General features: G+C 44.0%; 48 protein-coding genes and 1 riboswitch (2 of these 49 cut by a window edge). Of the genes, 31 read left to right on the top strand and 17 right to left on the bottom strand.

What is annotated here, in order from left to right; translation table 11 throughout:
* The 8 genes from U2P91_RS10075 to U2P91_RS10040 form a co-directional block, all read left to right on the top strand.
* A protein-coding gene (locus tag U2P91_RS10075; protein WP_322519584.1) for an energy-coupling factor transporter ATPase crosses the window boundary here: on the top strand, window positions 1–335 show its 3' portion. The gene continues 520 nt to the left of window position 1, outside the view; only the last 335 of its 855 coding nucleotides appear in the window; its start codon lies beyond the left edge, outside the window; the stop codon is at window positions 333–335.
* A 4-nt stretch (window positions 336–339) separates the two neighbouring features.
* Window positions 340–1,161 (top strand): energy-coupling factor transporter transmembrane component T, encoded by an 822-nt coding sequence (locus tag U2P91_RS10070; protein ID WP_322519583.1) that lies wholly within the window; start codon window positions 340–342, stop codon window positions 1,159–1,161.
* Window positions 1,162–1,175: 14 nt separating this feature from the next.
* Window positions 1,176–1,910 (top strand): tRNA pseudouridine(38-40) synthase TruA, encoded by a 735-nt coding sequence (gene truA, locus U2P91_RS10065; RefSeq protein ID WP_322519582.1) that lies wholly within the window; start codon window positions 1,176–1,178, stop codon window positions 1,908–1,910.
* Between the two features lie 193 nt (window positions 1,911–2,103).
* Entirely contained in the window at window positions 2,104–2,541 is a 438-nt protein-coding gene (gene rplM, locus U2P91_RS10060; RefSeq protein ID WP_111887930.1) for a 50S ribosomal protein L13, read from the top strand.
* A 24-nt stretch (window positions 2,542–2,565) separates the two neighbouring features.
* Window positions 2,566–2,958 (top strand): 30S ribosomal protein S9, encoded by a 393-nt coding sequence (gene rpsI / locus U2P91_RS10055; RefSeq protein WP_111887929.1) that lies wholly within the window; start codon window positions 2,566–2,568, stop codon window positions 2,956–2,958.
* An 87-nt stretch (window positions 2,959–3,045) separates the two neighbouring features.
* On the top strand, window positions 3,046–4,860 hold the full coding sequence (typA, locus tag U2P91_RS10050; protein ID WP_111887928.1) for a translational GTPase TypA: 1,815 nt from the start codon (window positions 3,046–3,048) through the stop codon (window positions 4,858–4,860).
* Between the two features lie 201 nt (window positions 4,861–5,061).
* A complete protein-coding gene (locus U2P91_RS10045) occupies window positions 5,062–5,403 on the top strand; it encodes a hypothetical protein (protein ID WP_322519581.1) in 342 nt (113 codons plus the stop codon).
* A 137-nt stretch (window positions 5,404–5,540) separates the two neighbouring features.
* Window positions 5,541–6,746, top strand: a complete 1,206-nt coding sequence (locus U2P91_RS10040) for an AI-2E family transporter (RefSeq protein ID WP_111887926.1) — start codon at window positions 5,541–5,543, stop codon at window positions 6,744–6,746.
* 75 nt (window positions 6,747–6,821) lie between these two features.
* Here the strand turns inward: U2P91_RS10040 and U2P91_RS10035 are convergent, their stop codons facing one another.
* Together U2P91_RS10035 and U2P91_RS10030 are read right to left on the bottom strand one after the other, a co-directional pair.
* Window positions 6,822–7,664 carry an Mbeg1-like protein gene (locus U2P91_RS10035; RefSeq protein WP_322519580.1) on the bottom strand — a complete coding sequence of 281 codons (843 nt, stop codon included), beginning with the start codon at window positions 7,662–7,664 and terminating at the stop codon, window positions 6,822–6,824.
* Window positions 7,665–7,727: 63 nt separating this feature from the next.
* The gene (locus tag U2P91_RS10030; RefSeq protein WP_322519579.1) at window positions 7,728–8,567 is read right to left on the bottom strand and encodes a putative ABC transporter permease; all 840 of its coding nucleotides are present in this window, start codon (window positions 8,565–8,567) and stop codon (window positions 7,728–7,730) included.
* 205 nt (window positions 8,568–8,772) lie between these two features.
* On the opposite strand from U2P91_RS10030, the gene U2P91_RS10025 reads away from it, so the two are divergent.
* Both U2P91_RS10025 and U2P91_RS10020 read left to right on the top strand, forming a co-directional pair.
* Window positions 8,773–9,366: a secondary thiamine-phosphate synthase enzyme YjbQ gene (locus U2P91_RS10025; protein ID WP_322519578.1), complete on the top strand. Its 594-nt coding sequence runs from the start codon at window positions 8,773–8,775 to the stop codon at window positions 9,364–9,366.
* Between the two features lie 46 nt (window positions 9,367–9,412).
* Entirely contained in the window at window positions 9,413–11,833 is a 2,421-nt protein-coding gene (locus U2P91_RS10020; RefSeq protein WP_322519577.1) for an MrcB family domain-containing protein, read from the top strand.
* Between the two features lie 117 nt (window positions 11,834–11,950).
* Here the strand turns inward: U2P91_RS10020 and U2P91_RS10015 are convergent, their stop codons facing one another.
* Window positions 11,951–12,382, bottom strand: coding sequence for a CBS domain-containing protein (locus U2P91_RS10015; protein ID WP_322519576.1), 432 nt, complete (start codon window positions 12,380–12,382; stop codon window positions 11,951–11,953).
* Between the two features lie 195 nt (window positions 12,383–12,577).
* Between U2P91_RS10015 and cdaA the strand changes: the two genes are divergently transcribed.
* From cdaA to hydG, 8 genes are all read left to right on the top strand, one after another.
* Window positions 12,578–13,426: a diadenylate cyclase CdaA gene (gene cdaA / locus U2P91_RS10010; RefSeq protein ID WP_242988647.1), complete on the top strand. Its 849-nt coding sequence runs from the start codon at window positions 12,578–12,580 to the stop codon at window positions 13,424–13,426.
* Window positions 13,413–14,627: a YbbR-like domain-containing protein gene (locus U2P91_RS10005; protein ID WP_322519575.1), complete on the top strand. Its 1,215-nt coding sequence runs from the start codon at window positions 13,413–13,415 to the stop codon at window positions 14,625–14,627. The genes cdaA and U2P91_RS10005 overlap by 14 nt, the downstream gene beginning before the upstream one ends.
* Before the next feature lie 142 nt (window positions 14,628–14,769).
* Window positions 14,770–15,858, top strand: a complete 1,089-nt coding sequence (gene serC / locus U2P91_RS10000) for a 3-phosphoserine/phosphohydroxythreonine transaminase (protein ID WP_111887918.1) — start codon at window positions 14,770–14,772, stop codon at window positions 15,856–15,858.
* Between the two features lie 28 nt (window positions 15,859–15,886).
* Complete coding sequence (locus tag U2P91_RS09995; protein ID WP_111887917.1) at window positions 15,887–17,056, top strand: phosphoglycerate dehydrogenase; 1,170 nt, start codon at window positions 15,887–15,889, stop codon at window positions 17,054–17,056.
* A gap of 62 nt (window positions 17,057–17,118) precedes the next feature.
* Entirely contained in the window at window positions 17,119–18,360 is a 1,242-nt protein-coding gene (locus U2P91_RS09990; protein WP_322519574.1) for a DUF1015 domain-containing protein, read from the top strand.
* A 534-nt stretch (window positions 18,361–18,894) separates the two neighbouring features.
* The gene (locus U2P91_RS09985) at window positions 18,895–19,173 is read left to right on the top strand and encodes a TM1266 family iron-only hydrogenase system putative regulator (protein ID WP_322519573.1); all 279 of its coding nucleotides are present in this window, start codon (window positions 18,895–18,897) and stop codon (window positions 19,171–19,173) included.
* On the top strand, window positions 19,166–20,206 hold the full coding sequence (gene hydE / locus U2P91_RS09980; protein ID WP_322519586.1) for a [FeFe] hydrogenase H-cluster radical SAM maturase HydE: 1,041 nt from the start codon (window positions 19,166–19,168) through the stop codon (window positions 20,204–20,206). Before U2P91_RS09985 ends, hydE begins: the two co-directional genes overlap by 8 nt.
* A 50-nt stretch (window positions 20,207–20,256) precedes the next feature.
* Window positions 20,257–21,675, top strand: a complete 1,419-nt coding sequence (gene hydG, locus U2P91_RS09975; protein WP_322519572.1) for a [FeFe] hydrogenase H-cluster radical SAM maturase HydG — start codon at window positions 20,257–20,259, stop codon at window positions 21,673–21,675.
* Window positions 21,676–21,998: 323 nt separating this feature from the next.
* Here the strand turns inward: hydG and U2P91_RS09970 are convergent, their stop codons facing one another.
* The 4 genes from U2P91_RS09970 to cls all read right to left on the bottom strand — a co-directional run bounded on the left by U2P91_RS09970 (window position 21,999) and on the right by cls (window position 25,456).
* A complete protein-coding gene (locus tag U2P91_RS09970) occupies window positions 21,999–22,955 on the bottom strand; it encodes a DUF4097 family beta strand repeat-containing protein (protein ID WP_111887913.1) in 957 nt (318 codons plus the stop codon).
* Window positions 22,956–23,546, bottom strand: a complete 591-nt coding sequence (locus tag U2P91_RS09965) for a DUF1700 domain-containing protein (RefSeq protein ID WP_111887912.1) — start codon at window positions 23,544–23,546, stop codon at window positions 22,956–22,958.
* Window positions 23,533–23,865: a PadR family transcriptional regulator gene (locus tag U2P91_RS09960; RefSeq protein ID WP_111887911.1), complete on the bottom strand. Its 333-nt coding sequence runs from the start codon at window positions 23,863–23,865 to the stop codon at window positions 23,533–23,535. The genes U2P91_RS09965 and U2P91_RS09960 overlap by 14 nt, the downstream gene beginning before the upstream one ends.
* A gap of 127 nt (window positions 23,866–23,992) precedes the next feature.
* Window positions 23,993–25,456, bottom strand: a complete 1,464-nt coding sequence (gene cls / locus U2P91_RS09955) for a cardiolipin synthase (protein WP_322519571.1) — start codon at window positions 25,454–25,456, stop codon at window positions 23,993–23,995.
* 508 nt (window positions 25,457–25,964) lie between these two features.
* Here cls and hpf point away from each other — a divergent pair.
* The 9 genes from hpf (at window position 25,965) to U2P91_RS09910 (ending at window position 38,563) form a co-directional block, all read left to right on the top strand.
* On the top strand, window positions 25,965–26,498 hold the full coding sequence (hpf, locus tag U2P91_RS09950) for a ribosome hibernation-promoting factor, HPF/YfiA family (RefSeq protein WP_111887909.1): 534 nt from the start codon (window positions 25,965–25,967) through the stop codon (window positions 26,496–26,498).
* Between the two features lie 246 nt (window positions 26,499–26,744).
* Entirely contained in the window at window positions 26,745–28,442 is a 1,698-nt protein-coding gene (locus U2P91_RS09945; protein ID WP_322519570.1) for a DUF5317 domain-containing protein, read from the top strand.
* Window positions 28,443–28,584: 142 nt separating this feature from the next.
* Window positions 28,585–31,095 carry a preprotein translocase subunit SecA gene (secA, locus tag U2P91_RS09940; protein ID WP_322519569.1) on the top strand — a complete coding sequence of 837 codons (2,511 nt, stop codon included), beginning with the start codon at window positions 28,585–28,587 and terminating at the stop codon, window positions 31,093–31,095.
* 26 nt (window positions 31,096–31,121) lie between these two features.
* Window positions 31,122–32,214, top strand: a protein-coding gene (gene prfB / locus U2P91_RS09935; RefSeq protein WP_322519568.1) for a peptide chain release factor 2 whose coding sequence is annotated in 2 segments (ribosomal slippage) — window positions 31,122–31,196 and window positions 31,198–32,214 — 1,092 coding nt in all. Because the reading frame shifts where the segments join, the coding sequence is not laid out codon by codon here.
* A gap of 29 nt (window positions 32,215–32,243) precedes the next feature.
* Window positions 32,244–33,410 carry a homocysteine biosynthesis protein gene (locus tag U2P91_RS09930; RefSeq protein WP_111887905.1) on the top strand — a complete coding sequence of 389 codons (1,167 nt, stop codon included), beginning with the start codon at window positions 32,244–32,246 and terminating at the stop codon, window positions 33,408–33,410.
* On the top strand, window positions 33,407–33,811 hold the full coding sequence (locus U2P91_RS09925) for an NIL domain-containing protein (RefSeq protein ID WP_322519567.1): 405 nt from the start codon (window positions 33,407–33,409) through the stop codon (window positions 33,809–33,811). The genes U2P91_RS09930 and U2P91_RS09925 overlap by 4 nt, the downstream gene beginning before the upstream one ends.
* Window positions 33,766–34,542 carry a UPF0280 family protein gene (locus tag U2P91_RS09920; RefSeq protein WP_414151225.1) on the top strand — a complete coding sequence of 259 codons (777 nt, stop codon included), beginning with the start codon at window positions 33,766–33,768 and terminating at the stop codon, window positions 34,540–34,542. Before U2P91_RS09925 ends, U2P91_RS09920 begins: the two co-directional genes overlap by 46 nt.
* Window positions 34,543–34,604: 62 nt before the next feature.
* A riboswitch (SAM riboswitch) is annotated at window positions 34,605–34,701 on the top strand.
* Window positions 34,702–34,819: 118 nt separating this feature from the next.
* Window positions 34,820–37,186: a homocysteine S-methyltransferase family protein gene (locus tag U2P91_RS09915; RefSeq protein WP_322519565.1), complete on the top strand. Its 2,367-nt coding sequence runs from the start codon at window positions 34,820–34,822 to the stop codon at window positions 37,184–37,186.
* A gap of 150 nt (window positions 37,187–37,336) precedes the next feature.
* A complete protein-coding gene (locus U2P91_RS09910) occupies window positions 37,337–38,563 on the top strand; it encodes an ATP-binding protein (protein WP_322519564.1) in 1,227 nt (408 codons plus the stop codon).
* Window positions 38,564–38,630: 67 nt separating this feature from the next.
* On the opposite strand, the gene ade is transcribed toward U2P91_RS09910, so the two are convergent.
* Complete coding sequence (ade, locus tag U2P91_RS09905) at window positions 38,631–40,346, bottom strand: adenine deaminase (protein ID WP_322519563.1); 1,716 nt, start codon at window positions 40,344–40,346, stop codon at window positions 38,631–38,633.
* A 219-nt stretch (window positions 40,347–40,565) separates the two neighbouring features.
* On the opposite strand from ade, the gene U2P91_RS09900 reads away from it, so the two are divergent.
* Window positions 40,566–41,303, top strand: a complete 738-nt coding sequence (locus U2P91_RS09900) for a flavin reductase (protein ID WP_322519562.1) — start codon at window positions 40,566–40,568, stop codon at window positions 41,301–41,303.
* A 37-nt stretch (window positions 41,304–41,340) separates the two neighbouring features.
* On the opposite strand, the gene U2P91_RS09895 is transcribed toward U2P91_RS09900, so the two are convergent.
* The 9 genes from U2P91_RS09895 to U2P91_RS09855 form a co-directional block, all read right to left on the bottom strand.
* Window positions 41,341–43,998: an ABC transporter permease gene (locus U2P91_RS09895; protein WP_322519561.1), complete on the bottom strand. Its 2,658-nt coding sequence runs from the start codon at window positions 43,996–43,998 to the stop codon at window positions 41,341–41,343.
* Window positions 43,999–44,011: 13 nt separating this feature from the next.
* Window positions 44,012–44,677: an ABC transporter ATP-binding protein gene (locus tag U2P91_RS09890; RefSeq protein ID WP_111887898.1), complete on the bottom strand. Its 666-nt coding sequence runs from the start codon at window positions 44,675–44,677 to the stop codon at window positions 44,012–44,014.
* A gap of 114 nt (window positions 44,678–44,791) precedes the next feature.
* Window positions 44,792–45,709, bottom strand: a complete 918-nt coding sequence (locus U2P91_RS09885) for a HAMP domain-containing sensor histidine kinase (protein WP_322519560.1) — start codon at window positions 45,707–45,709, stop codon at window positions 44,792–44,794.
* Window positions 45,696–46,379 carry a response regulator transcription factor gene (locus U2P91_RS09880; RefSeq protein WP_322519559.1) on the bottom strand — a complete coding sequence of 228 codons (684 nt, stop codon included), beginning with the start codon at window positions 46,377–46,379 and terminating at the stop codon, window positions 45,696–45,698. Before U2P91_RS09880 ends, U2P91_RS09885 begins: the two co-directional genes overlap by 14 nt.
* A 203-nt stretch (window positions 46,380–46,582) precedes the next feature.
* Window positions 46,583–47,659 (bottom strand): DUF1611 domain-containing protein, encoded by a 1,077-nt coding sequence (locus tag U2P91_RS09875; RefSeq protein ID WP_322519558.1) that lies wholly within the window; start codon window positions 47,657–47,659, stop codon window positions 46,583–46,585.
* Between the two features lie 290 nt (window positions 47,660–47,949).
* Entirely contained in the window at window positions 47,950–49,401 is a 1,452-nt protein-coding gene (locus U2P91_RS09870) for a sigma-54 interaction domain-containing protein (protein WP_322519557.1), read from the bottom strand.
* Between the two features lie 129 nt (window positions 49,402–49,530).
* Complete coding sequence (locus U2P91_RS09865; RefSeq protein WP_322519556.1) at window positions 49,531–50,946, bottom strand: trimethylamine methyltransferase family protein; 1,416 nt, start codon at window positions 50,944–50,946, stop codon at window positions 49,531–49,533.
* Window positions 50,947–50,988: 42 nt separating this feature from the next.
* Window positions 50,989–52,419, bottom strand: coding sequence for a trimethylamine methyltransferase family protein (locus tag U2P91_RS09860; protein WP_204355494.1), 1,431 nt, complete (start codon window positions 52,417–52,419; stop codon window positions 50,989–50,991).
* 58 nt (window positions 52,420–52,477) lie between these two features.
* The gene (locus U2P91_RS09855) at window positions 52,478–53,257 is read right to left on the bottom strand and encodes an aspartate/glutamate racemase family protein (protein ID WP_322519555.1); all 780 of its coding nucleotides are present in this window, start codon (window positions 53,255–53,257) and stop codon (window positions 52,478–52,480) included.
* A 683-nt stretch (window positions 53,258–53,940) separates the two neighbouring features.
* On the opposite strand from U2P91_RS09855, the gene U2P91_RS09850 reads away from it, so the two are divergent.
* From U2P91_RS09850 to panB, 3 genes are all read left to right on the top strand, one after another.
* Entirely contained in the window at window positions 53,941–55,581 is a 1,641-nt protein-coding gene (locus tag U2P91_RS09850; protein WP_322519554.1) for a BCCT family transporter, read from the top strand.
* A gap of 82 nt (window positions 55,582–55,663) precedes the next feature.
* On the top strand, window positions 55,664–56,881 hold the full coding sequence (locus tag U2P91_RS09845) for an NAD/NADP octopine/nopaline dehydrogenase family protein (RefSeq protein WP_322519553.1): 1,218 nt from the start codon (window positions 55,664–55,666) through the stop codon (window positions 56,879–56,881).
* Between the two features lie 134 nt (window positions 56,882–57,015).
* Window positions 57,016–57,671, top strand: partial view of a 3-methyl-2-oxobutanoate hydroxymethyltransferase gene (gene panB, locus U2P91_RS09840; RefSeq protein ID WP_322519552.1) — the 5' portion only. 199 nt of this gene lie beyond the right edge of the window; only the first 656 of its 855 coding nucleotides appear in the window; the start codon lies at window positions 57,016–57,018; its stop codon lies beyond the right edge, outside the window.

Below are 57,671 nucleotides of genomic sequence, written 5' to 3'. Positions count from 1 at the left end.
CGGGCCTTGATCCCCGGGGCCGCGAAGAAATACTGGCGCAGATCAAATTATTGCATACTCAGAAGCAAATAACAGTTATTCTGGTGTCCCACAGTATGGAAGATATCGGAAAAATGGTCGATAAGATTCTCGTCATCAATGAAGGTGAAGTGGTCTTTTTCGATACGCCGAGTCACGTGTTTACACAAATCTCAACCTTGGAAAGCATTGGATTGGCGGTACCGGAGGTAACCTATCTGATGCGGCGGCTGAAAGAAAAGTATCCGGAAATCAGAGAAGACATCTTTACGGTGGAAGCTGCCAAAAAAGAAATTCTCAAAGTCATAAGAGGATAATTAAATGTTAAAAGATGTTACGATTGGTCAGTATTATCCGACCGGGTCAGTAATACACAAACTGGACCCGCGAACGAAGATACTGTTTACCACAGCTTTTGTTGTGATGTTGTTTTTTTTGAATAATCTATGGGGTTATCTCGTCACATTTTTGATCCTGACAACCATTACCCTGCTTTCTAAAATTCCGGTGGGGTACATTATTCGAGGGATTAAGGGTTTAGTGCTGATTATTATGCTCACAGTGGTATTAAACCTCTTTATGACGCCTGGAACACCAGTGGTTACGCTGGGATCGCTGACGGTGACCCTGGAAGGTTTGAAAGTGGCAACCTATATGGCACTGCGGCTGATCTTTCTGGTGATCGGTACCAGTATTATGACCTTAACCACCTCGCCGATTGATTTAACTGATGGAATGGAGTGGTGCATGCGTTTTATTCCGTTTGTCAGGCGATATGCCCATGAACTGGCAATGATGATGTCGATTGCGCTGCGCTTTATTCCGACCTTGATGGAAGAAACCGAGCGAATCATGAAGGCTCAAAAAGCCCGGGGGGCAAATTTTGAAACCGGCAGCATTATTTCCCGGGCTAAAAATCTGATCCCGATTTTGATTCCACTGTTTATTTCCGCTTTTCGCAGGGCTGACGAATTGGCCACCGCCATGGAAGCCCGCTGCTACCGAGGCGGTGAAAACCGAACCCGGATGAAACAATTAGCCTTTGAATTCCGGGATAGCGTCAGTTTGGCACTGATGGTTACAATGATTGTGGGTCTTTACCTGACTACCTTGATTCAAATTCCTCTTGTGTTCCCGGTTTAAGGGGCAAGAAGATAATGAGAAATATTCAGATTATTATTAGTTATCGGGGCACCAGTTATTGTGGGTGGCAGGTTCAGCCCAATGGTGTTACCATTCAAGAAGTCATCATCAGAGCCATCAAAGAACTGACCGGCGAAACTGTCAATCTGACCGGATCTGGCCGGACTGATGCGGGAGTGCATGCCTTGGGCCAGAGTGCTAATTTTTTTACCGCTTCGACCATCCCACCGGAGGTATGGTATCGGGCCCTGAACACCCGACTTCCAGTAGACATTCGGGTGATTCGTAGCCGGGAGTGCCCCCCGGACTTTCATAGCCGCTACAATACCATCGGTAAAAGTTATCTTTATAAAATTTTAGAAAGCCCGGTGGCCAGTCCTTTCTTGGCGGATTTGGCATTTCATATCACCCGAACGCTGGATTGGGGGGCCATGGAAGAAGCGGCCGCCGGTTTTTTAGGCGAGCATGACTTCAGTGCCTTTATGGCCAGTGGCAGCGCCATCAAAAGCACCGTTCGTACCATTACTGACATATCATTTATAAAGCGTGGCGAGTTATCGGAAATAACCTTTACTGGAAACGGATTTTTGTACAATATGGTAAGGATTATGATGGGCACCCTCTATGAAGTGGGTTATGGCCGCTTAAAACCACAGGATATCAAAGCGATCATCGCGGGTAAGGATCGCAATAAGGCTGGTGTGACAGCACCGGCTCATGGTCTTTACTTAAAGGAAGTTTATTATTAAATGATTATTAGGAATAAATACAAAACACATGCATAAATAACTTGACACACCCGGGAAGATGCTATAAAATTAACAATGGACGTTAATGTATCACTAGCCCCGATACGATAAAAAAACGATTTCTGATAACTCCCACTTATCAGAGAGCCAATAGATAAAAAAAAGAAATTATTAACTGAGGAGGACTTTTGAGATGAATGCGAATGCCACAAAAATGGCCAAATCTCATGAAATAGACCGTAAATGGTATGTGATTGATGCGGAAGGTAAGGTATTAGGACGACTGGCGACAGAAGTTGCAAATATTTTACGAGGAAAAAACAAACCTATCTTTTCACCCCATATGGATTGCGGAGATTTTGTTATTATCATTAATGCCGATAAGGTTGTGTTAACCGGAAACAAATTGGATCAGAAATTATACAAAACATATTCTGGATATTGCGGCGGGTTAAAAGAAATGACTTACCGAAAATTCTTAGCTGAAAAACCAGAACTTCTGGTTTTCAAAGCAGTAAAGGGTATGATCCCACATAACAAGTTAGGGGATAAAGTTGCGACTAAACTTAAAGTTTATGCTGGCACCGAACATCCACATGCTGCCCAACTGCCTGAAGTTTACGAATTTTAATGCTGAGAAGGAGGAAATAAGAGAATGGCTAAAGTACAATATTTAGGAACTGGAAGAAGAAAAACCTCGGTTGCCCGAGTTCGATTATTACCAGGGAGTGGAAAATTCACAATTAACGGACGTGATATTGATGAATTTTTCGGAATGGAAACCTTAAAGGTTATCGCAAGACAACCGTTAACATTAACGGACACGCTGGGCACCTTTGACGTGATTGTCAATGTCCATGGTGGTGGTTTCACCGGGCAAGCTGGAGCGATCCGACATGGGATTTCCCGTGCCCTGCTCGAGGCTGACATCAACTTAAGACCAGCACTCAAACGTGCCGGATACTTAACGCGAGATTCGCGAATGGTTGAAAGAAAAAAATACGGTCTCAAAAAAGCCCGTCGTGCACCGCAGTTTTCAAAACGTTAATATCAGACTTTTTACAAGGTCCTGCGACATTCAATGTTGCAGGACTTTTCAGTGTTACGCCATAATAGATTAAGAAAGCAGGAATTTATGAATAACAAACAACCCATTATTAACATTGCAGTCATCGCCCATGTCGATGCCGGAAAATCTACCCTGGTAGACGCCCTTTTAGGACAAAGCAATGTTTTTAGAGAGAATCAGGAGGTCGTGGACTGCGTAATGGACAGCAATGACCTTGAACGTGAACGCGGAATTACGATTTATTCAAAAAATTGTTCCATTATGTACAAGGACATTAAAATCAATATTGTCGATACCCCCGGCCATGCCGATTTTTCTTCAGAGGTTGAACGAATCTTAAGAACGGTTGACACGGTGGTGCTACTGGTTGACTCCAGTGAGGGACCGATGCCACAAACCCGTTTTGTCCTGAATAAGTCGCTTGAAAAAGGGCTAAACCCGATCCTTTTCATTAATAAAATTGATAAAAAAGATCAACGTGCTGAAGAAGTGGTTGATATGGTATTTGACTTATTTGTAGAACTCAAAGCCAATGACAAACAGTTGGATTTCCCGGTTCTTTACGGGATTGCCAAAGATGGCATTGCCATTCGTGATATGGATGATGAAGGGGTTAATCTGGCACCACTCTTTGAAACCATTGTCGAACATGTCGGTCTTCAGGATGATCTGAGCCTTGAACCATTGCAGATGCAGGTTTCCTCATTGGCTTATGACGATTACATTGGCCGTCTGGGGATTGGTAAGATCTATTCTGGAACCATTCACGCGGGCGAACAGATCGAAGTATGTAAAACCGACGGAAGCTTCAAAAAGGAAAAAATCAATCAGGTTTTTGTCTACCGTGGTTTAGCTCGAGTTGAAGTCAAAGAAGCCAAGGCCGGGGATATTGTTGTGATCTCAGGAATCCCGGAGATATCAATCGGGGAAACCATTGGTGAAATCAATCAGGTTCAACCAATGGAGCTGATTGAGATTGAACAGCCCACCTTGTCGATGAACTTTCTGGTTAACAAGTCTCCTTTTGCTGGAGACTCTGGAAAATTTGTGACCACCCGGCACATTCGGGCCCGGTTGGAAAAGGAACTGGAAGTTAATGTTGGGCTATTAGTGGAAGAACTCGAAGATACCACCGATGGCTTCAAGGTTTCCGGACGGGGTGAACTTCATTTATCAATTTTACTTGAAAACATGCGCCGGGAAGGTTATGAAGTGGCTGTTTCTAAGCCCGAAGTCATCATGCACCGGGACGAAAATGACAAACTAGTAGAGCCGGTGGAACTGGTAATCATATCGGTACCGGAAAAATACTCGGGTGCGGTAATTTCTAAGCTCAATATTCGAAAAGGTCGGATGGAAAGCATGTATAATGAAGAATCCTGGACGAGAATGGAATTCTTTGTGCCGACCCGTGGTTTGCTGGGATATCAGAGTGAGTTTATCAATGACACCCATGGTGAGGGCACCATGGTGCGTCGTTTTGCGCAGTTTGAAGCCCATAAAGGCGAAATTCCACAACGACAAAACGGCGTGCTTATTTCTCAGTTCAGCGGCGAAACCATGGCTTACTCGCTCTTTAACTTGAGTGACCGGGGTGAAATGTTAGTTGGCGCGGGAACCAAGGTTTACGAAGGGATGATCATCGGGATTAATAACCGTAGCGATGATATGACCGTCAATCCAACTAAAAATAAAAAAATGACTAATGTCCGGTCTTCGGGAACCGATGAGGCCCTGAAACTGGTTGAGCCAAGACTAATGACTTTGGAGCAAGCATTGGAATTTATCAATGATGATGAATTGGTGGAGCTGACGCCCACTGATATTCGGATTCGCAAGAAAGTACTGGGCGAACTGGAACGAAAACGCAGCGCCCGCTAAAAAATTCTGGAACGCTTTAATCGCGTTCCTTTTTTTGTTACACAAAAGAATGAGATAGAGGACTGGCGCTTAAAATAACAATTGACCGCTAAACTTTTAGTGTGATATCATGTAATCAGTACAAATATTAGTTAAACTGATGTCAACAGAGACAGCGGTTTTTCAAATATCGGTCTGATTTTAAAACGGAGGTTAAACGAAATGATTGATATTGACAAGCAGGAAGCCGAAGAAGGCAAAATCATGGCAGTCTTTGCTTATATTATTTTTCTGATTCCGTTATTGGCAGCAGGTGACAACCAATTTGCCCGATATCATACCAATCAGGGTCTGGTACTATTTCTGGCCTGGTTAATTTTGACTTTTGTTGGCGGTATTATTGGACTGGTACCGATTATTGGCTGGATTCTGTCCACCATTCTTTTTAGTGCGGCACCGTTGGCGTTTTTGGGTTTGGCTATTTATGGGATTCTCAATGTGGTGCAGCTTGAAGCCAAACCGCTTCCGCTTATCGGTGGGATTACCCTGATTAAGTCCTATTAGGTCGTTCTTCATACATTATCATAGATAGATAAAAAGCATTGCTTAACCAGGCGATGCTTTTTACTTGGGAACATAAAAATTAAGCGGGCTAATGGTCCGGCATGTTATCATTATCAATAAAAAAAGGCGGTGAATCTATGGAAAACAATAATAATTGGAAAAGCAAGGAAATGAGCGACAAAACCTTCAGGAATTATTTTTTTCTGATTACCTTTGGAATCTGTTTACTGGTAGCCCTTCTGAATATAAAATACCTGCTGGGCTATTTTGGCCTGTTTGTGAATATTATTACCCCGGTGCTAATCGGTCTGGGCATTGCCTTTATCTTAAATATTCCAATGTCATTTATTGAGACACATCTTTTAGGCTTTATGAAGCAGACCCCCAAAAAAGAAAGACGGTTTAAACTTAAAAAAAACCGGGATCTAAATAAGGGCAAACGGGTGATTGCAATTACCCTGACATTCATTTTTGTGATTGGTATTCTGGCCGGACTGATTACCTTTGTAATTCCCCAGGTCAGCGAAAGTGTCGACACACTGATTGTTAAATTACCGGATTATATTACCTCTTTTAATGCTCTGATGGATGATATTCTGGCGTTCTTAAATTTGCCCGAAACATTATGGAACGACATTACGACTGAATGGGATGCGTTACTGGAACAGTTTGGCAGTCTTTTACTGAGTTCTGTTCCGGAAATATTTAATGCGACCAAAAGCATTACCGTGGGTTTCTTTAATGCCATTATGGGGGTTGTTATTTCTATTTATCTGTTGGCTGATAAAGAGAATTTACTGGCCCTTAAAGATAAGTTGATCTATGCTTATGTCAAAAAAGATCAGGCCGATTTTATTTCAGATGTCAGCACCACGGCCAATCAAGTCTTTCACGGCTTTATTGCCGGACAGATTACGGAAGCCTTTATTCTGGGGACCCTGTGTACCGTTGGTTTAGCAATACTGCAGATTCCCTATGCCTTACTGATTGGGGTTATGGTTGGCATGACTAGCGTAATTCCAGTCTTTGGGGCCTTTTTGGGGGCCGTACCCAGTGGCTTTATCTTATTGGTGGTGAACCCGATTTACTGCCTGATTTTTGTGGTTTATATTATTGTCCTGCAGCAGGTTGAAAGCAATGTCATTTATCCGCGTGTAGTCGGTGGGTCGATCGGTTTATCGGGGTTATGGGTGTTGGTCGGGATGCTGATTGGCGGTAGTCTGTTTGGTTTTCTGGGGATTATTTTGGGAATTCCATCCTTTGCCGTATTTTATGCGGTGTTTAGAAAAGTAACCAATGAACGGATTGATAAAATGAAAGCAAGGCAGGAAGAACCGGCCTGAACATCTATCGCGATCTAAAAAAGCGCCCTTTAGCGGATTGACCAATTGGTTTAATCGTTAAAGGGCGCTTTTAGTTTATTTGTGTTTGTTTTTTTTAAGCTGCTGTTTAGCTTTGGACGCCATTAGCGTTAAACTAACTGTAAAATTCTGAAAGCCGGAATAAAAGGGATGGCGCATATCCGGTTTTCGGATCTCGCCATTTTGGTTTAGTAAGCGGTTGGGCGGATGATTGTTGTGTGGCAGTTTGGATTCACCACCGACCACTATCCGTTTTCCGGCAATGCTGTTTAAAAGGATGTTAACCACGTCCCATGCCGATTCGTAGGCAATTATTTTTTTCTGATGGGTTGCGATTTCTTTGGCATATTTCCTGATAAATTCGGCCGAAAATCCCTGGCTGTTAAAGGTGACACAGTAACGAATTTTTACACCATCAACAATGGTAATGTACTGACTATTATTGCCGCCCTTGGAATGTCCGGTTAAGGTATAGTGCTTAAAACGAAGCGTTGCATCAACCGCATGAAAAAACGCCAGGGCTTTTAATTGCTGGGGTGTATCGGTTAAGAACCCCCCTTTGATATTATCGATCCAGCCGATGCCGGTGGTACCTCGAAAAGCGATAATTCCGGCGTCCGGGGTATGGTCGGAAAAACAATAGGCCACCAGGCCATTGTCAGGCTGGTTTGTGTAGGCCAGAATCTTTAGCGAGGTGAGGTTGTGATTAGCCAGGATCAGGCGCAGTGACTTGTCCCACTCTATCGCGGACATGGCACAATCGCCCTGAAGATCGTTGACATTTTTTAGCAAGTCCATCACCATTTCTCCTACGGTATACGCTGGTAATAGCGATACAGAAACCGGAAGATCCAGGGCGGCAAGCTGACTGATGAGGTTAAGTTCACTGTGATACAACATGGTTCTTACCTCCTTGGTAAGAAATTCGGGTGATTCAAACGACACATAGATTTTAAAGAAAAACTATTTTGAGTGCCGTTTCGCTTTATGCCGTTTGCTTTTTTCCAGATACGCTTTATAAAGCTCGAGTGAGTTCTGATGATAGGTGTGCGCCATTTTAGGAAAGGCATTCATAATGCGTTGATGTGAGTAGCGGTTGATAAACTTCGTTTCGTTAATCCGATTGGTTAGCGAAACAATCAGATGTTGAGCCGAATCCATGGCATCGGTAAGTTTATCATCCTTAAGCTCGCGGACCCTGGCAGTGACTTCGTGGGCAGTGGTAATGCCTTTTTCTTTTAAATTATCTTTAAGCTCGGTGGTTGCTTCATAAACACTGTTAAGTTTTTTGTTAAAGGAAACTGTTTCACGAGTGGATTCCACCAGATCACTAAGAAAGAAGATTGCTGCCACCGTTGCAATAATCTGGATCCAGAAAGTCGAAAAGCTGTTAACCAGATCAGAGGCGATGGGATGAACCATATACATCAGTATGACACATAAGAGACCAAAAAGAAATGAATTTAACAAACAGACCCGGCCGTTGATATTAAATTTATGGTCGGAGTAGTCCCACCATTTAGCATGAAAGAGTTTTTCCATCCCCCAACTGGTGATATACTCCAGCGAGCTGGTGAGTATAATGCCGATGAAAAAGACTAAAATTGGATTACTGATATAGGGCATTAAGAACATAATAATGATGACTGCACCGACTCCATAAATGGGACAATAGGGGCCGTTTAAAAAGCCGCGGTTAATAAATTTTTTTGCCGGGATGGAGCAGTACACCACTTCGCACATCCAACCGATGATGGCATAAATAAAAAAATAAACAAAAAGTAAGCTTAAGTTATAATACATAAATGATTCCTTTCAAATTAACAACTTTGGATCATTTTAACATATCGGTTTACGGTCTCATAGATAAATCGCTAATAAAATGATTTATATTGCAAATATTTATCCATCATCGATGGATATGTTTTTGTTTTTTCAAATCGGATGGTTTATAATGGAGACAGCCCAAATAACAACACTTTAATGAATACTAAAATAGGGAGCATAAATGAAAGCGAACAAGATTGAAATAACAAGCAGCGAGCAACTGATTGATATTACCGCAAGTGTGCGGGAGTATGTCAATGGGTCCCGTTTAAAAAATGGCTTTGTACACATTCAAATTCCTGAAAGAACCGCTTCGGTGATTATTTCAATCAACGATGACTGGCGGCTGCAGCGGGAGTTTTTTGATAAACTAAACCATCTGATGCCCAAGTATGACGGCATGAAGTTTACCGGTTGGACAACCGCCTGTGTTAAAGCGACGATTTTTGGGCCATCCCTCCAGGTGATGGTCCATGATGGAACCTTGATCTTGGATAAAAACCAGAGTATTTATTTTGTCGAATTTCAAGGTCCGGGCGAGCGCCAGTATTTTATCAGTAGTTCCGGGACAACGCTGGCTGAAAATGAGGAAGCAACGATGCCCGAAGAACTGGCATTGATTTTTGAAAAACGTAAAGCCCATGAAGCAGAACAGGAACAGATCAAGGAAGAAATGCGTAACGAATGGCGTCTACGGGAAGAAAATCGACTAAAGCTGGAAGCAGAAAACAACGAAAAAACAGCAGAAAACAATCATCTCAAGCAGGATGAATAGAAAAATAAAGGCATAAGAATGAGCGAAGAAGAGAAAGGCAGTAGCAATGAGCTGGGAATTATTAGGATCGGATCGAATGATCAAAACAACAGAATTATCGGACTTTGTTAATACCGAGATGACTATTCCAAAAGAACGGATCAGCTTTTTTGGGAATCCCGGAGAACGACTGGCAATTATTTATCAGAATCGCGAATATCCTTCTTATCTGGAAACCGAAGGCGATACCAAACTTAAATGGAGCAAGGTGCTGATACGCAAACTGGGTGAAGCCTTTCCTGATTTTGAATCGTGGTTTCAGGGTGATCCGGATGCGTCCAAAACGCCAAAGCTGGAAATAATAAAAGCCAACGAAGTTTTTCATCTGCGCTTAATAATGGCCGATGAAGAAAATAGTGATGAAAAAATAAGTGACATGCCGATAATCGCTACTCCGCCAACGGCCGGACTCCAGGAGCTGTTGTTAAAGTGGATTACCGGTTATCCCAACTATTATCCCAGAGACTTTCGTTTTTCTTTTAAAGAGACGATCACCGAAGAGATTCCCAAAGTGATTGAAAACTTAAAAACCATCCGATCCGGACACTATCAGGTACGGGGCTTTGCCGGAGACACCCAATGGGCCGAGATCCCCTGGGTTAAAGTACGCGATAAACAGGCTCTAGATGATAGCGACCTCTATCTGGCTTATCTTCTGGCCATGGACAGCCGTAAGCTTTATCTGGCCATCGTCTATGGTGAAGAAGGGATGGGGGTCCGCAGTCTGGCGGAAAAAGCCGCTGCGTACCGAAAAAACCTTGTGACAGAACACTATCGAACCAATCATAAAGATGTTTTGCTGGCGAATGCCAGCCTGGTGTCGGGGATCGTCTGCTATCGCGAATATACCGAAACAGAGATGCCAGAAGATGAGGTGCTGATCGCTGAATTTGAAGCGTTTAGAAAAATGTATAAGTTATGTTTGACGAAGGGTCAGACGGCTGATGAAACAGCAGTCAGTGATGAGCCAAGCGAAGAAATTATAAAAGGACAGGACGCCAAGGTCGAAAATGAAATGGTAGCAGAAATAAAGCAAAAGCCCGAAGTTGTACTTGAGGAACAGACGCCGCCACCGCAAGGATCGCAACCGGTACCGGCAGAGACCGTTTTGTTTGAAAGCATCTGTGAAGAGCGCCCCGGTGTGGAAAACAAAAATCAGGCGGAAAGCGGCTCGGAAGTCCCGGCACAGCCGAAGCATGCAGCGATCAGTACTTTACGCGAGGTCGTGATGGCAGAATCTGAAACAAACCTGTCGTCTGCTGATGTGGATGACATTCAATCCAAAGCAGAAACGAAAGCAGCGGAGAGCAAATCATTTACCCGCTATCCGGCAAAGAACGACTACCTTCCCCCCTATCTTCAGTTGGTTCAGGCAAAAATGGGTGACAAAGGCTATTATTATCCGGCGGAATTAATTAAGACCTATTATCTGTCGATAAAATCAAAACCATTTGTGATCATAAAAGGCCAGGTAGGCAGCGGCAAAACCAGTTTTCCCCGGCTCTTTGCTGAGGCAATTGGTGCGAACCAGGAAAACGGTCGATTTAAACGGCTGCTGGTGGGAAAAAATTGGGAGGACCATACTCCACTACTGGGACATCTGGACAGTCGTGGGCACTTTATCCCCGGACCCATCATGCTGATCTTAAAAGCAGCCAAAGAATATCCGGATAAACCCCATTTCTTCATGCTCGATGAAATGGACCAGTCTTCGGCTGCCGATTATCTGCGGCTTTTGTTAGAAGGAATTAATGGCAGCAAGGAGCCTTTTTTGAAACGCGAAGATTTTGGTGCAGATATTACAGCTTTTCGCGAATACGGTAACTTAAGTTTTCCGGATAACCTTTATATTGTCGCAACCATCAATGAGGGTCCCGGCAGTTTTCCGGTCCATTCCCGAGTGATTGATAGCGGCAATGTGATTCGGATGCCGGTGGTTGAAATTGGCGTTTTTGCCGATTACGGCAGTCCTACCGGTGACAGTGACTGGGAGAACAGTGTCTTTAAAATCCATAGTCAGGCTAAGGGCTTGCCGGAAATTCTGGAGCGTCTCATGGTCTTGCTCAATGAGCTACAACAGCTACTCATAAAACATGAGTGCCCAATGGGGTATCGGGGGAAAAATGAAATCCTGGCTTTTGGCATCAACAGCGGAGTTGAAGGTTTGTATAGCGAATTAGAGGTCATCGATCTGGCTCTTTTGCAACGCATTATTCCTGCGCTGGAGGCAGTTTCCGAAACAGATGTCGACGTCTATCTGAGTTTGGCTGGCTTTTTACTTGAGGACGGTTTAAGGCAAGCGTTTAGCAATTTGCCACCAGACCGGCTGATTGGTCGATATGAAGCGTTATTAAAAGCCGGGGCCATTCCCTGTCCCCGCAGTGGAGGGGTGATTTTAAAACGATTAAGACAACAGCATAAACAGTGAAGACGACAAAAAGCCAATTGATACATCCGATTCTTTCATTGCTAAACAGAAAAAACAGTTCTGGCAATGGCAGCGTTGGACGAATCAATTGGCTTTAATCGTTGTCATTAGAGGAAATTAACCGACTTCTTGTTCAGCGACCTTATCAGATAAAAAATTGATCAGTTCTTTGATCAGTTCCTGGCGTCTAAGAATACCAATAAAAATTCCCTGATCATCAACGAGGGGAATAAAGTTCTGCTTCACAGCCAGTTCTACCAGATGTTCGTAACTTTCATTAACCCTGGCCACTTCCAGATTTATTTTGAAGTCAATGTCTTTGATTTCAAAAGCATCTAAATTGATTTCCGGGTGGGTCAGACTCAGGGATAAAACCCGTAGCAGGTCACCTTCACAGATGGTTCCCACGTATTGTCCTTTTTTGTTAATCACTGGCAGGGCCGTATAATTTGTAATCACAAACATATTGTAGGCCTGGTTGAATGAATCGGTATTGGTTAAAAAAACAGTTTCGCTTTTGGGGAGTAAATAAAACAGATGATTTTTCATGTAAAAGAGCTCCTTTTTCTTTATAAAAGATTGGGAAGAGTTTTAATTAAAGCCAATTTTAGCATGAATTTCACAAGTCTCCCTTAAAAAAATTCTTAATGGGGACTGTAAAAATATGAAAAATTTCAATTTCCGTTTCACGAAATGGCTTAGGTAGTGTATAATTAATAGTAACGAATGAATGAGGGAATTAAAATGGAAGAGTTTTTATTATATTTACAATCAAGAATAACGGGAGCCAGTATCATCGAGGTTGTCATTATTTCTTTTATTGTCTATAAGTTATTAATGTGGATACGGGGAACCCAGGCCGAACAGGTTTTTAAAGGCTTGATTGTGTTGCTTTTTTTGTCGCCTGTCAGTGAATGGCTGGGTTTCACCACCCTTAATTTAATTATTACCAGCGCCTTTACCTGGGCGTTTATTTTCATTGTGGTGGTATTTCAGCCGGAGTTTCGCTCAGCCTTGGAACAACTGGGAAATAATCGTATTTTTAAAGAGATGATGAAGAAACCATCGATGGACTTTCTCGAAGAAGACGTCGAAAAAATCATTAAAGCGGTGGACAAACTGGCGTGCGAGCAGACTGGTGCACTGATTGTTCTGGAAAAAGATACCGGGCTTAATAATATCGTTAAAACCGGAACCGAGCTGGATTCGGATATCAGCAGTGAACTACTGGAGAATATTTTTACGCCGAACCGTCCTCTTCATGACGGCGCAGTGATTATTAAACTATGGTCCCGGCAGATCCGGGCGGCAGGGTGTTTGCTGCCGCTTTCGGACAATCGGGATTTGGGCAGTGAATTTGGAACTCGGCACCGGGCTGGTTTGGGAATGACAGAAAAATCTGACGCGCTGGTCATTATTGTCTCCGAAGAAACGGGTCAAATTTCTTATGCATCAAAGGGCACCTTGTTTCAGGATGTGATCATCGAGGTGCTCAAGCAAATTATTCTGGAAAACTATATCATCAATGAGGACGGCAACACAGACAGCGGGTGGATTCATAAGCTCTGGGGGAGAATCGATGGCAGCAAATAAAAAGAAGATAGCCTTGCATGAACGATTATTTCGGCTGATTGCAGCAGTGGGCATTGCCATCACCCTTTGGTTTATGGTCAATGGTAATGCTGATATGCTGATCACCCAGGATTATAACAGTATCCCGATAACCTTAACCAATGTGGAATCCCTCGCAGAAAAAAATTTGGTGCTGGTCGATAATAAAAATTATTATCTCAATTTGCAGGTAAAGGGAACGGACCGGAATTTAAGAAATATTATTATGAAAGAAATTACCGCTGAAGTAGATCTCAGTGATATTGACGAAAAAGGGATCTATGATCTGGATGTTGAGGTGAAAGGCCTGGCCAATTCGGTGATTATCAGTAGCATGAACCCGACGACTCTTTCGATTGAAGTGGATAATATCATAAAGGAAGCCGTGGATGTGGGGATTGTGCTGGAAGGAATACCAGCCAATGATCTGTCGGTGATCTCGGCTAAATCACAGGAAAAAGTGGAAGTGGAAGGTCCGGAAGCGTCGATTACGCGAATTGATAAAATAACTGCAACCGCCAATGTTAACGGACTGGCAACCGATACGACAAGGTACCTGGATGTTACGGCTTATGATGTGGACGGGAGTCCGATTAGTGATCTGGAGATATTGCCAAATGTTGTTCCAACTGAGATTTTTTTAGGAAAAACAAAGTCCGTAGGAATGACGCCTTCCACCGTCGGAGAACCGGCCAATGGGACCATTGTCACAGAGATTATGGTTGAACCTTCAAAGGTCATAATCGGAGCCAAAGAAGACCTGCTAAATACCATTGAGACGATTGCCATCGATCCCATTAACGTGTCGGGACAATCAAAAACATTTACCAAAGATATTAGTCTTACCGCCCCGACGGGATTCTATTTCCTCGATGATAGTGGAAAAGTTAAGGTGACCGTTGCCATTGAAAGCCCGGTGGAAAAGAGTTTTACCCTTGATAAGGTAAGTGCAAAAAATCTCGCCGCTGGTCAGGTGATGTCAAAAATTAAGGATTCCCGGGTTATCGTAAAATTAGAGGGTGCCAGTAGTGTCCTAAACAGTTTAAATACAGCGCAGATTGAAGCCTTTGTGGATTGTACGAATTTAGCCCCGGGAGAATATGAATTGCCAATTCAGACCAATTTATCGCAGGCTTTGGTCAAATCCATCACACCAGCAAGAACAACAGTAACAATTGAATAAAAATCTGAGTAAATAAGAAAATTAACATAAAAATTAATACAAAATCTTGCATTTGACAATAATTTAACATATAATAGCAAGAAGTAATTTTTTCAGAGAATTACAATTCACACCAAAACACTATTTAAGGAGGAAATTAAACGTGAAAAGAGTTTATAATTTTTCAGCTGGACCATCTTGTTTACCACTCGAAGTCCTGGAAAAAGCTGGGTCTGAAATGGTATCCTATGGAGATGCCGGTATGTCCGTGATGGAGATGAGTCATCGATCATCTTATTTTGATGATATTCTTCAAGCCGCAAAAAGTCTTTATCGAGAACTGATGAATGTACCTGACAATTATGAGATTCTGTTTTTACAAGGTGGCGCATCAACTCAGTTCGCCATGATCCCACTCAATCTGTTTTCAAAAACCAATAAAGCCGACTTTATGCTGACTGGCAGTTGGGCAAAAAAGGCTTGTCAAGAATCAGCCCGTTATGGAGAAGCAAAGGTTATTGCATCATCCCAGGATAAAACCTTTTCCTACATCCCTAAGGTGGATCCCAAGGATTTTACACCGGATGCTGATTTCTTCCATATTTGCGCGAATAACACCATTTACGGAACGCGATTTAAACCAGAAAATATTCCTGATACGGGAAATGTACCTTTAGTAGCAGATATGTCTTCAAATATCTTATCTGAAGTTTATGACGTTAAAAAATTTGGCTTAATTTATGCTGGTGCTCAGAAGAACATGGGACCGGCTGGTGTCACAGCGGTGATTATCCGCAATGACTTATTGGGTCATGCCAAAGATTTTACGCCCACAATGCTCGATTATAAGACCCATGTTGACAATGATTCTTGTTACAATACTCCACCATGCTACAGCATTTATATTTGCAAACTTGTTTATGAATGGGTAAAAGCAAACGGTGGTGTTGCTGGCATGGAAGCCGCGAATAAAGAAAAAGCTCAAAAGCTTTACGATTTTATTGATAACAGCAAGCTTTATAAAGGGACTGTTGTGGCTGAAGACCGTTCACTAATGAATGTGCCTTTTATTACCGGATCTGACGAGTTAGATGCCCTGTTTGTTAAAGAAAGCAAGAAAGCCGGAATGGAAAACCTGAAGGGTCATCGTAGTGTTGGTGGGATGCGAGCAAGCATTTACAATGCCATGCCAATGGCGGGGATTGATACCCTGATAGATTTCATGCAGAAGTTTGAAAAAGAAAACGCCTAGGCGTTTTGCTAAGAAAGGAAATTTGATTGTGAATTATAAAGTACAGACCCTGAATAATATTTCTAAAAAAGGGCTAAAATTATTAAGTGAGAATTATACAGTTTTAGATCAGCCGGAGAATCCGGATGCGGTTTTACTGCGAAGCTATAAAATGCATGACATGGATATCCCGGAGTCAGTAAAGTTTGTGGGCCGGGCTGGAGCCGGCGTTAATAACATTCCTCTGGATAAGTGTTCAGAACAGGGCATCGTGGTTTGTAACTCACCTGGTGCCAATGCCAATGCGGTAAAAGAACTGGTGATTGCCGGGATGCTGATCGCTTCACGTAAGGTCGTTGACGGGATAGCGTGGTCAGGCACTTTGACGGATAAGGGCGAGGAAGTCCCCGCTCTGGTTGAAAAAGGCAAGGGTGCTTTTGGCGGTCCAGAACTATATGGCAAAAAAATGGGTGTGATCGGCTTAGGTGCCATTGGAGTGCTGGTTGCCAATATGGCGATTGATTTCGGGATGAAGGTTTACGGCTTTGACCCCTTTATTTCGATTGATAATGCCTGGGGATTAAGCCGAAAAGTCAGACGTGCTGTCAGCAAAGAAGAAATCTTTAAAAATTGTGATTACATTTCACTTCATATTCCTTTTATGGATGAAACAAAAGATTATGTTAATGCCGATTTGTTAAAAGAGACCAAAAAAGGACTGCGATTACTAAACTTTGCCCGCGGTGGACTGGTTAATTACGATGCTCTGGAAAATGCCATTGAAGATGGTACCATTGAAACCTATGTGACGGACTTCCCCAATGAACGCTTGTTGAAAATGAAAAATGTTATCAACATTCCGCACTTAGGTGCATCAACTCCGGAAAGTGAAGAAAACTGTGCGGAAATGGCTATTTATTCGTTAAAAGAGTATCTGGAAAACGGCAATATCATCAATTCTGTCAACTATCCGGATTGTAATATGGGTGTATGTGAAGCAGTAAATCGATTGACTGTGAACCATGCCAACGTAAAAAATATGTTGGGCCAGATTACCAAGGTGCTTGCGGATTATGACATTAATATTTCGGTTATGACCAACAAACACAGAGGTTCATGGGCATATACCATGATTGATGTTGACAGCAATGTTGGTGAGGACGTCAAGACCGCTTTAAAAGCGATTGAAGGCGTTACCCGAGTACGGATTCTAAAATAAAAAAAAAGAAGTGGTCTTCGTTTAGCAGAAGCCACTTCTTTATTTAAAAATAGGAGAAAAAAATGGCAACAATAAAACCCTTTAAAGCGGTTCGCCCCTTTCCTGAAAAAGCTCAGGATGTGGCTGCCCTGCCCTATGATGTCTATAACCGGGAAGAAGCGGCAATAGCTGCCCGGGGGAAACTGGATTCTTTTTTACGGGTTGACCGGCCGGAAACGACTTTAGACGAAAGAATTAAAATCAATGATCCTTTTGTTTATGAAACCGCCAGAAAAAATCTGGAAAAACTGTTTCATCGGAATGCCTTAACCCAGGATACCAAAGACTGCTTATATATTTACGAACTGATCATGGACGGGCGAAGCCAGGTCGGGTTGGTTGTCTGTACGGCGATTGATGAGTATCTTGATAACACGATTAAAAAACATGAGCTGACCCGGGCTGATAAAGAAGAAGATCGGATTAAGCATGTTGATGCCTGTAATGCCAATACCGGGCCAATTTTTCTGACCTACCGGGCCCAGGACGCCATCAATGAGATGGTAGACAGCTGGCGGAAAGCGAATGAACCGGTTTATGATTTTGTTGCAGAAGATGGGATTACCCATCGGGCCTGGATTGTTGACGACGAGGCCGTGATTAATGGTTTAATTGAAAAATTCGGTCATGTTGACAGTCTCTATATCGCTGATGGACACCACCGCTCGGCGTCTGCGGTTAAGGTTGGTCTGATGCGCCGGGAAGCAAATCCGGAGTATACCGGCGAAGAGGAGTTTAACTATTTCCTGTCGGTATTATTTCCCGATGAGCAGCTCTATATCATGGATTACAACCGCGTGGTTAAAGATCTTAACGGACTCAGCGTTGAGGAGTTTTTAAACGCACTATCGGAAAAATTTGATGTAACGCCTAAGGATGCCGAACCGGTAACACCACCTCAAAAAGGCAGCTTTGGTTTATTTGTGGATAAAAAATGGTATCTGCTAACCGTCAAAGAAGGGGTTTACGATCCCGCCGATCCGGTTAATTCACTGGATGTGGCGATTCTGCAAAACAATATCCTGATACCTATTTTGGGAATCGGGGATATTCGTACCGATAAACGAATCGACTTTGTCGGTGGCATCCGGGGTTTAAACGAACTGGAACGCCGTGTTAGCGAAGATATGGTACTCGCTTTTTCGATGTACCCGACCGCCATCGAAGAGCTGATGAACATTGCTGACGCAGATATGGTGATGCCGCCAAAATCTACCTGGTTTGAACCAAAATTAAGAAGCGGATTGTTCATTCATAATCTGTAATAATAAAAAGGATCATACCGATGTGATCTGGGTTTCGGAGATACACCGAAAACTCTGATCACATCGCGTGTGGTCCTTAATTTTTGGGTAAGACTGTATCGGAGCCGGAAAAAAGACAAGAATTTCCCTCTGATAATTATTGAAGCATGTTGAATTATATGATATCCTTTTCAACAACAGTGAGCTAAAAGATGACGAATCCTCAGATTCTGACAGCAAACTGGACAAGCATTGACAAGCATTAATAAAAACAAAGCTATCGTACTGATGCCATCCGGGTTCGTCCCTAATGGAAAGGCGAGAGAATCATGTGTCATTCATCCATATCATTTTTTCTAAATGGTTTGGTTATTTGCGTATTTTTCCCTGTGCCATCCCGGTACAGGGATTTTCGCGTTAAGGCAACGAGCCAATCGCAAGCTCGCTTGCAGTTGGCGACTGCCCGCGACCGAAATGAAGCGAAGCGGAATTGAGGTAATTTTTTGGTAGTTTAAGGGTAGCTGGTTAAAAAGAAGGTGAGTGAAGGAGTTTAAGATGGAAAAAAGAATCGGACTGATTGCAATTGTAGTTGAAAAAAAAGAAGCGGTGGAAAAGCTCAATCAGGTGCTTCACGATTATCGGGAGCATATTGTCGGACGAATGGGAATTCCTTATCAACAGCGCGGCATTTCGGTGATCAGCGTGGTTGTTGATGCGTCGACGAATATCATCAGTTCCTTGTCCGGGAAGCTGGGTATGATTGAGGGGGTGAGCATTAAAACCGTTTATTCAAAATTGCCAAAGGGTGATGAAACTAATGAAAATCATGAATAAATTACCGGCTAAACTGGAAAAAGAGCAGTTTTTAGAAAAAGATGAGTTTAAATGGCTGCTTGAAAATAATACCCCCGAGTTACGAGCGGATCTTTCAAACCGGGCCAAAAGAGTGGCCGGAGAAACCTTTGGCAATGGGGTCTATGTCCGGGGGCTGATTGAATTTAGTAATTATTGCAAAAATGATTGCTACTACTGCGGCATTCGTTGCGGTAACGAACAGGCTCATCGGTATCGGTTAAGCGAACAGGAAATTCTTGACTGCTGTGCAATCGGATATGACTTAGGCTTTCGTACCTTTGTACTGCAGGGTGGGGAAGATCCGGATTTTTCCGATGAAATGATGATTAAACTGATTGGTAAAATCAGAAGTGACTACGACGATTGTGCCATTACCCTGTCACTCGGTGAGCGGCCGCGAGCCGTTTATGAAGCATTCTTTACCGCCGGAGCTAACCGTTATTTACTGCGGCACGAGACGGCTAGTGCGGAGCATTATAGAAAGCTTCATCCCCGGGAACTGCGGCTGGAAAACAGAAAAGAATGTCTTGCCCATCTCAAAGAAATCGGCTTTCAGGTAGGCACGGGCTTTATGGTGGGATCGCCCCATCAGACGGTTGAAAATCTGGTTGCGGATCTACTTTTCACAAAAGAATTAAATCCCCAGATGATTGGGATCGGACCGTTTATTCCCCATCAGCACACCCCGTATAAGGAAGCTAAAGCCGGTACGCTGGAAGAAACCTTATTGCTTATCTCAATCCTGCGGCTGATGCTGCCTAAAGCGCTGATTCCAGCCACGACCGCACTGGGAACGATTGATCCCAATGGTCGGGAAGCGGGCATTCTGGCTGGGGCCAATGTGGTCATGCCCAACCTGTCTCCCGTGTCAGTCCGAAAGGATTACAGCCTATATGATAATAAAATCTGCACGGGGGATGAGGCCGCCGAATGCCGGGTCTGTTTAAGTAACCGGATGAAAGGAATTGGCTACGAAATTTTAACCCACCGGGGCGATTATCCAAAAGATTAAATGCAGTCGAATAAATGAATTAAAAAAATAAAAACTTTAGGAGCGTAACAATGTATAATGTCATGTCGAAAAAAGCGGTTGAATTTATTGATGACCAGGAGATTTTAGAAACGCTGGCCTATGCAGAAGAAAACAAAACAAATGTCGCCCTGCTCAATGAAATCATTGAGCGCGCAGGGACTTATCAGGGACTCAACCATCGCGAGGCGGCAGTTTTACTGGCCTGCGAGCTAAAAGAACAAAATGATCGTTTGGTAAAATTGGCGATGGATATCAAAAAAAAGTTTTATGGCAATCGTATTGTTATGTTTGCCCCGCTTTACCTCTCAAACTATTGTGTCAATGGCTGTGTCTACTGTCCTTATCATTTTAAAAATAAAAACATCAGCCGCAAGAAATTGACCCAGGAAGAAATTGCCAAAGAGGTCATTGCTCTTCAGGATATGGGTCATAAACGGCTGGCACTGGAAGCTGGCGAAGATCCAAAAAATAATCCCCTGGAATACATTTTAGAAAGCATCAAAACGATTTACAGCATCAAACATAAAAATGGCGATATCCGCCGGGTTAATGTAAACATTGCGGCGACCACGGTGGAGGACTACCGCCAGTTGAAGGAAGCCGGAATCGGAACTTATATTTTGTTCCAGGAAACCTATCATAAGGAGAATTATGAAATGCTCCATCCCACCGGTCCCAAGAGTGATTACGCCTGGCACACAGAAGCGATGGATCGTGCCATGGAAGGCGGCATTGATGATGTCGGGATTGGGGTCCTTTTTGGTCTGAATAAATACCGCTATGATTTTGTCGGAATGCTTATGCATGCCGAGCACTTAGAAGCCGCGATGGGGGTTGGTCCCCACACCATCTCGGTCCCCCGGATCTGCCCGGCGGATGATATTGACACTGATGATTTTTCCAATGCGATTTCCGATGACATCTTTGAAAAAATTGTTACGGTGCTGCGCATTGCCGTCCCCTACACCGGTATGATCATTTCGACTAGGGAGTCCCAGGCTTCCCGGGAACGGGTGTTAAAGCTGGGGATTTCGCAGATCAGCGGTGGTTCCAGCACCAGTGTCGGCGGTTACGATACGCCGGAACCGGAAGATCAAAACTCAGCCCAATTTGAGCTTAATGATACCAGAAAACTCGATGATATTGTCAACTGGCTGTTAGAAATGGGACATATTCCCAGCTTCTGCACCGCCTGTTACCGGGAAGGCCGCACCGGCGACCGCTTTATGCAACTGGTTAAATCCGGTCAGATTGCCAATTGCTGTCAGCCTAACGCGATTATGACCCTCAAAGAATATTTAGAAGACTATGCCGCCCCGGCGACCAAATATAATGGTGAAAAAACCATTGCCCGGGAACTGGCTTCGATTCCCAGTGACAAGGTCCGGGGCATTGCAACGGCCCATCTAACTGAGCTGAGCTCCGGCAAACGGGATTTCAGATTCTAGTGTTGACGGTGCCTGTGAAAGCGCCGAAAACTCTTTTTTCTTAAAAAGCTTAATAAACCGCGAGGTCGATATTTCGTGCCGGTCATTGACCCAAGAAGAAATCAGTCACATTGTCAAAAAAAGCGGTCACGATCAACTTGATGAATTCGACTTAAATGATTGAGCAGGATGGTTGAGAAACAGAGCATAAAGACGATTTGGGTTCTTCGGAACTCGGGTCGTCTTTTTTAGGGTGCACCCGGCAAAACGACAAAAAGGTAAAAAAGACCCGGGCAAAATAATTTCTTTGCCCGGGTCACTTGTGGTTGCGAAATGGAAATAGTTTAATTAACGGGCAGGAACTCAATATCTATATTGCCGCTGGCGGTTGAGACCTCCAGACTATTTTTTCCGTTTCCAAAGTTGGGGAGATTCTGCTTGCCGCTGAGGCTGTCGGCGGTGATGGTATAGGTGGCAGGATCACCAAGAAGACTGCCGCGAATATTGCCGCTTAAGTTGGAGAAGTAAAAATCATGACCGGATAGCTTATTAAACTGGATATTGCCACTACTGTTTTCTATGGTGGTCGGTCCGGCAATGGTGGTTTCGTCAAATTTCATGGCACCACTTAGGGAGGAAGCAGACAGGGATCCGTCCGTTTTTCCCTGACTTACCTGGATCGTTCCGCTGGCGGTTCCCAGTTCCAGGTTGCCGCCGGCACTGACCTGACTGAGATCAAGATTACCACTGATGGTGGAAGCTGCAAGTTGTTGGGCGATACTAAGGTTTTTCAGGTCGATCTGTCCGGCAGAGGTGCTGGTATTAACATCCTTTAAATGATCAAGGTCGGACACGATCAGATTGCCACTGACGGTGGAAACTTCAAGTTCACCGCTGAACTTTTTGGGAATGGCCACGGTCAGCTCTCTTTTTTTATTTTGCAGGTTGAAATTTAAAAAACCGATCTGTTCGTACCAATGTTTAAACAGGGAACGATCGATGCTTAGATTACCATTTTCCAACAGCTTTATGGTATAGGAATCCTTTTCGTTCTCATAGCATTCAATTTTTATCTGATCGCCATCGATTCCCACAATCTTTACGTCAGTGTCCAATTCACTAAGACTTAGATTTGAAACACCGGCCAGATCATAGGTGTAGCTTTTTTTCTCGTCTGGAAGACTGGCGTTTAAGGTCCTCCAGTTAAATCCGCCCAGGGCAAAAGCGGCCATGGCAATAATAAATCCGAGGATAATTAAACCACCGGCAGTCAGCATGATTATTTTTTTGATTGGTTCCATTTACAGGACCTCCTTTTTAATAAATAATGATTTAACAAAGCGTAGAAATTTTCGGGTAAGCAAGATCAACCAGTGGGATAGTTTTGTGACACCGAAAAAGGATAGAACGCCGATGCCCAGGCAGGCAAGGGATAAACCAAGGACAAACAGTCCATAAACAAAAGACGGGGCAAAAAAGATGCTAAAAATCCCGGCCAGGCCACCGAGCACAAAGGCAGCAACTGTTGCATAAAGGGATATAATAACCGCCCAAACCGAGAGATAAACAGAAAGAATGACAACAAAGAAAGCAGCCAGCAAGGGAAACCAAACCGGGAAGCCCAGGACAATCAGGACAATTTCCCAAATCTTTAAGCTGGATTTTGGCTGGATCTTGGCCTTCATCAGAGCCGGTAAGGGTTGTTCCAGCAGAGTATCCTGGATAATGGTATCAATATCACCAATGGCGGCGACGGCCTCCGTTTCACTCATGCCATCTTCAATCCGGTCATCAATCATTTCGGCATAAAAACCCCGGGTTTTTTCGATCTCATGTTGGGGTAATGGGTCAAGCTTATCGGTCAAACTTAATAAAAATTCAGATTTGTTCATCGCTATGGTTCCTCATTTCTTCATTAATAAAATTATATACACTCATGACCTCTTTCCAGTTGTCAATAAATTCAATAATTCGATGACGACCGGTTGCGGTTATTTTGTAGTATTTTCGAAGTCGGCCATTATGTTCAACAGCGTGAACCAGCAGGCACTGGTTTGTTTCAAGTCGTTTCAGGATGGGATAAAGGGTGGATTCGGAGATTTCGATATAGGGATTCACATCTTTGATGATTTGATAGCCATAAGAATCGCCCCGATTGAGTACCGTCAGTACACAAATTTCCAGTAACCCCCGTTTTAATTGAATATCCAAGTAGATACCCCCTTTCACATAATACTATACAATGCATAGTATATTTTTGTCAATCGTTTTTGGCAAAAAAAACCAGCTGTTTTAAAAAACGGCTGGTGGGATGAAAAACGGAAAATAGTAGTTGACTCTACAGTAAAGGCGAAAACAGTCGCGAAATCGATTCTTTAACCTTGACTCGTCGGCTGCGGTTCCGGTAGAGTTCTTTGTTATAATAGGTGCATTTTTTAATATCTTCAACAAAGATATTTTTAAGTTTTATCGCAACCTTACGGTCATAAATAAAGGCGTTGGTTTCAAAATTAAGCCGAAAGCTGCGGATATCAAAGTTACAGGAGCCCACTGAACAGAGCGCATCATCGACCACAATGGTTTTGGCGTGAAGAAAGCCATTTTCATAAATAAAAATCTTGGCCCCATATTCAATCAGTTCGCCGACATAGGCCAGGGTGACCCAGTAAATAAAAATATGATCCGGCTTATTAGGTATCATAATCCGGACATCAATACCGGACAACAAGGCAATTTTTAAAGCCTCCAGAATACTTTCATCCGGTACAAAATAGGGCGATTGAATCAGAATATAATCCTCAGCGTTATTAATCATCCGTAGGAATCCCTGTTTGATTTGCTGGTTGATGTTATCCGGACCACTCGAAACAATTTGGATGCCAGCTCCGGATTTTTGGGGGATGGTGGGGAAATATTGGTTAAGTTTTTGATCATCAGCGAGGAACTCTTCACTGGAACTGGCGCGCCAATCGAGCAGAAAGCGATGCTGCAGCTCGTAGGCGGCTGAACCGACAAGCTTCAAATGAGTATCCCGCCAATAGCCCATTTTTTTCTCCAGGCCCAGATATTCGTTGCCGATGTTAAACCCACCGACAAAGCCGGTGACACCGTCGATGATCACAATTTTGCGGTGGTTGCGATAGTTAACCCGGAGATTTAGCATCTTAAAGCGGGATGGAAAAAAAATACCGATTTTCCCCCCGGCGGCCTCAAAGCCATCAAGCACCGTGCGGGGTAAATAACGACCGCCCATGGCATCAAAAAGCAGCCGGACTTCGACGCCTTCAAGCGCTTTTCTCGTCAGAATATCAAATAATTTAGCGCTCAGGGTATCGTTTTTAATAATATAATATTCCAGATGAATCGATGATTGGGCGGCTTCCATGGCATGAAAAAGAGCATCAAATTTCTGATTTCCATCGGTAAAAATTTCCACCGTGTTATTACTGGTGTAAATAGATTCACTGACATTTAAATGAAATTCAATGGAATGACGGTATTTTTCAATGGGACTATCGGGATCGATCGCAATAATCCGGGAAAGTGACCGTTGCTGCAGTCTTAACAAATGATGGTACTGAATATTCTCAGGGGTGTTATACTTAAAAATTTTACGTTTGGTTAAGTTCTGCGAGAAGAGAATATAAAATAAAAAGCCCCAAATGGGTACCATCCATAGGAATAATAACCAGGCATAAGTGCTTTGAGGGTTTTTTCGTTCCAAAAAAATAATGGTGAATGTCAGCGTTATATTGATGATAAAAATAATTGTTGCTAAGATTGCGGCAATACCCAAAAACATAAAAACCTCCGAAAGTTTATTTCATCTATTATAACATAAAAGGTAATGAATGGAATAGTCTTGCAGCAGAAGGTGACGAAATTCACTTGATATCGATGGTATCGAATTTCGCTTGACATTTTTGGGAACGCAATCTTATAATAGACGTTGTCTCAGGTTTGTGGTTGAAAGTCGATGCCAGATGCAGGCCAAGCGATCCACGTAAGATAACTCAATAGAGAGTTGTTGATCATAGTGCGTCTTAGAAGTAAGTCCAGCCGGGTAGACCGAGAGAAGGAGTTGTGATGCGAACACTGAGCTAAACTTCCAGCTGGCGAGTGTGGGGGGAAAAACCAGGTCAACTGAGACAGCCTTTTTACATTCTGTTTAGATGATATTTTGTGACAAGAAATTGACACAAATGATTTTGACTAAAGGGGATTCGATTGGGTATAATAGAAATATACTTAAAAACACTTTATATTAAGTGTAAACGAGTAAGGTTGACCTTTTGAAAGGAGTTGTCGTTATGAGATTCACAATTTACGGGAAAAATATGCATGTATCAGAAGGTTTAAAAGAAACATTAAAAAAGAAGCTGGGGAAATTTGACCGCTACTTTGGTCAGGAAACAGAAGTGTATGCTACATTCAGCAAAGAAAAGAACTATCAGATGCTGGAAGTAACCATTCCGGTGGGAAAAACAATTTTAAGAGCTGAAGAAAGATCTGAGGATATGGTGACATCCATTGAAGATGTTGTTAGTAAACTTGAGGGTCAACTCAGAAAACATAAAACAAAGTTGCAAAAACGGAACCAGGATGAAACCGCTAAATTTAATCTGGAAGGAATCGAGGACAATGATGACGAAGGTGTGTTTCAACCCAAAGTTGTCCGCACCAAAAAATTTGCTGTCAAACCGATGAATGTCGATGAAGCGACCTTGCAGATGGAGTTACTGGGACATGATTTCTTTGTATTCCTTAATGGCGATACCGATGATGTCAATGTTGTCTATATGAGAAAAGATGGGAATTATGGTTTGATCGAGCCAACTTTCTAAAAAATACTTAAGAAAAAGAGAAAATAATGACAAACACCCCTTGAAAAATAGTTTTAAGGGGTGTTTTTGATGATGTTATTTTATAAATTCAATTTATTTTCAAATTTATACATTATTTAGGCATAAAGTTTTGACAGAACTTTTCTTTTGTTTTAAAATAGATCTATATGCATTATTATCTAAGCATTTATATAGATAAGAATACCTAAGAAATGATTATAAATAAATAGTGGGGTTAAAACTAATATGTTAATACTAATTGCGATTATGTTAGGTTTTTTAATTGGAAAAATTCGACGGGGAAGCCTCCATGGTTTCAAAGTCAGAAAAATTTCCTTGTTGCCAGTTGGAATTTTAGGGTTGGTGTTGCAAATTGCCTTGCATCTTTACATCTACACCGGAGGTATCGCACTGGTTGAACCCTATCTTGAGATTGTCAATTTTGCCAGTTATATTCTAATCCTGGTTATGCTGGTATTTAATCTGGATGACTTCTGGGTAATTTTAATGGCGGTGGGGATTACCGCCAATTTTGTGGTGATTTTTATTAACGGCGGACACATGCCTGTTGCGCAAGGCGTTATTGATATTTTACCGGCTGCTTTTGGGGAACAGATCACCCAGGGACTGAGTCCCATATACTCATTGATTCAGCCCAATACCCTGTTATGGTTTTTGGGTATCAACCTGCCTTTCCCAATACCCTATGTGCCCCTGGTGATGAGTCTTTATGGCTCAGTAGCCGGAATTACGGTTGGTACAATTGTAACGGTCATCGGATTAATTGGATTTATTCAGTATGTGATGAACAAAAAAGCCTCAATCATGCACGATGAGCGAAATGATCATGGTGAAGATGAGGGCATTTTTGGCGATGACGAAGACAACGGAATCGATCGGGTATCCACTCAAGACCATTTTCAGGAAGGTTATGATGAACCGGAAGATGCGCAAGATCAGGATGATTATTACTACCGGGATATGGCCGCAACCGGCGGTATTCGTGGGGACCGGGATGAACATGCCACCACGGTTATACCAACAGAAGGTTTTAATTCCGGCCAAACGGCAGAAATAAACGGCGATGAGCAAACCAGACTGATTCCAGCCGATTTGGATGGGGTGGATTCAGGAATTGGAACCGAAACCGAAGAAATTGTTATCAGTAATAGTGATGCCCAGGAAACCCGGGTTATGGAACCGGTGGATGACGGCAGCACCAAGATTATCAGCAATATCCAGGAAGTTGGAACCTATGTCAAGGGTGATAAAGAACTTGAAGCCGCTGATATGGAAGAAATTCTTAATAGTGATGATGCGGGATTCTTCACAAAAAAATATTACGAAGAAAAACTGGCCGTTGAAAAAGAACGACTGATTCTGCAAATGCGCGAAATTGAGCTCAATAAGGTAGCAAAATCGCTGAGTGATCCCGATGGTGAACCGCATCCGGTACCGGAATCGGACTTGAGAATTGTTGAGAGTTTTAAACTGACCGATCTTGACCAACCCTTTGTTTTGCGCAGTGAAAACAGTACCTATGATAGTGGCGTAAGAGGAAAAGACGAGGAAGATCTGGAATTTTCTGAAGATGAAATGCTAAACGTCTGGCAGCGACTGAATCTGGAAGATGAAAAACGAAAAGTCGCACGACGCAAACAACTGATGAAAGAAACCAGCAAGGAAGCCGAAATATTGATCAACGGAACACCCAGAGATGAGGTCGGTATTCCCTTGAAGGAGATTGAAGAAGTTACCGAGCCGGTGGTCGGACGGGTCTATGAAAGCACCGATGAAGACAAGGAAAAAATGCTGGCCGACATGGATGATGATGAACGAAAAGATTTTCAGCAAACCGTCGATGAACGAAAACGAGCGGGCTATGAACTGGTTGAACTAAAGCTTGACGGCAAAGATGTGGCCTTCTGGCGAAAGAAAAAATAAGCGATGATCATAAATAAAACAAAAGGAACTGTATAAAAAATACAGTTCCTTTTAAATTATATAAAGTTTCATTAAAGAGAGTATGCTATAATAAAATTTAGTGTATAATTATAGTAAGTAAAGTGACAAAGGAGTGAATGGATTGGGAATTTTAGATCAAATATTTGATAGCAATAAAAAAGAACTAAAGCGCATGCAAAAAAAGGTGGATCAGATTCTGGAGCTGGATAGCCGTTTCGCGGCGATGAGTGACGAGCAGTTAAAAGGTCAAACATCAATACTTAAAGAACGACTGGCTCAGGGTGAGACGCTTGATGATTTATTGGTGGATGCTTTTGCCACCGTTCGTGAAACCGGTGCCCGAGTATTGGGTATGAAACATTTTCCAGTTCAACTGCTGGGGGGGATGGCCCTTCACGAAGGCAATATCGCTGAGATGAAAACTGGGGAAGGTAAAACCCTGGTGTCAACGCTGCCCGCTTACCTGAACGCTCTGGGTGGTCGAGGTGTTTATATTGTCACCGTCAACGATTATCTGGCTAAGCGTGACAGTGAGTGGATGGGTCAAATTCATGAGTTTCTAGGACTTGAAGTGGGTCTGGTTGTTCATGGCTTATCATTTGCGGAAAAGCAGCACGCCTACGCTTGTGATATAACCTATGGAACCAACAACGAATTTGGATTTGATTACTTAAGAGATAATATGGCCTCAGTCAAGGCTCAGCAGGTCCAACGGGAACTTAATTATGCGATTATCGATGAAGTGGATAGCGTGTTGGTGGATGAAGCCAGAACACCACTGATTATTTCTGGTAGTGGGGATAAAAGCACCAAGCTTTATGCGTTAGCTAATAGCTTTGCCAAAAACCTGAAGGCTGATGACTATATCAAGGATGAAAAAGCTAAATCAGTGATGCTCTCAGATGAAGGTGTCATCAAAGCAGAAAAATACTTTAACCTGACGAATCTGGCGGATATGGAAAATATGGAAATTTCCCACCATATCAACCAGGCTCTTCATGCCAATACCCTGATGTTTAAAGATCGGGATTATGTGGTGAAGGATGGCGAAATCATCATTGTCGATGAGTTCACCGGACGGTTAATGCCGGGACGCCGCTATTCGAATGGTTTGCACCAGGCGATTGAAGCCAAGGAAAATGTCAAGGTTAACCGGGAATCCAAAACCCTGGCAACCGTTACCTTTCAGAACTATTTTAGAATGTTTAATAAGCTTTCGGGGATGACCGGGACTGCCAAAACGGAAGAAGATGAGTTCCAGACTATCTACAATCTTAATGTTTTAACCATTCCGACCAATAAGCCGCTGATTCGAGAAGATCTTAATGACTTAATTTATAAAAGTGAGCAAGGGAAGTATCTGGCCGTGACCGAAGAGGTAAAACGCCGCCATGCCACTGGTCAGCCGATTCTGATCGGGACGATTTCGATTGAAAAGTCAGAGCTGCTCAGCACCTATCTCAAACGTTCCGGGGTTAAGCATAATGTCTTAAATGCCAAATTCTTAGAAAAAGAAGCTGAAATTGTCGCTAACGCCGGTCAAAAAGATGCGGTGACCATTTCCACCAACATGGCTGGTCGTGGGACTGATATTGTTCTGGGCGAAGGTGTCATCGAATTGGGTGGCCTTCATATTCTCGGGACCGAGCGTCATGAGAGTCGCCGGATCGATAATCAGCTCCGTGGTCGGGCAGGTCGTCAGGGCGATCCCGGTTCATCGCAATTTTTTGTCTCACTGGAAGATGATCTGATGCGGGTCTTTGGCTCGGAAAAAATCCAGGGCCTGGTTGAATCGATTGGTCTTGATGAAGAAACCCCGATTGAAAATAAAATGCTTACCAGAGGGATTGAAAACTCCCAGAAACGGGTGGAAGGTCGTAACTTTGATATTCGTAAGCACGTGCTTCAATATGATAATGTTATGAACCGCCAGCGTGAGCTGATTTATGAACAGCGACAACAGGTAATTGACGGAAAAGACATGGAAAATGAAATCTGGAGTATGACAGAAACGTTGATTAACGCTTATGTCGGCATGTATACTGGCGATGGCCAATATTATGATGAGTGGGATCTGGAAGGGCTTCATAAACATCTAGAAGCCAATGTATTGCCAAAAGAACTGGTCAATCTTCCGGAAAAACCCGACAGTCAGGAAGTTTTGGTGGAATCCATCCTGGCAAGTTGTCATCAGGTTTTATCTGATAAAAGAGAACAACTGGGCGAAGAACAGCTTCAGAACATTGAACGGATGATTCTGTTAAGAAGCGTCGATGGTGCCTGGATGGAACACATCGACAATATGGAACAGCTAAAACAGGGAATCGGACTGCGCGCCTATGGACAGAACGACCCCGTTAAGGAATACACCAAAGAGGGTTTTGACATGTTTGATGACATGATCATGCGAATTCAGGAAGATACGGTAAAATACCTGTTTAATCTAAATATCCAGGTAGCGACACCAGAAGAGACCCCGACCAAAGCGGTGGATTTTAGTCAACTGAAAACCAATGAAAATGAAATCGAGGGAAAACCAACAGGACCGGCCAGTGCGGGAAATAAGGTTGGCCGAAATGATCCCTGTCCCTGTGGCAGTGGAAAAAAATACAAGAAATGCTGTGGTGCATAAAAATAAATAGAAGGGGTGTGATCGTGATGATGGATTTGTATGAAGAAAAACAAATCATCAATGCAATGGCGATAAAACTTAAGGAAATGGGGAATTCACTTTGACTTGCCACGGCTTGTTAAAGAATTGGAAGCGTTAGAGAAGAAAACTGAGAATCCCGAATTCTGGAATGATCAAAAAAGTGCGCAAATTGTTTTAAAAGAGCAGAAGCTGATTAAATTAAAGGTCGATCATTATAATGAGCTGGCTGAAACGCTGGATGATATTATGGTCATGCTGGAGCTGGCAGAAGATGGGGAGTTGCTGGAAGGGTTTAGTGCATCAATCCGGGAACTTGACGAGAATCTCGACAATTTTCGGACTGAGACCCTGCTTTCCGGTGAATTTGACAGTAACAATGCAATCATTTCGCTACATCCCGGGGCTGGTGGAACCGAGTCTCAAGATTGGGCCGAAATGCTCTTGCGAATGTATACAAGATGGGCAGAGAAGAAAAAATTCAAGGTTAAAACCCTGGATCTTCAACCTGGTGATGTCGCTGGGATTAAAAGCGTTACCCTACTGATTGAAGGAATTAATGCCTATGGCTATCTAAAAACCGAACGGGGCGTGCATCGACTGGTACGAATCTCACCCTTTGATTCATCCGGCCGCCGCCATACTTCCTTTGCATCGCTGGATGTGATGCCTGAGGTGGATGAATCGGTGGAAATTGAAATATTGCCGGAAGATATCCGGATTGACACCTTCCGCTCCAGTGGCGCCGGCGGGCAGCACGTTAACACCACGGATTCCGCCATTCGGATAACGCATTTGAAAACCGGAATTGTGGTTCAGTGTCAAAATGAACGGTCTCAGCATCAGAATAAAGAGGTCGCCATGAACATGCTAAAAGGTAAGCTGGTAGAAATCATGGAACAGGAAAAGATGGATCACATCGATGACATCAAGGGAGACTACAGTCAGATTGCCTGGGGCAGTCAAATTCGTTCTTATGTGTTCCATCCTTACAATATGGTCAAAGATCATCGCACCAATGTCGAAGTAGGCAATGTCGGTAGCGTTATGGACGGCGATTTGGACGGCTTTATGAACGCTTATCTGAACACGATGATATAACAAGTTTAGAAGAATTGTTGGAGGGGAAAATGGCAAAGAGCTATCAGGAAATAAATAAAAAAATCGCCAGTGGCGAGGCTGTGGTTGTCACGGCAGAAGAAGTCATTGAAATTGTCAAAGAACGGGGCATCAAAGAAGCGGCCGATTATGTGGATGTGGTCACAACTGCCACCTTCGGTCCGATGTGCTCATCTGGGGCTTTTCTTAATTTTGGTCACTCGGATCCGCCTATTCGGATGGGTGAGATAGAAATTAATGGGGTTGAAGCATACGGCGGTTTGGCCGCAGTGGATACCTATCTGGGGGCAACCCAACCGTCCCGGGATAAAGGCATTGAATATGGTGGTGCTCATGTGATTCATGACCTGATCGCCGGAAAAGAAGTTCACCTGGTGGCAAAGTCTCAAGGAACAGATTGTTATCCCAGAAAAGAACTGGATACCTGGGTGAAACTGGAAGATTTGAATGAAGCCTATCTGTTTAATCCCAGAAATGTTTATCAGAATTATAATGCCGCGATTAATGGCTCCAGCCGGAGGATTTATACCTATATGGGTATTTTACAACCGAATATGGGAAACATCACCTATAGCACTGCGGGGGAATTAAGTCCCCTCCTCAATGATCCCCTGCTTAAGACCATCGGTATGGGAACCCGGATCTTTTTTGGCGGCGCTCAGGGCCATGTATCCTGGATGGGGACTCAATTTAACACTGCTTGTCCGCGAGACGAAAAGGGCTATCCCCAAACTCCCGGTGCGACCCTGGCCTTAATTGGGAACATGAAAGAAATGAATCCCAAATATATTCGGGGTGCGGTTTATGAAGGCTATGGCACCTCGATGTTTGTCGGCGTAGGCATCCCGATTCCGATTCTCAATGAGGAAATGATGTCCTATGTTGCGGTGGAAAATAAAGACCTTTATACCAATGTGATTGACTATAGTGTCCCCAAAAAAGCGAAACCGAATCTAAAAAAAGTAAGCTATGCTGAGCTGAGGAGCGGATCAGTGGATATTAATGGTAAGATCATCAAGACTTCACCGCTTTCCAGTCTGAAAATGGCCAGAGAAATCGCCGCAGAACTGGGCAACTGGATTAAAAAAGGTGAGTTTTTCCTTCAGGAACCGATTTTGAGCTTTCCCATGGAAAATACTATTAAGGGGCTTTTGATCAAGGAAGGAGAATCCCGATGATGACAAAAAAAATACTCTTGTCCTTCCCACAAAAGTCTGCCGGTCAGCCGATGGCGATGGAGCTGATTAAAACCTATAATCTCGATTTTAATATCCTGAAAGCCTTTATTGACGATAATATCAAAGGAACCTTGCTACTCGAAATAAAAGGCAAAGAGGCGGATATAGAAGCTGGGATTATCTATTTAAGAGAACACCAGATTGGTGTCAGAGACATCGAGTCAGTGGTCGAGGTTGATCCGGACAAATGTGTTGCCTGTGGCGCTTGCACCGCGGTCTGTGCGGTCGGAGCACTTGAAATGACCGAGGACTGGTCGCTAGTCCATCACGATGACAAGTGTCTGGAATGTCTGCTATGCGTAAAAGCCTGTCCAATGCGGGCCATACACGCCCTGATCTGAGGATGTTTGAACCGCGAACCTATCGAAATGTGATGAAAGCCGAGGATCTGGATTATTTCCAGGTCCTCGAATTTGAATCCGATCTTTTTATTGGGGTAGATCACGGCAGTGTGACCCCTCAACTAACCGAAGCCGTAAAAACTGAGCTTCACAGGCTGCGCCAAAACATTGCTAGCTACAATAATGACGAACCGGATTTTATACCGTCACTGACACCGCTGACATTAAATCCCTGTGCAAGCCCGATTGTTTCGGATATGTTAACAGCCGGGAAAAGAGCCGGGGTAGGACCGATGGCAGCCGTGGCCGGTGCTGTCTCAAAGTATATCGGCAGGATGCTAAAATCCTATTCAACCGAGATTGTGGTGGAAAACGGTGGAGATCTGTTTATTCAGACAAAAAAAGAACGGCGAATTGCCCTTCATACCGGAAATCTTCACTTTGCGGATTTGGGTATAAAAATAAAACCCCGCGAAAACCCGCTGGGGATTTGCACTTCATCCGGGATCATGGGTCATTCCTTGAGTTTTGGGAAGGCTGATGCGGTTACCATCATCAGTTCCGACATTCCCCTGGCTGATGCTGTGGCGACGGCGCTGTGCAACCGCATTAAAAAACCAGCTGATGTTGCACATGGAATCGCCTGGGTCAAAGGTATTCCCGAAATTGCAGGCGTTCTTATTGTCATTGAAGATCAACTGGGTGCCTGGGGAGAGATTGAGTTGTGCTGAATTTAGTGCTTGACAAAGAAAAGAATTAAGGGTATTATTCTAAAAAAAGTAACTCAATAGTTTACCTATCCAGAGAGGTGGAGGGACAGGCCCTATGAAACCCGGCAACCAGCGAAAGCACGGTGCCAATACCGGCAGTTTATTTTGCCATGATGGGATTTTAATGCAGAACATTAACCTCGTCACCGACGAGGTTTTCTTTGTTTTAAAATCGAGAGGATATTGGGGTTTAATGGGTAAGTAAGTTAGTAAGATTCTTAAATAGGAGGACAGATCGTTGAATATAAAAGAAATACTCAAAAAGAAACGGCTTTATCTCGATGGTGCCATGGGAAGTTTGCTTCAGAACCAGTTAGATGTAATCGGTCCGGTGCCAGAAGCCCTGAACCTGACCCATCCTGAACTAATTAAAGAAATTCACCAATTATACATTGATGCTGGTGCCAATATTATTCTTTCCAATACCTTTGGGGTTAATGGTTATAAACTTAAGGGGAGTGGCTACTCGGTGGAACAACTGGTTACGGTTGGGGTAAAAAATGCCAAATCCCTGAATCCGGATTTTACGGCCCTGGATGTGGGTCCTCTGGGAACCCTGATCGGGGCTTTGGGCGAAATGTCTTTTGACCAGGCTGTAGACTATTTCAAAGAGGTGGTTGCGGCCGGTGATAAGGCCGGTGCGGACCTGATTGTCATTGAGACCATGACCGATATCTGCGAGGCCCGGGCGGCCCTGATAGCCGCTAAAGAAGTGTCGGATCTGCCGGTAATTGTATCGATGACCTATGAGGAAAATAGCCGAACCTTAACCGGTAGCGATGCCTTAACAGTAGTTGCCATCCTGGAAGGACTTGGCGCCGACGTCATTGGCATTAATTGTTCGACTGGACCAGATGCGATGTTGCCGATTATTAAAGATCTGGTTTATTATGCCTCGGTACCAATTATGGTGGAACCCAACGCCGGGTTGCCGCACATGAAAGACGGCAAAACCGTCTATGACATCACCATCGACCAGTTTACCGATTATATGACCCAAATTGCGGAAATGGGCGCCGTAATTCTGGGGGGCTGCTGTGGCACAACGCCAGACTATATCAAAAAAATGAAGCAGGCCACGAAAGATCTTCCCCTTTATGCGGTAACGCAAAAAAGTTTTACCGCCGTATCCTCAAGCACGAAGACCATTATCTTAGGCGAGGATATCGATATTATTGGCGAATGCATTAATCCCACCACGAGCCCGGTGCTTAAGGCGTCCCTGCGTCAGGGTGAACTCGCAGTCGTAACCCAATTGGCCGTTGATCAAAAAAAAGACGGGGCGGGTATTTTGGATATTAATTTAGGTTTACCGGATATTGATGAGTTAACAATGATGCAGGAGGCAGTCGATACGATCAGCCGACTCGTGGATTGTCCGCTGCAGATTGATTCCTCCAATCCGGAAGTCATTGAAGCGGTACTGCGAAGCTATCCCGGCAAAGCGATTATTAATTCGGTGAATGGCAAAAAATCATCGATGGATAAGATTTTCCCAATTGCTAAGAAATATGGTGCCCTTATTCTGGGACTGACCATGGATGAAACCGGTATTCCCAGTCTGGCAGCCGATCGTTTTGCCATTGCCAAGAAGATCATCAAAACGGCCGAATCTTACGGCATCAGTAAAAAAAATATTCTTATTGATGCCCTGGTGTTAACCGCTTCGGCGCAACAGAAGGAAGTCCGGGAAACCATCAAAACCCTGGAAAAACTGCGGGCTGAGCTGGGGGTGCCAACGGTGCTGGGGGTTTCTAATATTTCCTTCGGGCTGCCTAACCGCGAACTTTTAAATCGGACTTTTTTAGCCATGGCGCTGGAAGCGGGACTGACCACCCCGATAATGAACCCCAGTAATAAAGAAATGATGGACACCATTAAAGCATTTCGGGCGCTCTGGGGGTTGGATGGTCAATGCATCGCTTATGCCAACGCTTATAAAGACAGCAGCTTTGGCGAAGCCAAATCTGAAACGGAGCGAGCCGCCCTGGGCTTAAAAGAGATCATTGAACAGGGACTTACCGATCAGGCGGCAGAAGCCACCGCCATTCTGCTAAAAACCCGAGAACCGCTGGATATTGTCAACAACGAAATCGTTCCCGCCCTTGATGCGGTGGGGGATGCTTTCGAAACCGGAGAATGCTTCCTGCCCCATCTGATTTTTGCGGCGGAGACGGCTCAAAAGGCCTTTGAAGTCATCAAAGAAACCATGGCCAGGGACGGTCAGGCTCAGGTGGTCAAAGGAAAGATTGTGTTAGCCACTGTTGAGGGCGATGTTCATGATATCGGAAAAAATATTCTCAAGGTTATCTTAGAGAACTACGGCTACGCGATTCTCGATATTGGCAAGGATGTCAAGGCCGAAACCATTATCCAGGCCATTCAAGCTGAAGACATTAAACTGGTGGGTCTTAGTGCCCTGATGACAACAACCGTTAAAAATATGGAAAAAATCATCAAAGAAATCAAGGCCAGCTGCCCGGCCACCACGATTATGGTGGGCGGGGCGGTCTTAAACCCCGAATATGCCAAGACCATCGGTGCCGATTATTATGGCAAAGATGCCCGGGAAGGCGCCAGCATTGCCAAAATAGTATTTGAATGAAATAAAAACGGCTGAACCATCATTTTGGTTCAGCCGTTTTTAAAGACCATATCAATACATAATAAGAGTTTGCTTGCATGCTTGATTATTGCCAGCGTTTCGGCTAAAATAGGGGTGTGATATATTTTAGCCGAAAGGAGTAATGTAGCAATGTATATTAAAAGAAATATGGAGCATGTGTTTCTCTCATTAAATCAGCAATATCCGGCCATTTTGATTACCGGTCCCCGTCAGGTTGGAAAAACAACCATGCTGCAAGAACTCATAAGGATTGAAGGTCGAAGCAGACATTATGTCTCATTGGATGATCTTAATGAAAGATCATTGGCCAAGTCAGATCCGGCGATGTTCTTTCAACTTCACAAACCGCCTGTTTTCATTGATGAGGTTCAGTATGCGCCAGAGCTTTTCACCTATATAAAAATGAGTATTGATCAAAATCATAAGGCCGGTGATTTTTGGATGACGGGCTCCCAGCTTTTTAAGCTGATGAGTGGGGTCCAAGAATCCTTGGCAGGGCGGGTGGCGCTGCTTCATCTTTCAACCCTTTCGCAACAGGAAATTTATCATCAGCCAGAAGGGGCGTTTACCCTGGATTTTGAGGTTTTGTATGAACGGCAGAAGCGTATCGGCTCAGTCAGTACGCCGCAAATTTTTAACCGGATATTTCGCGGCGGGATGCCGGCCCTGGTCAGTAAGCGATATGAGGATCGCAATATTTTTTATTCCAGCTACATCAATACCTATCTGGAAAGGGACGTAAGAGATTTATCAGGTTCCATCGATTCGCTTAAATTTCTGAGATTTATTACCGCAGTGGCAGCCCGCACCTCTCAAATGGTGAATTACAAGGGGATTTCTGATGATTGTGACATTGACCAGATAACGGCAAAAAACTGGCTGCGGATCTTAGAAACCCTGGGGATTATTTTTTATCTGCACCCTTATTCAAATAATGTTTTAAAACGAACGGTTAAAACGCCAAAACTGTATTTTTATGATACCGGATTAGTCTGTTATCTGACAAAATGGAGCAGTGTCGAAACGGCTATGAATGGTGCGAGTAATGGCGCTCTCCTGGAAAACTATGCCGTTAGCGAAATTCAGAAGAGTTTTCAAAATGAGGGGCGGGAATCATTTTTATATTATTATCGCGACAAAGATGCCAAAGAAATCGATCTGATTATGGAAGGTGATGGCAAACTCTATCCGATCGAAATTAAAAAAACTGCCACGCCATTAAAAAGAATGACACAGAAATTTTCGGTCATTAATAAGTCGCCCTTTCAGCGCGGAACTGGTGCGGTACTTTGCATGGCCGAAAAACTCGGTGCCTTTGACAGTGAGAATCTGATTATCCCGATTGGGCTGATCTAGGGTTGACGTAAATGAAGCTAAGATGTGGATTAGAAATGGTCGTGAATAGTTCAACTGAGAAACTAAATCACTCGAATATCAATTGATACGCATCGACATCAAAAAGCCCCAGATCGGTCAGGCGCAGGGCGGGGATCACCGGCAGGGCCATAAAGGAAAGGGTGATAAAGGGGTCAACCCCGGAGGGAACCCCTAATTTATGGGCGTGTGAAATCAGTGATGCCACCTTTTCCTGAACCACCTCGCCGGTTTCAAGACTGATCAGGCCAGCCAGGATCAGGGGGACTGCACCGATGATGCTGTGACCAGCTGCGACCACATAACCGCCACCAATTTCGGTGAGGTGATTGACTGCCAGCAGGATATCCTGATCATTATCGCCCACCACAATAATATTGTGGGAGTCATGGGCGACGGTGGTGGCAATGGCCCCGTTCTTTATCCCAAAGCCCTTGATGGGGGCTACGCCAACATTGCCAGTATGACCATATCGTTCTATGACGCAAAGCTTATTATAGGTTGCGTTGGGGGTAAAAAAGCCGTCTTTCCCCGGCAGTGATTCAATCAGATGCCGGGTTTCAATCTGATCTTTGACAATTTCAATGACATGATCTTTTTCGCCAATGGGGAGCTGCAGTTTTTCCGGGGTGAGGGTCGGGATATGAACCGAATCAAGGAGCCGGAGATCAATCTCATACTGGGTTCTATGTTCCCAGAGGCAGTCATCCACCAGGCGGCCATTCCAATAGACCTGCTCCACATTCATGGTGCCCAGATCGGATAAGATGACCAGATCGGCCCGGTAACCGGGAGCAATAGCCCCCAGTTTTTTTAACCCATAAGCCTGGGCGGTGTTAATAGTGGCCATTTTGATCGCCTTGATCGGGCACAGCCCCAGATCAATGGCCCGTTTGATATTAAAACGGATATGTCCGTCCCGATGGATGTCTTCTAAATGTTTGTCATCGGTACAGAAGAGGAACCGATCGATCGGTAACTCCGTTTTTAATAAACCGCTAATGATGGCATGCAGGTTTTTGGCTGCGGAACCTTCCCGGACCAGAATATAAAAACCGGCCCGCAGTTTTTCCAGGGCCTCGGCAAAGGTAGTGGATTCGTGTTCACTGTGGATGCCGGCGCAGGCGTAGGCCTGGAGCGGTTTTCCTGTAAGACCGGGGGCGTGGCCATCTGAAATTAAGTGTCGGCACAGGGTCAGTTTATCAAGAATCTCAGAATTACCGGCCAGGACATCGGGGAAACACATCACTTCACCCAGCCCCAGAATTTGGGGATGATCCAGATAGGGTTGCATATCAGCAGCCCCAAAAGGTCCGGCACCGTTTGTTTCAAAGGGTGTGGCGGGCACTGAAGAGGGAAGCATTAAAAAAACGTTTAAGGGGATCGCTTTGGTGGCGTCTAAAAGATAATCAAGACCCGTTTTACCGGCGACATTGACAAGCTCATGGGGGTCGGCAATAATCGTCGTGGTGCCGCTAGGAACAATCGCCCGGGCTAGCTCAAAGGGCGTGACCATGCTGGATTCAATGTGCATATGGGCATCAATGAATCCGGGGACAAGATATTTTCCGCCCAGATCCACTTCTTTTACGCCTTCATAAGAACCGATCCCCACAATGGTATCATGATTAATGGCCAGATCCTGCAAACAGATTTCCTCGGAAAATACGTTGAGAATTCGGGCATTTTTCAAAACCAGATCGGCTTTTTCAAAACCATTAGCCACGGCAATATTATTTTTAAGTTGTTCCTGATATTTTTTCATACTCCATCCGATCTTTGCTTGGCGATAATAAATTGCGATGATAAATTATTATAACCTGATATGAGTCGTTTTTTCACAAAAATATGCGATTATTATATAAATCTCATCAAAAAAAGGTTATAATGAAAACCAGTACATCGATTATCCCGGTACGTCAATTTGCTTATAAATTATAATCATTGTAAAGCAGAAAGTAATTCTAAGAAAGTGGTGAACTAAATGAAAAAATGGCGATGCACAGTATGCAACTATGTACACGAAGGTGATACTCCACCGGATAAATGTCCGATTTGCGGAGTAGGACCGGATAAGTTTGTCTTAATCGAAGAGTCAGAAGCCGTTGAGTCTGCTAAAGAAAAAAAATGGCGCTGTACTGTTTGTAATTATATCCATGTGGGTGAAACCCCTCCCGATGTCTGCCCGGTTTGCGGCGTGGGGCCGGAAAAATTTGTGCTGGTAGAAGAAGTCGAGGATGGTTTAACCGACAAAAAAAGAGATGCCCTCCAAACCTTATTATTTAATGTCAGTTATGGTCTATATATTGTTTCTTCTGTTAAAGATGAGAAACTCAATGGCATGGTTTCCAATACCTTTATCCAGGTCACCAACACTCCCTTAAAAGCCAGTGTGTGCTTGGGAAAAGGAACCTTGACGGCAGAATATGTCAAAGAATCGGGCGTATTCGGCGCTTCAATTTTGGGGAAAGACAATTTTGATCTGATTAAACACTTTGGTTACCAGAGTGGTCGAGACGTGGACAAGTTTAAGACGCTCAGCTATATTACCGGCAAAACCGGATGCCCCGGCTTACTAGAAACATTGTGCTTTATTGAATGTGAAGTAGAGCAGACCATCGATCTGGGAACCCATTACATGTTTATTGGTAAGATTGTTGATGGGGACGGATTCAGTAAAGAGGAACCGATGACCTACGCCTATTATCACGCTAACCGATAGAAATTAAAAAGCCCCTGCAAACAGCAGGGGCTTTTTGTTACTCCGTTTCTCTTAAACGCTCAACAATGGAGCGTCGGGAAACCACATGGTATACAATCAACGGTACGGCAATGCCAAGTACGGTAAAGATTGGGGCCACCAGGAGGATCGGTAAAACGGTAAAACGATAGGTAAAAAACCAGAATAGATTAGACAGCACATTAGCCAGCAAGGGGCCGGCAGCAATACTGAGTAACAGTGATACGACTACCGCACCTAAGGAATAAAACAAGCCCTCCCAAATTAACATCGCTTTAAGCTGATGACCCGTCATACCGATTGATTGGAGCATGGCCAGCTCATGACGGCGAGTTAGAATGCCAGTTAAAATGGCATTGAGAAAGTTGAGCACTCCGATTAGTCCGATGATCAAGCTCAGCACGCCTCCCAAGATTAGAAACATTTTTTGGAGTGTGTTAAACTCTGCCGCGTAAGACGCTTTACTCTCATAGTCGAGCTGGGTTAACTGTGCATTGGTCAGATCACTCAGATAAGCCTCCATCGCGGTAGTGTCCGCATCACTAACATCACAAGCGTAGTACATGACCTTGTCGGTGCCACTGTCCGAAATAAAGGTCTGATCGTTTAGGATAAATTCATCAGCACTATAGTAGCGATAATTGAGTGATTTTGGTAAAGTGATCAGTGCCGCCACCTCGTAGTCAATATCCTGATAGGTTTTTGCCCGATACCGATAAGGCTGATCATCGGGTGGCTGATCAGGGTCCAAAATGGCACCCGTGTTGGGGTTATAATATTCGTACGTCTCCACATAGCGTAGGGTAACCGTATCGCCAAGCTTGGCCCAATGGGAATCCATTTTGGTGTTGCCATAGTCGTCGGTGTTATAAACCGCGGCGAGATAACGTCCGCCTGGTTCGTGAAGCTTTGATAAATCGCCTTGCAGGAGAGTCAGTTTATCAAGTGTATAAGGCTCCATGCCGTAAAGCTGAGCGCGGTCAGCCAGTAAGCCGGCCTCATTTTTTTCCATAAAGGTAACCATATGATCCAGTGTTTTGGAGTCATTCCATGGGCTGTTTTTCTCACGAATATGGTCTGCGGTAACAAATTCCTCCACCGCACTGGTTTTGCCATAAACCCGGCCCCCAGCTACTATGCCAGGCTGGTTCTCCAGACTAACAATAACATCTTCGGGTAGTGCATGATCGCCATCCCAGTAATTCCCAACCTGAAAGTAACCGGCATCAGCCACAATAAAATCAGAAACCATATTCACCAGGTACTTGTCCATATCAAATCCGTTAGTAAAGGTAACGGTCAGATTGAGCAGCAACACCGCGAGTGCAAGAGAAGTCATTGTGATAGCGGTCTTGCCGGGGCTGCGACCGAGGTTTGCCCATGCCATTTTGAGTAGCGATGGTCCGGACTGGCCCTTACGGATCGTTTTTTTAGTCGTTGTGCCTTCGGTATAGCGAACGGCCTCCACAGGGGACACACTGGCCGCCAACCGCCCCGGCCGATGGCAGGAGATCACCACCGTGATGAAGGCAAAAAGTGCTGAGCCTAAAAAAATAAGGGGACTGGCTGATACCGAATCCTTGACGACCCCATTAAGTTGGAACAAGATCACCGGAGTCAGTTTGATCCCGATTCCATAGCCAACCAGTAAGCCCAGAGGAATGCCAATCACAGACAGTAGCAGGGCCTGTTGACGGATGATCCGCCGGAGCTGTGGCCCGGTGGTACCGATGGTTTTAAGCAGACCGTAAAAGCGAATATCGTTTGACACCGAGATCGAAAAGATATTATAAATAATCAGATAGCCGGTTAAAATAATAATGAGCAGCAGACCCACGATGGCAAGGACGGTGATGGGGTCCAGACTGTCGGCAAGTTGCGAGCTGGTATAACCCCAGTTCACACCGGTTGAAATAAAATTATCCCCCAGCGAGCGGTTTTCATTTTGATAACCGTTATTTTTTAGGATTTCGTTGAGATGCTGTTCAATATTTTGTGAACGGTCAAGCATGACATCCATATTCCATGAACCGGTGATGCCATCGGCCCCAATCCTACTGCCAAGCCCGACTTGATCGTAGATCGCCTGGGTCCGGCTGAGGGGAATGAGGACATGGTTGGCGGCGATGGCCTCATCATATTCCCACCAGCCACTCAGGGTAAAGGTCTCGGTTACCGTGATACCATCCACATCAAAGGTCAGGGTAAAGGGGTTTCCCAAAACCGGTTCGACGCCGAGAAGTTCTAACACCCGGGTGTCGGTGGCGGCTTCGTCTGTGCCCTCAAGTGGTAAATGGCCAGCGATTGGGTCACAATACATCCAGTGGGCCTGATTTGCATCGCTGTAACCAACCTCCACATGGGATTTAAGAAAAGGTGCCGTTTCTGGTATTCCCACAAAGCGACGAAGCCCATAGTCTTTGATCAGGGGATCGGTTTTAATTTCATCAAACTGCGCTTGGGTCATGTATTTGAAGGTACCATGATTCCAGCCGCCGCCCTGACGGAAGTTTGCCTCCTGGACGGAATGGTTAATCGACAAGGATACGGTAAACAGCGAAGTAAACAGAATGGTGGTTAAAGCAATGGCCAGAATAGCGATGAGGTTTCTTATTCGCGCGGCTTTCATGCTTTTAATACTCAGTGTCCGAATGGTTTTTTTGTTGGCGATATTCATTAGTTACACCTTCTTAACGCGCGACGATCAAGCCGTCTTCGATGCGGACGATGCGATCAGCCATTTGGGCAATTTCCTCGTTGTGGGTAATCATGACAACGGTTTGGATAAATTTCTGATTGGTAATCTTTAGTAGCCCCAGAACGTCCAGACTGGTTTTGGAATCCAGATTGCCGGTGGGTTCGTCAGCCAAAATAATGGCTGGTTTTGCGGCGAGTGCCCGGGCAATGGCAACCCGCTGCTGCTGCCCGCCGGAGAGGTTATTGGGCAGGTTCTGGAGCTTGGATTTAAGGCCCAGGGTATCGATGATGCGCTCAACATAAGCCGCATCGGGTCGGTTACCGTCTAATTGAATCGGCAAGATGATGTTTTCATAGACGTTAAGCACCGGAACTAAGTTGTAATTCTGGAACACAAAGCCGATCTTGCGACGGCGAAAGATCGTCAGCGCTTCATCCTTTAATGAAAAGATAGCCTGCCCGTCGACTGTGACGCTGCCACTGGTGGGGCGGTCCAGTCCGCCGAGCATATGTAAAAGGGTGGATTTGCCGCTGCCGGAAGTTCCGACAATGGCGATAAATTCGCCTTTTTCAACGGCCAGATTGACGCCGGCCAGAGCGTTTACGGTACTTTCGCCAGCACCGTAAATTTTTTTTAAATCAGTTGTCTCTAAAATCATAAATACCTCCAAAAATAAAATAAAACATTGAATTCTTCAACGCATAAACTTTATCATGGGTTTCTTTCCAGAATCTTTCCCGCTTGGAAGTAATTCTAACAGTTTTGTAAGAATTTAAACCGTCCGGGGTAAAAAAACCGAGAAAACGGAGCCGTCCCCCAGTGATGAAGCGACTTTAATGTAACCGCCCTGCCGGATTAAAATCTGGCGGGTTAAATATAGACCAATTCCCAGACCATCCTGTTCGCTGAGTGCGGGGGAACGGTAAAAGCGCGTAAAAATTTTAGCCTGATCGGTTTCAGCGATACCCATGCCGGTATCGCTGATATCAATGCGGCAAAACATCTCATACTCCGTGACCAAAATTTGGATTTTGCCACCTGGAGGGGTATACTTTATGGCATTATCGACGACATTACAGAGGGCTTCAAGGGTCCATTTGTAGTCAAACACGGCATCGCCATTGGTAACAGTTACGGTCAATTCAATTTCTTTTTGGGCGGCTTTCGGAGCTACTTGTTGAGTCACTTCCGAAAGCATTGGGGCGATCGCTGCGCAAGTCGGAAAAACGGTAAAAACGCCGGTTTCCAGCCGCGATAATTTGATTAAAGCGGTAATCAAGAAGTTCAGCTTCTCGGCTTGGCCCTGCAATGGCGTTAAACAAGCTTTACTTTCTTCCGGCAGTTCCTGTTCTGCCAGTAGCTGTGAATAGAGCATAATATTAGCAATCGGGGTTTTGGTCTGATGCGAGATATCGGCCAACAATTGCTTGATTTTTTCTTTTTCAGCGGAGACATTGCGGGCCGATACCAAAGAAGCGGTTAAATACTGGTAAAGTCGGCTTTCAACCGAAGAGAGCAGGCTTTCATCGAAATGAGCTTCGGTAAAGCTGCCATCCAGGGCGCGATCCAGCATGTGGTTAAGGGCTTTCATGATTTTGCGGGTTTTATGGCGTTGCAGTCGTACGATCATCAGGCTCAATAACAGGGTTGCCATCGCAACGACTAGCAGGATTAGGCTAAACGGATTCATCCGGTTTCACCACCCATACATAACCTAAACCGTAAACGGTTTTAATAAACGCGGTTGCATCCAACTTGTCCCGGAGACGTTTAACCGTGACGGAAAGTGCATTTTCATCGACAAAATCGCTGCCGTCCGCCCAAATACGATCCATCAAAACCGTCCGACTGAGGGTTTGTCCCCGGTTTTCAATCAGCAAACGAAGCAGCTTTTGTTCTGTCTTGCTTAACTCCACGGCAGTGGTTCCGTGATAAAAATCCATTTGCGCAAAATCAAATTGATAACGGTCAATTATAATCGGTTTTAGCTCACTGGTGACCAGACGTCGCAGTTGTGCTTTTACGCGAGCCCGGAGGATTGCCAGGCTAAAGGGTTTGGTGATGTAATCATCGGCACCATCCTCCAGCCCCATTACCACATCGGCTTCGGTGTCGTTGGCAGTTAAAATTATCACCGGAACGGCTTTGCCCCCCGTTTTAATTTGCCGAAGCAAATCCAGTCCATTGCCATCAGGAAGATTGATATCGAGTAAAACTAAGTCGGTCATACCGCAGGCAAGTTGTTCTTGCGCTGATTTTAAATCAAAACATGTCACAATTTGAAGTTTAGGATCTTTCAAAGCCAGGCATAAGCCACGGCTGAGATGACGGTCATCTTCGATAATTAGTAGTTGCTTCATCTATTTTTATAACCTCCAATTACACCTCTTTAATAAGTGTGATAATGATAACACAAAGAATTGTTTGTATCAATTTCCAATGGGATGACACTCCCATTTTGAAAACAGTGTCAAAAAAAGACGAACAGTTAAGACTGTTCGTCGCCATTACAAGAAATTTATCGGGTTGGTTTTTCTGATGAGATCGCCCATCATCCCGTTTTTTAGTTGGTGGTTTTTTCTTTTAACTCCGGAAAGGCATCAAGAACGGCCTTAACCAGCTTGTTGCAGCCATGGATTAAGGTGTCAGTTGTGGGTAGCCGATAGTCCTGTTCATAAGCTTTAATGGTATCTGCCACTTCGTTTTCGCTCATATCATCGTGATTAATTGTGATGGCAATGACCTTAGACTGTGAGAAGCGTTCAATCAGTTCAATTTCACTGGCGAGGGTGGGCATTGGCAAATACTCAAAATCGACCCGGTTTATTCGCCTGGGTGGATGCTGAACAATGATGCCGTCCGGTTTTCCGCCGCGGATGATGGCACAGGAGCTGATAAAAGCGGGATGACTGAGGGCGCCCTGACCTTCTAGAATAATGACGTCCGGTTTTTCATGGATATTGGCTTCGACAACCGCATTTTCCAGTTCACCGGTCATAAACTCAGAGGGAATGGCGTCCAGAGCAATGCCGTATTTTTCACCCTGAATCAAGGAGGTTTGACCAGTCCCGATAAAGCTGGCCCGAAGTCCCCGTTCTTTCAGGGCGGTAATGAGTTTCATGGCGGTGGTTCGTTTACCGACGGCGCAATCGGTGCCAAGAATAGCGATCTTCGGTGTTTTCACATTTAGAATATCGCCAGTAAAGAGGTGCAGGTAGCGATTGGCAAGGGGCTTTCGGATATCATAAAGTTTAACCCGATATTTTTTGGCCTGTTGCTTAAATTCGGCATCTTCAGAAATAAATTCATGGAGACCATTAACAATATCCATTCCCAAAGACATCGCGTTGAGAAAAATACGTCGTTCTTTGATCGATAAGATGGCGTCTTTGGGAGCGATGCCATAAATGAAATATTTAGGTACTTCGGTTAATTGATCCATGGCTTCGGTAAGATCCCGATAGATAGGGATACCATTGTCAAACCCCTCGAGTACTTTTCCGGCATCCATGCCTGTTTTGGTGCTGTCTATCACACATGTGATCTGATATTTTTGAGAACGACGGATTAAACCATTAGCGGTTTTTCCATCGGATTCACCAAATTGACCTTCACAATAGAGTATAGCTTTTTCTTTCATAGACGAGTAGTCCTTTCGCGTGATCACGAACAGGAGCTTTACAATGCAAACGATTGTATTAAAGAGGAACGATAAAGAATGTTTGATAATATAAAGGCAGTTCAATATTCACTGTTTTAATTATACCACAGAAACCCTTAATTAAACGATTCCTTAAGAAAAACATGGGTATTTCGATGTGATTTAGGTATAAATGCCAATGGTTACTCATCGGATGAAAAAATTGATAACATAGAGTGAATAACTAATCACAAAAAAGGCTTCTGCAACTTTGGGGCGGAAGCCTTTTATTAAAACGTATCAGCGGAATCTTTAATACCATGCAAGCGGATCTTATACTGTAGATTTTGACGAGAAATGCCCAGTTCTTTGGCGCTTTTTGAAATGTTTCGATCATTTTCTTGTAACACCTCGATTATCATTTGTTTTTCAATTTTGCTGAGGGTGTTCTTGAGGTTTTTATCATCGCTACTGGCGGCCAGATACTTTTCATAGATTTTTTTATCAGTGATCTTCTTTCGTAAATAGGAAGGCAACAGATCCGGGGTCAGGATGGTATCCTGGTATTGGGATAAATAGATGGCATGAGTAATGGCGTGTTTTAATTCGCGGATATTTCCCGGCCAGTCATGGTAAAGAAGAATTTCCTGAGCGGATAACGAAATGGTGAAGAGCTGTTTTCCCATGGCAGCCGCTTCAGTGGTTAAAAAGGTTCGGGTAAGACTGATGATATCCTGTTTCCGATCTTTGAGGGCCGGTAAATGAATCGAAAAAACGGCCAGCCGATAAAACAAGTCAGCACGAAGTCGGTTTTCTTCGATCGCTTTTAAGGGGTCCTGATTAAGGGCACTCAATAGCCGGATATTAGCGGATATTTCTTTATGGCCCCCTACCTTTCGGTATTTTCCGGTTTCCAGAACCCGAAGCAGTTTTGATTGAAGTTCTAAATTCATGGAATTGATTTCGTCTAGAAAGATGGTGCCACCTTCAGCTGCTTCCAAAAGACCAATAGTATCAATGGCACCGGTGAAAGAGCCCTTAACCGTTCCAAAAAGTGAGCTTTCCAGTAAATGTTCGGGAATGGCACAACAATTGATCGCTACAAAAGGCTTGTTAACCTGAGCACTGGCGTTATGAATGCTTTGGGCAAAAACTTCCTTGCCGGTGCCAGTAGATCCGGCAATCAGAATCGGCGCCGCATTCTGAGCTGCAATCTTGGCATGGTGAATGCATTCTAAAAGATTAGGACTTGTTCCGATGATGTCTTTGAAACTAAATTGGGTGCCATTGTTTTTAATTTGCTGGGTATTCAAATCATTTTGTAGCTTCTTAATCGTGCTCGACATATGGATGTAGGCCGAAATATCCCGATAAATACAAATTGCAGCAGAAACTTTTTTGGGGTCTTTTCTTGAAAAAATCGGATAAGTACTACTGATCACATCGGCAACTTTTCCCGATGGGGAGGTATATTTAACATGCACATCCTGGACTTTTTTCCCGGTTTTTAAGACCAGGGATTCCATCGATTCATTTTCAAGATAATCATAGATGTCAGACATATTTTTGCCGATGACATCTTCACGTTTCATATTTTCGATCAGTTCACAGCCTTTTGAATAGCAGACAATTTTTCCGTCACTGTCAACTACATGGATACAGACATCTTCAATCCGCTCGACATCCTGAATGGGGAAAAACGTTTGGCTTGTCGTCATAATCGCTTCTTTTTTTGAGTTCATTTCACGGCCCTCCATTTCGGGGTTTGCTGACTTTGACAGTATAATAACACGAATTCCAAAAAAATTATAGAGGCAACCTCTATCCCGAGGTTGCCTGTTTATTTATAAAAAAGACTAAAATGACTGAATTTATAAATATTTTTGTTCGATTTTTTCAATTTCAGCAAGAATGGTCGGATCTAAAGCGGGAACGACGTGGGACTTAAGAATTGCATCAATTTTGGCATTCACCATTTCCATCACATCGGACTGATCGGGATTGACCATGCGTCGGGAAAAGAATTCCGGATACCAGATACTTCTGAAATTTTTAAGGGTGTGTTTTTCGTTTAGATAATGGCCGCCCTGGCCGACCCCTTTAATAACATCCATGGCCAGGGTTTTTTCGGTGACCTCAACACCCCTGGAATAAGCCGACAGCTGATCAATCATTTCATTGGCTAATACTACCATTGCCGGAGCCACCGAGTTACAATGATCTAAGACGCCGACATCGTGAATCAGATTAGCCTTGCTTAAGATGGTCGAGAAGAGTTCCATTTGGACTTCAGCGACTGACTGGGGATCAATGGTTTTAGCATCACTGCATCCAGCGGTTCCATAAAATGGCAGGTTATAGTAGTTAGCCAGTTCAGAGGCTGCAGCGATCGATTTATGGAATTCAGGGGCACCATAGGAGCCAATCGTGGTCTGCATATCAAAAATTGTTGGCATCGAACCGTAGATCATTGGTGCGCCCTCATTGACAGCCTGAGTAATGACGACGCCAGCCAGGATTTCGGCATTGTTTTGAGTTAAAGCCGCGGCAATCGAAAGGGGAGCAGTTCCGCCCATCATCGAATAAGGCATATAAACAACGGGAATCTTATTGGTTGCACTGATAAATAATTTTTCGGTGCTTTCGACCGGATGGGTCAGCGGTGGAATCGGCTCACAGTAATTAAAGATAAAGGGTTTTTCAGCCAGCTCTTTGTGCCCACCAGCGACAATCGCAGCAATGTCAATGATCTCCTGGAGTGACCCAATGTCATTGGTTGAAAAGTTAATCGTTTTATCAAAGTTTTTTAAGGTTTCGATGAAAGTTATCTGTGACTGAACCTTGGGATCGACATCGGCACACATGCCCACCGATAGGACGAAACTGATATTGGATAAGGCACTGGCAATTTTACACATGTCCTTAATATCTGATTTAACAAAGGGACGGGCGGTGTTTGTTTTATAATCCAGAATTTCTAATTGATCGGAGTGCGTTCCAAAATAGACGTTATTTTGGCTGTTGATGACCATGCTTTTTTGGCCATCGCGGTTATAAAGGGTTATTTCTTTGGGAATGGTGGCAAGCGCTTTATCGATAACAGCTTTGGGGAATTTGACCAGATCACCGTCAACCGTACAGCCGTATTTTTTTAAACAGTCAATGGTTCGCTCACCAGTAACCTGCATGCCAAAATTTTCCAGCAGATCCATGCTCTTTTCGTGAATCATTTCAATTTTGGTCTGATTCAAAACATTAAATTCAATATTTCTTTGTGTTGTTTCCATTGTAATCTCCTAAAATTTTATTTTGTTTAGATCCGATTTTATTTAGATGCGCTCCCGGTAACAGGTGGGAATGTAGTCGTTTAAAAGATCAGCCTGTTCGCAGGTAATATCCGGTGGCGTATAGCTGGCCAAGCGCTCTTTAACTGCGGCCTGGACATCTCTAAGCACTGGTTTGCTGCCATGTTCCTGCCATTGGTTGGGGTCTTCTTTGTTGAAGTATTTGGGAACAAAAAATTCCTCTTTAAACATTTTCGGGGTGCGACCCTGAAGGAAGTTACCGCGCGGGCCGATTTTGGTAATGAGATCATGACAGAGATAGCTTTCCTCAGTTTTGATTCCGCTCAGAAGCCGACGATTCATTCGGTAGGTGTCTTCATCAATTAGGAATTTTTCAAAGCTCAGGATATTAAAACTGCCCATGATCCCACACGAATGGAGCACCAGATCTGGAGCAGCTTCGAGGGTTGAGCGAATCATCATATCGGATTCAATCCCGGCCTGGATATCAAAATCCTTGGCATCACTTAAGCCGCCGCCGGTACGGCAGGGAAGCTTATAAAAATCGGCGAGCCCCCGGGTGGCATAAGCAATCAAGGCGGTTTCGGGGGCACCGATGCTGAGTTGAACCGTTCGCAGGTTGGTAGAGGCTGAGGTCTGTCCGTAAACCACCGGCAGCCCAGGTTTAACCAATTGGGACATGACCATACCGGCTAGAACTTCAGCATTTGTCATCGCAATTAGTCCGGCAACTGATGGCGGACCGGTCAGCACGGGCATTGCACAAGGGGAAAACCAGACCGGCTGATTCATTTCAGCAGCAACCAGGAACTTATCGAGCGGATCATGGTCAAAGCATAAGGGCGATAGCGAATTAATATGGATGATATTATTATAAACACCGCTGCGGCCTTCGAATTTTTCAATCAGTTCCAGACCCTGTTTAAACGACTCCCGGACCCCGGATTTTAACGGAAAGGTATTAGCCATTAAATGTAAGGCCGTTTTATTGGAATACTTTAAGATCATCGCGATCGGACTAAATACCCGTTCATCCTGGGTCAGGCTCTTGTCATCGAGAAAAATATTAAAATAGTTACAGTTAATGACATCACTGGTATCGGAGAGTTTGAACTGATCGACCGTATCATCATTGGTCATTTTATGTAAATGACCTTGCTCCAGACGGAAAATATTGCCGATGCCAGGCATCAGAATCAGGCTCCCGCCGCCAAGCGTATGATTTCCTTTGGAGTTTTCAATGGTAAAGGTTTCGGGAATGGTTGAAATCGCGGCCATGATCATTTTTTCATCAAGAAAGACGGTGTTCCCATCAATGCGGGCACCGTGAGATTTAAAAATATCCAGAATTTCCGGGTGTTCAAATTTTATCCCAACTTCGCTGAGGATCCGCAGTGATTCCTCGTGAATAACCTGCAGATCGGATTTTGACACATATTTTTCATAAGGTTTCATGGTTTTACTTCCTTTTCTTAGTAGTGAGTACTGATCACTAAAGTCTATTATAAAAGATTTAGATATGACCGTAATAATCCCGGTGAGAAATGCAGGAATAAGCGTAATCAAGCAAGGTTCCCCAACTAAATACAGGCAAATCAACAGCGCGTTGAATCGCTCTGGCAAAGGGCTGCATGCCGGTACATTCTAACATGATTGCCTTAATATCCGGGTGTTTGGCAGTAAATTCTTTGGTGATCCGAATCATATCCTGTTCTGATTCGTCATAGTAACTTTCTGGTATTACAGGACGTTTTTCATGATCCCATAGCGTGTCAAACTGCGGACAACCATATTCATCCTGGGCGCCGGCAATGTAGAAGTTGCTATTGAGATCAATCCCGACTTTTTCCAGATGCGTATTGGTCAAAAAACGTTTTTGGGCACAGATGATCCCAACCGCGTTGGTGGGTCCAATCAATTGCTGAATAAAGGGGACTTGCAGCAAACTGGACATAAAAACAGGAATATTGACAGCCGCGGCCACATCTTGCTGGAAATAGGCAAAATAGCCGCATTCAGCGGCAATCGCACGACAGCCCATCTGCTCCAGGTTTTTTGCGGCCTGGATAATGGGTTCCCGGCAGGGGCTTTTATCCTGTTCCCAGACCAGGGTATAATTATCGACGCCCCTGGCGATTTCATATTGAATCGGAAAACCCCAGGCACTGGCATTGCGGACATCACCAGGAAAACCGGGATAGGCATCATCTAATACCATGATACCAATACCCATACCATAGCAGGTATGGTTTTTTCGGGTTGTCATGTAATTAATTTTTAAATCTCTTTGCATTTCTTCCTCCTAAAAATTTGGGATGTTTAAATTAGTGCGAGTTGCCATTTATACTAGCAAGGTTTATGCCAATTTATGCTCCCGTACAAAAAGATGGTTAAGTGCCCAAGAAACATCAATCGATGAAAATTTACGAAAAAACACTGATTGAGATGCCGCCGATGACCTCTAAAATAATCAAAAAAGTGCAGATCTGAAGGAGCTACGCTATAATAAGAAAAGGAATAAAATGGTGATGGAGGACTCAAAAAAGTCGGAATTGTAATTAAATTTCACGTAAATAGTTAAAATAGCCTTAGAAATAGCAAAAAACGCCTGCAAAAAATGATGACATGCAAAATAACATTACAATATCAACCAGAAGAAGGCAAATAAAGGGTTTCGTGCAAAGGTTTACAAAGAAACGTTAGATTACCTGCATAATATTTTGCAGCCTATTCTTCCATCCCAAGAACATACATCCCCAATAGCCCTTAATTTCGCGTTATTTTCGAAATTTGATAATTTTACGAATTGGCATAAAGCTTGCTATAAATTATTGATATCGTAACGATGTGTGAAATTAAGCTGGGGAGGTGTTGATTATAGGGTTAAGGTAAGATGTATGGGGTTAGTTTGATTGAATTCACGACAACCAGGTCAGAAAGATCAGAAAAAGTTTAAGAATCAGAAGGAGAGAGTTTATGTTAAAAAGAATACGTATTGTACCCGTTGCGATTCCAATTGTATTAATGGGAATAATCCTTATTATCGGCTTTGTTTCGCCGGACGAGTTTACAACCAGAATGACTGATTTCTTTATCGCGTTAATGGCAAATGCCGGGTGGATGGTTTCTCTGGGGGTATTGATTTTTGTTGGCTGTATGGTGTTATTATTTGTCCATCCCTTTGGCAGTATTAAATTTGGGGGCGCAAATGCAAAACCAAAATATCGAACCTGGATCTGGTGGGCGATTTCGCTTTGTGCGGGGATTGGAACCGGGATCGTTTTCTGGGGAGCCACCGAGCCGCTGATGCATACTTTCGCACCACCGCCATCGGTTGGTCTCGAAGCCGGAAGTCTGGACGCCGTTATCTGGGGGATGAGTAAATCCTTTTTGCACTGGTCGTTTTCACCTTACGCGATCTATGCGGTAGCGGGAATTGCCATTGGCTATGCTTACTATAATATGAACAAAAGCTACACCGCCAGTGCCGGTCTTGTTTATTTAAATGATGGTAAAGAACTCAATTCAAAAATCAATACAGTTATTGACGGTATTATCCTATTCGCCATTTGTGGCGGTGTGGCTGGATCGCTGGGATATGGGCTGCTGCAAATTGGCAGTGGACTCAATTTCGTGTTTGGGATCGAACCAGGTCCGGCGGTATGGGCCGTCATTGCCTGTGTCATTATTGCATCCTATACGATTTCAAGTGCAACTGGCTTAGACCGTGGAATTTCCTGGCTCAGTGATAAGAATGCCTGGATTTTTATTGCTTTGATGATCTTTGTTTTGATTACCGGACCAACGGCTTATATATTCAATCTGTTTACGCAGTCATTGGGATATTTTATTAATAACTTTGTTGATCTAAGCTTATTTACCCAACCAATAATTGACAGTGATTTATGGCCGCAATGGTGGGATATGTACTGGATGGTTGACTGGTTATCTTTTGGACCAATTGTTGGTTTGTTTCTGGTTAAATTATCCTATGGCCGAACCATCAGACAGTTTATTACGGTCAATGTTATTCTGCCGGCAATGTTCGGGATTCTCTGGTTTAGTGTATTTGGCGGATTGGCATTAGACCTGGAACTCCGAGGTATTGCTGATATGTCGGGATTCCTGACCGACAATGGTGCCCAGGCGTTTATGATGTATATCTTTGAATTCTTGCCTTTTACTGAATTAATTCGCATTATCATGCTGGTCACTATCGGTTTATCATTTATTACCCTGGCGGATTCGATGACATCGACAATTTCGACCATGTCATTAAAACAATCCAAAGGTGTAAAAGAAGCGCCCCTGCCAATCAAAGTATTCTGGGGGATTTTCATCGGTTTGATTTCGCTGGTATTTGTAATCAGTGGCGGTATCGACGGGATCAAAATCGTTAAGACGATTGCCGGTTTCCCGATCCTCTTTATCGAATTGGCAATGATTCTGGGATTCCTCTACCATTTGTTCTCAGGTAAGCTCAAACGAGACGAAATAGAGTATGCTGATTTTATGGAACAGGAGGCAGCCGTCGCTGCTGATGAAGCCGCTGCGGAGCTGGCGGATCCGAAAATTCATAAAAAATGGTTCAATTTGGATAAACAAACGAAAAAGTAATCTTGGCACAAACCTTGCTTGTTCATTAGCGTTAAGAAAACGATTAAGCAATAAATAATTGAGATGATAAAAGGAGAAAAATATGGCAGACATGAGTTATTTAAGTGAAAAACCAATTGCAGTGTTAGGTGCCGGTGCAGTCGGAAAGGCAATTGCCGGAGACTGTGCCTTAGGGGGAGCCAAGGTAAGAATTTGCGATTTTGAGCCTTTTGCCGAAAAAACACTCAAGAATGTGGAAAAAGTTGGGATTAAATTCTTTGGCGAACAAGTCAATCTTTATGGTTTTGAGCGTGAAGGTTTTGCCAAAATGGACAAGGTCACCACCGATGTGGCAGAAGCAGTTAAGGGTGCTGGCATTATTGTGATCGCCACGCCAACCTTTGGACACAAACCTTTTTTTGAAAAACTGATTCCCTGTCTCGAAGATGGTCAGGTTATTCATATTTTTCCCGATAATTTTGGCAGTCTGATCCTCCGTAAAATGATGCGCGAAGCGGGCTGTACAAAAAATGTGATTGTCGGTGGATGGTCAAGTTCGACCTATGGTAGCCGGGTCGAAATGCCAGGAGGCGTCATTACCCATAAGATCCGGGTTTACTATCGGGCCATTACACTCCGGGGTGCAGCAATGCCCGCAACGGATACCAAAGCCTTTATCGAAAGCTCTAAATACCTGCCGTCAATGGATGCCGTGACAGAAGGTGACGGTGCCGTAGCTGGGGATACCGTTTTAGATACCGGGTTTTCCAATGTCAATCCGGTTCTTCATTGCCCGGGAGCGATTCTGGGGGTATCGACGATGGAAAACTTTGGAACGATTTTTGGTGAAGATAAATTCAAATTCTCAATTTATTCCCACGCGTATTGCCCTTCTATTTCCCAGGTTCAATATACCTTTTATCAGGAAGAATGTGCCCTGGCTGACACCATTGGGGTGGGGATTCAACCCTATGAAAAAGAACACTTCTTCTCCCGGGAGAATGTCCTGGGTCAGGAATATATGGGGTTTGACTATTTAATACCGTTTGATAAACAAGATCCAATCCAATACGGCACCGGACCATTTACGATGGAAAACCGCTATATCACTGAAGATATCCCGGTGGGATGCTTTGTCTATCAACAGTTGGGCGATACCTATGGCGTTAACACACCAGTAGTCGATTCAATGATCAGTCTGGCATCGGCAATTCTGGGCAGAGATTTAATCGCCAATGGCTATACCTTAGAATATATTGGCATTGACAAGATGACCAAGGAAGAGCTTAACGATTATTTAAGAACCGGAAAAACGAAATAAAAAGAGCATTTGTGCTGATCCGGAAACAAGCATAAAGAACCTCAAGCTGCCATCGGCTTTATCAGCAGATGGCAGGGCGGTTTGACAAATAGGGAAACTGACTTGAGGTTGATTAAAATAATAAGGAGCTTATGATGAAAAAAAGTATTATTAATTTTAGAGAAATGGCCGAAAGAAAAGAAAAGATAGTTTACATCACCGGGTATGATTATTTAACCGCAAAATATGAAGAACGGGCTGGCGTGGATATGATACTGGTGGGGGATTCGCTGGGAATGGTCACATTAGGTTATGAAACGACGTTTCCAGTGACCATGGATGACATGATTGCCCATTCATCGGCGGTCCGCCGGGGTGCCCCGAATACCTTTGTTGTTGGCGATATGCCCTACATGTCCTATCAGATCTCCAACGAGGAAGCGGTTTTTAATGCCGGGCGATTCACGAAAGAATCGCTGGTGGATGCGATTAAACTGGAAGGCGGCACCGATTCGGTGTGCCAACGGATCAAAGCGATCTCCGATGTCGGTATTCTGGTAATGGGCCATATTGGTTTAACCCCCCAATTTGCGGCCCAAATGGGCGGTTACAAGGCCCAGGGAAAAAGTGCTGGCGCGGCGATGGAATTGTTGCGACAGGCACTGGCCATTGAAGCGGCAGGGGCTTCCTTTATTCTGGTTGAAGGGGTACCGGCAGTGGTTGGTAAGGCCATTACCGAGCGCCTGAGTATTCCGGTGCTGGGAATTGGTGCTGGTTCGCATACTGACGGTCAATTATTAATTTATGCTGA

It is taken from the genome of Acetobacterium sp. K1/6, from assembly GCF_034438075.1.
Classification (GTDB): Bacteria; Bacillota; Clostridia; order Eubacteriales; family Eubacteriaceae; genus Acetobacterium; species Acetobacterium carbinolicum.
Note: the sequence above shows the minus strand (reverse complement) of the source record. Positions and strands in the feature narration are given on the sequence as shown.

Bases quoted from the DNA above. Each gene is read 5' to 3' on its own strand.
- U2P91_RS10070 (WP_322519583.1), top strand. From the start codon at position 340: ATGTTAAAAGATGTTACGATTGGTCAGTATTATCCGACCGGGTCAGTA.
- truA (WP_322519582.1), top strand. From the start codon at position 1,176: ATGAGAAATATTCAGATTATTATTAGTTATCGGGGCACCAGTTATTGT.
- rplM (WP_111887930.1), top strand. From the start codon at position 2,104: ATGAATGCGAATGCCACAAAAATGGCCAAATCTCATGAAATAGACCGT.
- rpsI (WP_111887929.1), top strand. From the start codon at position 2,566: ATGGCTAAAGTACAATATTTAGGAACTGGAAGAAGAAAAACCTCGGTT.
- typA (WP_111887928.1), top strand. From the start codon at position 3,046: ATGAATAACAAACAACCCATTATTAACATTGCAGTCATCGCCCATGTC.
- U2P91_RS10045 (WP_322519581.1), top strand. From the start codon at position 5,062: ATGATTGATATTGACAAGCAGGAAGCCGAAGAAGGCAAAATCATGGCA.
- U2P91_RS10040 (WP_111887926.1), top strand. From the start codon at position 5,541: ATGGAAAACAATAATAATTGGAAAAGCAAGGAAATGAGCGACAAAACC.
- U2P91_RS10035 (WP_322519580.1), bottom strand. From the start codon at position 7,664: ATGTTGTATCACAGTGAACTTAACCTCATCAGTCAGCTTGCCGCCCTG.
- U2P91_RS10030 (WP_322519579.1), bottom strand. From the start codon at position 8,567: ATGTATTATAACTTAAGCTTACTTTTTGTTTATTTTTTTATTTATGCC.
- U2P91_RS10025 (WP_322519578.1), top strand. From the start codon at position 8,773: ATGAAAGCGAACAAGATTGAAATAACAAGCAGCGAGCAACTGATTGAT.
- U2P91_RS10020 (WP_322519577.1), top strand. From the start codon at position 9,413: ATGAGCTGGGAATTATTAGGATCGGATCGAATGATCAAAACAACAGAA.
- U2P91_RS10015 (WP_322519576.1), bottom strand. From the start codon at position 12,382: ATGAAAAATCATCTGTTTTATTTACTCCCCAAAAGCGAAACTGTTTTT.
- cdaA (WP_242988647.1), top strand. From the start codon at position 12,578: ATGGAAGAGTTTTTATTATATTTACAATCAAGAATAACGGGAGCCAGT.
- U2P91_RS10005 (WP_322519575.1), top strand. From the start codon at position 13,413: ATGGCAGCAAATAAAAAGAAGATAGCCTTGCATGAACGATTATTTCGG.
- U2P91_RS09990 (WP_322519574.1), top strand. From the start codon at position 17,119: ATGGCAACAATAAAACCCTTTAAAGCGGTTCGCCCCTTTCCTGAAAAA.
- U2P91_RS09985 (WP_322519573.1), top strand. From the start codon at position 18,895: ATGGAAAAAAGAATCGGACTGATTGCAATTGTAGTTGAAAAAAAAGAA.
- hydE (WP_322519586.1), top strand. From the start codon at position 19,166: ATGAATAAATTACCGGCTAAACTGGAAAAAGAGCAGTTTTTAGAAAAA.
- hydG (WP_322519572.1), top strand. From the start codon at position 20,257: ATGTATAATGTCATGTCGAAAAAAGCGGTTGAATTTATTGATGACCAG.
- U2P91_RS09970 (WP_111887913.1), bottom strand. From the start codon at position 22,955: ATGGAACCAATCAAAAAAATAATCATGCTGACTGCCGGTGGTTTAATT.
- U2P91_RS09965 (WP_111887912.1), bottom strand. From the start codon at position 23,546: ATGAACAAATCTGAATTTTTATTAAGTTTGACCGATAAGCTTGACCCA.
- cls (WP_322519571.1), bottom strand. From the start codon at position 25,456: ATGTTTTTGGGTATTGCCGCAATCTTAGCAACAATTATTTTTATCATC.
- hpf (WP_111887909.1), top strand. From the start codon at position 25,965: ATGAGATTCACAATTTACGGGAAAAATATGCATGTATCAGAAGGTTTA.
- U2P91_RS09945 (WP_322519570.1), top strand. From the start codon at position 26,745: ATGTTAATACTAATTGCGATTATGTTAGGTTTTTTAATTGGAAAAATT.
- U2P91_RS09930 (WP_111887905.1), top strand. From the start codon at position 32,244: ATGGCAAAGAGCTATCAGGAAATAAATAAAAAAATCGCCAGTGGCGAG.
- U2P91_RS09925 (WP_322519567.1), top strand. From the start codon at position 33,407: ATGATGACAAAAAAAATACTCTTGTCCTTCCCACAAAAGTCTGCCGGT.
- U2P91_RS09920 (WP_414151225.1), top strand. From the start codon at position 33,766: ATGCGTAAAAGCCTGTCCAATGCGGGCCATACACGCCCTGATCTGAGG.
- U2P91_RS09910 (WP_322519564.1), top strand. From the start codon at position 37,337: ATGTATATTAAAAGAAATATGGAGCATGTGTTTCTCTCATTAAATCAG.
- ade (WP_322519563.1), bottom strand. From the start codon at position 40,346: ATGAAAAAATATCAGGAACAACTTAAAAATAATATTGCCGTGGCTAAT.
- U2P91_RS09900 (WP_322519562.1), top strand. From the start codon at position 40,566: ATGAAAAAATGGCGATGCACAGTATGCAACTATGTACACGAAGGTGAT.
- U2P91_RS09895 (WP_322519561.1), bottom strand. From the start codon at position 43,998: ATGAATATCGCCAACAAAAAAACCATTCGGACACTGAGTATTAAAAGC.
- U2P91_RS09890 (WP_111887898.1), bottom strand. From the start codon at position 44,677: ATGATTTTAGAGACAACTGATTTAAAAAAAATTTACGGTGCTGGCGAA.
- U2P91_RS09885 (WP_322519560.1), bottom strand. From the start codon at position 45,709: ATGAATCCGTTTAGCCTAATCCTGCTAGTCGTTGCGATGGCAACCCTG.
- U2P91_RS09880 (WP_322519559.1), bottom strand. From the start codon at position 46,379: ATGAAGCAACTACTAATTATCGAAGATGACCGTCATCTCAGCCGTGGC.
- U2P91_RS09875 (WP_322519558.1), bottom strand. From the start codon at position 47,659: ATGAAAGAAAAAGCTATACTCTATTGTGAAGGTCAATTTGGTGAATCC.
- U2P91_RS09870 (WP_322519557.1), bottom strand. From the start codon at position 49,401: ATGAACTCAAAAAAAGAAGCGATTATGACGACAAGCCAAACGTTTTTC.
- U2P91_RS09865 (WP_322519556.1), bottom strand. From the start codon at position 50,946: ATGGAAACAACACAAAGAAATATTGAATTTAATGTTTTGAATCAGACC.
- U2P91_RS09860 (WP_204355494.1), bottom strand. From the start codon at position 52,419: ATGAAACCTTATGAAAAATATGTGTCAAAATCCGATCTGCAGGTTATT.
- U2P91_RS09855 (WP_322519555.1), bottom strand. From the start codon at position 53,257: ATGCAAAGAGATTTAAAAATTAATTACATGACAACCCGAAAAAACCAT.
- U2P91_RS09850 (WP_322519554.1), top strand. From the start codon at position 53,941: ATGTTAAAAAGAATACGTATTGTACCCGTTGCGATTCCAATTGTATTA.
- U2P91_RS09845 (WP_322519553.1), top strand. From the start codon at position 55,664: ATGGCAGACATGAGTTATTTAAGTGAAAAACCAATTGCAGTGTTAGGT.